Here is a 52,885-nt window from a genome sequence, read left to right as displayed (position 1 = left end):
GATCACCACCGATTTGGGAATCCCGATTCCAACAAAACGGGCCACGCTCTAGCCGGGCCTCCGGCTGTTGGCGAGCCGCCTCCAAACCCAGTCGACGACATCCATGGTAGGGGCGGGCGTCACGCGCTCGACCTCACCTCCGCCAGGGTTTCAGCAACGGCGTCACCATCGGAATGGTGAGCATGGTCGATCCAACGCCATCAGCAGCAGGGCGGTGAAGGCGTCGTTCGTGATGACCTGCGGATTGAAAACGGCCGCATGGGCGTCTGGGAACACGGCCCCGAGCACGCCGGGCCCCGGCAGGATCGCGTGGTTAATGGTGCCCGCCAACTATTCTGTCGGCCCGGTTCGCTCACATGCGCGCATGCCGGTCGTCCTCGCCCCGACCGAGGCCTGAACGGACCACGGTCAACGGCCGGACTGGCCGTAGCGGCGCTCAACCGGCGCATACCGGTCCCAGACGGCGCGATCGGCCAGTGACCGCAGCAGCTTGATGTACTCTGCGTGACTCCAGGCCAGTGGCGTCGCCGAGTTCGTGCCTTCGCCCGGCTGATAGCCCCTCGGCGTGCCATGGCCGACACCGTCCCAGACCTGTTCCGGCAGCAGAAGCCCATCGTTGGCGAAGGACTCCATTCCACGCACATAAGTCTGGCGGATCGCTTCGAAGGCGGCGTCGCCCGCGCCCTCCGCGACGGCGCGGGCGATTTCGTAGTGGCCGCGCTCGCCGGTGAAGATCGGCCAGACCCGGCCGCGCTGGCCCGGCGTCATGCCGCCCACGCCGTAGTTGCCGCCGTTGTCCGTGTTCTCGCCATAGCCGTCGTTGCCGTAGCGGCGGAAGCCGGGGACGCCGTTCACGTCGTAGTGGACGCGGAAGCGATCCTCGCGCGTCTGGTCATCGTACTCCGGCAGGGTGGCGAGGATGGAGGGCGCGTTCGGCGCGCGGACGCCATAGCGGACCAGTTCGAGGAAGCCGCCGTCGACGATGCGGTCCTCGGGCATGGCGGGCTGGCCGTTGTTCTCGCCGAGCGGGGCCTTGTCGTTGGGATCCTCGTTGCGGCTCAGGCGCAGGAAATAATTCCCGTCGCCGAACTCGCCGGAGGTGGTGAACATCCGCGCTTCGATCTTCGAAGCGTAGTCGTCGGCGGCGGCCTGGTAGCGAGCGGCGGAAGCGGGGTCGCCCGAGGCGCGGGCGATGTCGGCGGCTACGGTAAGCCCGGCGATGACGGCGGCGGTGGTGGAGGGGGAGTAGCCCTCCTGTTCCTCCCAGCGCTCCTGCTGGGTCCAGGGCGGGGTAACCTGACGGTCGTTCCACAGGATTCCGGCCTTGCCGCCCTCGACCAGGAAGTCGGCGGCGGGCTTGATCATCCGGCCGTACATGGTCGCCAGTTCGGCGTCGGAGACGATCCCGGCCTTCCACAGCTTCCAGCCCAGCATGATCGGCATGGCGGTCTGGTCCAGCTGGACCCCGACCCATTCGATCTCGCCGTCGACGTGGGTCTTCTGCAGGAACCAGCCGGTCGCGCCGGTGTTGCCCGGCGTGTCGGCGCGGACCTGGACTTGGGGCAGGTAGCGAAAGGCCGCCAGCGGCGTCTCGGTATCGCCGAGCGCCAGCAGGGCCATGGCCACCTGATAGAAGTCGCGCGGCCAGACGGCCTTGTAGCCGGTCGAGGGACTGGCGGCGTCGACCGTGTCGCCCCACGGGTTGCTGAGGGAGGCGATCAGGGCGCCGGCGTGGGTGTGATCCTCCTGCACCTTCAGCATCAGGGCCGAGGCGTAAGCCAGCTTGCCGCCGTCGGCGGACTGTTCGGCGATACGGGGGAGGTCGGTCAGGGCGGCGATGTAGTCCTCCCAGCCGACCCGGCCGCCCTCGCCGTTGAAGCGGGCGAGGACCTCGTCGAGGCCGGTGGAGAAACTATCGTTGGCGGCGCGGCGGGCGTCCTGGCGGGAGGCGCCGAAGCCGATGACGAAATCCTGGCTGAGCGTCTGGCCGGCGCGAACGCGCGACAGGCCGGCGGTCAGCATGATGCTGCCGGTGTCCTCGCCGGTGGAGCGGTAGACACGATCGAGGCGACCGTCGGCGAGGTCGGTCAGGCCGTCGGAAGCGCCGACGAAGCCGACGCTGGCGGTCGTGAAGGGGCGGTCGGCCTGGAGCACCAGATGGGTGTCGCCTTCCGAGGCGTAGAGGGCGCCCGGCTCCAGGGTCTCGGCGTCGCCGACGAGGATCCGGGCGACGGCGACGGCGTCGCCGCTGTCCCCCACCCCGGTATTGGCCATGTGCGGTTCGAGCAGCAGGTAGGGGGTGATGTCGCCGCGCAGGGACCGGATGGAGACGCGGACCACCAGCGATTGACCATCCGGATCGGTGTAGATGCGCTTCTCGATCTCGTAGCGGCCGGCCTTGTCCGTGGTGATCACCCGGTAGGCCGGCGACAGGGGGCGGCCCTGTTCGTCCGTATGCAGATATTCGGTGCGGCTGGTGGTGTCGGTCCCCTCGACTGACAGGCCGCTGTCGGTGACGACGGCGAAGCGCAGCTGCTTGATCTGGGCCTCGTGGATCAGGCCGTACATGGTCTCGGTCAGGACGCCGTCGGCGAGGGAGAACCAGACCCTCGACACGACTCCGGTCCGCCCGCCGTCGCGGTACTGGCCGTCGACATAGGCCTCGTAGGAGGCGCCGGCGCCGGTCTTGGCGGCGTTGACCCAGGTCGGCGCGTCGCCCGGCGCGCCGGGGGCGATGGAAACGACCTCGGGGGCGGGGTCCTGCGCCGCCGGGGCGCCGCCGTCGGGCAACATGTCCCGCAGGGTCGAGCAGCCGCCGGTGGCGAGAAGGACGGCTCCGAGGAGAAGCGGGGAAAGGCGCATGGCGGAACTCGTCAGGCTGGGGGAAGCAGGAAGGTGAGGGGGGCGTCGAGGCGTTGGTTCCACGACCGCTCATTGTGCTCCGCGCCCGGAAAGACCAACGAACGGAATCGGTCGGGACCCCAGCCGGCGCCGCGGATAGTGGCGTCAATGCGGCTCTGGAACTCGGCGTAGACGGCGTCGAGGCTTTCGTCGCCCCGGTCGAAATAGAGACGGTGACCGCCGGGCGGCGGCAGATCGGCGCCGACCACGTCGGTCCAGGCCTCGGTGAGCCGGGCGCGCCATGCGGACAGCGCTGCCGGGTCGGTCAGCTGGTCGATGCGGATCGGCCAGTGGGTCGAAACGCACCCCGCGGCTCCGAACACGTCGGGGTGTTTCATCAGGGCGTACATCGAGATCAGCCCGCCCATGCTGGACCCCATGACCACGGTGTCGTCGCGGTCCGGGCGGGTGCGGTAGCCGCTGTCGATGAACGGCTTCAGCTCCTCGACGAGGAAGCGGACATAGCCGTCGGACAGGGACTCGCCGCCGTAGATGGCCTGGACATCGGCGCGCATGTCGTCGGGCAGGGCGCGGATCAGGTTGGCGGGGATGTATTCGCGGAGGCGCAGGGGGGTGTTGCCGATCCCGACCACGATCGGCGCGCGGATCTGACCCTCGCCGCCGAGCCGAGCGACATGCTCGTCCACGCCCCATTCGGCGCCGTAGGGCGCGCGCGCGGCGTCGAACAGGTTCTGGCCGTCGTGCATGTAGAGGACGGGCCAGCGGGCGGACGTGTCGTCGTCGTAGCCGGGCGGGAGCCAGATGGTGATGTCGCGAGGCTGGACGTGGGCCGAGGGCATGGCCGGGTGTTCGACCAGACGCCCCTGCGTCGGGGCTTCGGCGCGGGCGGGAGCGGCGCGGGCGGCGGCCGACAGCGGTAGCGCCGACAGCCCGGCCAGCAGGGCGCGGCGATCCAGCCTCATGCCGCCTCCCGCCTCGCCTCGGGCACCAGCAGGCTGCAGCCGGCGGCGATCAGGAAGCTGACCGCGCCGAGGACCAGGGCCCAGATGGCGTCGCCGCCGAAGACGCCCTTGAGGATCGCGCCGAGGATGGTGGCGGCGACCAGTTGGGGCACGACGATGAAGATGTTGAAGATGCCCATGTAGACGCCCATTTTCCGGCCCGGCACGGCGTTGGCCAGGATGGCGTAGGGCATGGAGACGATCGAGGCCCAGGCGAAGCCGACGCCGATCATCGGCAGCCACAGCAGGGCCGGGTCGCGGATAAGGAAGACGCCGAGGAAGCCGGCGGCGCCCAGGGTCAGATTGACCGCATGCGCCCCGCGCAGGCCGGTCCTGTGGGCGACGACCGGGATCAGGAAGGCGGCCAGGGCGGCGACGCCGTTGTAGACGCCCATCAGCACCCCGACCCAGTTGGCCCCTTCGCCATAGCCGGCCGAGGTCGGATCGGGCGAGGCGAAGTGTACGGCGGTGACGGCCGGGGTCATGTAGATCCACATCGAGAACAGGGCGAACCAGCTGAAGAACTGGACCACGGCGAGGCCCTGCATGGTCTTCGGCATGGCGAAGATGTCGCCCATGATCTCGGTCAGGGGGTTGGAGCGGTTCGCGGCGGCGAGGGCTCCAACCGCCATCTGCATCAGGCCGAAGGCGACGATGAAGCCGGCGAGGACGTAGAGTTCCTTCTGCAGGTCGAGAGCGCCCACCGCGCCCACGCCGAGCGAGCCGGCGAGGGCCCAGACCAGCCCGCCCGTGTACCAGGCGGTCCGCGAGCGGGCGGCGGCGGGCGCGTGGCCGGCGTCGCGGGCCGACTCGAAGGCCTCGATCTGTTCGGGGCTGTATTCGCGGGTGGTGAAGACGGTCCACAGGACGGCGGCCAGCAGGGCGGCGGCGCCGACGTAGAAGGAGATGCGCACCGCCATCGGCACCACGCCCTCAGGCGCGGTCGAGGCGACCGAGAACCACTCGGTCAGGATCCACGGCAGGCAGGAGGCGAACACCGCCCCGGCGCCGATGAAGAAGCTCTGCATCGCATAGCCGGTGGTGCGCTGCTCCTCGGGCAGGTTGTCGCCGACGAAGGCGCGGAACGGCTCCATGGTGACATTGATCGAGGCGTCCATGATCCACAGCATCGACGCCGCCATCCAGAGCCAGGGCGAATGCGGCATAACGACGAGCGCCAGGGTGGTCAGGATCGCGCCGACCAGGAAGTAGGGGCGGCGGCGGCCGAGCGGCGTCCAGGTGCGGTCGCTGAGGTAGCCGATCACCGGCTGGACCAGCAGGCCGGTCAGGGGCGCGGCGATCCACAGGATGGCGAGACTGTCGACCTCGGCGCCCAGGGTCTGGAAGATGCGGCTGGTGTTGGCGTTCTGCAGGCCGAAACCGATCTGGATGCCGAAGAAGCCGACACACATGTTCCAGATCGACAGGCCGCTGAGGCGCGGGCGGCCGGAGGGGGTGATGGGTCCAGCGGTCATGCGCGGCGTCCCCTGCTGATCGGAACGAAGCGGATGGCCTGGCCGCCGCCAGGGGCGAGACGGAGGCTCAGGCTCTCGGCGGCGGTGACTTCGCGCGCCTCGATGACGATGGCCTCGCGGTTGGTCTCCCAGTGGGCGTCGGAGGCGTCGCGATAGATTTCGGCGCGGTAGCGGCGGCCGGGATCAAGAAAGGACAGGGACGCCTCCAGCACCCGCGGCTGTTCGTCAGTCATGGCCCCCAGGAACCACTGGTCGGAGTTGCGGTCCTTGCGCGCGACGGTGACGAAGTCGCCGACCTCGCCATTCAGGACGCGGGTGTCGGACCAGTCCGTGACGACATCCTTGATGAACTGGAACGGGCCGGGGTTGGCCTCGTAGTTTTCCAGCAGGTCGGCTGCCATGACGATGGGGCTGTAGATGGTCACATAGAGCGCCAGCTGTTTGGCCCATGTGGTGGCGATCCCGTCCGGGCTGCGCGTCTCCATGCCGAAGATGCCGGGGGTGTAGTCCATCGGACCGGCGAGCAGTCGGGTGAAAACGAGGTTCAGTTCGTGCTCGGGCGGGTTGCCGGGCTGGCCCCAGGCGCTGAATTCCATGCCGCGGGCGCCCTCGCGGGAGATCATGTTGGGGAAGGTGCGGCGCAGGCCGGTGTCCTTGAACGGCTCGTGGGCGTTGACCGCGACCTGGTATTTCGCGGCCGTTTCGACGACACGAAGGTGGTGCTGGGCCATGGGCTGGCTCTCGTGCCAGGCCAGCCTCGGTTGACCGTCGGGACCGCGCACCCGGGCGCCCGCGGCGTCGGCGACATAGCCCGTCTTGACCGAATGCCAGCCGAAGCGCTGCATCTGGGCGAAGGCGGCGTCCAGCTGCTGCTCATAGTGGAAGCCGTTGCCGCCGGTTTCGTGGTGGCCGATGATCTCGACACCCCTCCGCCGGGCGTGGGCCGCGACGCGTTCGATGTCGAAATCGGGATAGGCCTGGGTGAAGCTGTAGTTCCAGCCGGTCCCAAACCACTCGCCGTCCCAGCCGACGTTCCAGCCCTCGATCAGCACCCCGCCGAAGCCGTGCTCGGCCGCGAAGTCGATATGCTTGATGGCGTTTTCGGTGGTGGCTCCGTGCTTCGGACCCGAGTTCCAGGTCTTCAGGTCGAGGTGCATTTCCCACCAGATGCCGACGTATTTCATCGGCTTGAACCAGCTGACATCGCCGAGTTTGTTGTCCTCGTTGAGGTTCAGGATCAGGCTGGATTCAATCAGGTCGCCGGCGCGGTCGGCGATCTGCAGGGTGCGCCACGGCGTGGTGAAGGGAGTGGTCAGCTCGACCGCCGCATTGGTCAGGCCGGGGGTCAGGAAGGCCTTGAATCGCCCACCCTCGACGCGGCGCAGGTTCATGCCGGAATAGTCGATCAGGGCCGCCTCGTGGATCGATACGTGCAGGCCGTCGTCGGTGCGCACCGTCAGCGGCGTCTGGGCCACGCCCACAGCGTCGATCGGGGTGCGGTTGTAGAGATACTCCTCGCGGTTCCATTCGAAGGCCGGGATCCACCAGGCCGTGCCGGAATCGACGATGGCGAACTCGGTCAGCTCGTCGCCGATGTTGACGGTCTTCAGATTGGGCTGATCCGGGAATTCGTAGCGGAAGCCGATTCCATCGTCATACAGGCGGAAGACGACGTCGATCCGGCGCTCGAGGCCGCCCTTCTCAGTCAGGCGGACGCGCAGCTGGGTGTAGCGATTGCGGATGAAGCGCCGCTCGCCCCACGGCTGCTCCCAGTTGTCGTCGTGGCTGGTCGGGGTCTCGGCCGTAACCGCGAAATTGCGTTCCAGCTTGGGCGCGTCGGTCAGGAGGAAGCCGAGGCGTGAGGGGGCGATGACCGTGTGGCCCAGACGGCCGACGCTGTATTCGGGACGCCCCTCTCCCGTGACGGCCACCGAGACTGACAGGACGCCCTCAGGCGACGAGGCGCCGACCACGGCGGCGACATCCTGGGCTTGGGTCGCCGTGGTCGGAAGCGCTGCGATCAGCGCCGTGGTCGAGATGAGAAGCCGGCGGGTCAGCATGGGGAATCACTCCACGGAACAACACTTGCCAAGCGCGGCCGCAGCGGCGCAGAACAAGCAAGGTTTGCAGCAAATTTTGCAGACGCAGTTTCGACCGGAGTCCCCGCTTGAGCCGCAATACCCGACTGGAAGACCTGGCCAGGCTGGCGGGCGTATCGATCTCGACGGCCTCGCGCGCGCTGAACGACAGTCCGGCGGTCAACGCCCGGACCAAACAGCTGATCTGGAAACTGGCGCGCGAACACGACTACCCGTTCCGCCGTTATATGCCCGCAGGTCCGATCGGCGCCGACGGGGTCATCGCCTTGGTGACGCCGCGTCCGCAGGGCCGCGAGGGCCGGCTCAGTGACCCCTTCTTCCTGGAATTGCTGGCCGGGGTCGGCGAGGCGGCGCGCGAACGCGGTTGCGACGTGATCATGAGCCATTTCTCGCCCACCAGTTACGACGACCTGTCGGCGGCGATGAACACCAGCCGGGCCGACGGGGTGATCTTCCTCGGCCAGAGCACCCTGCACCAGAGCCTGAACCGCCTGGCCGAGACCGAGGGCCGGTTCGTGGTCTGGGGCGCCCAGATGGCGGACCAGGCCTATTGTTCCGTCGGATCGGACAATCTGGCGGGCGGGCGGCGCGCGACCCTGCATCTGGCTCGGCTGGGCCGCAAGCGTATCGTCTTCCTCGGCGACCTCGATCCGCCCGAAGCCATGCAACGCCATCGCGGCTATCTCGAAGCCCTCGCCAAGTCGGGCATCGAGGTCGATCCCGACCTGATCATGGAGGCGCATTTCGAGGTCGAGTCGGCCGAGGCCTCGGTCGACAGTCTCATTCGGCGCGGCGTGAAATTCGACGGCGTGGTCTGCGCCTCGGACCAGATCGCCCTGGGCGCCGTGCGGGCCCTGCTGCACGCCAATCTGCGGGTGCCCGAGGACGTGTCCGTCATCGGTTTCGACAATGTGCCGTTCAGCCGCTATGCGCGGCCGGCCCTGTCGACTATCGCCCAGGACACGATGAAGGCAGGCCGGCTGCTGGTGTCCAAATTGCTCGACAACCCCGGCGACTCCGTCGGCCGGTCGGAGCGGATCCCCACCGACCTGATCGTGCGCGAGAGCTGCGGGGGCTGAGGTCATCCGGCCGCCAGCACCAGACCGGCCATCGGCGGCAGCGTGCCCGATCGTGACGGGTCGAGATTGACCGCCTCCAGGACCTGATGCCCCTCCGGCAGGGTCCAGGCGACGGGCTCGTGACCGAGGTTGAAGACGCAGACCAGACGCTCGCCGTCGTGAACGCGCTCGAAGGCCAGCAGGTCGCCGCCGTCATCCAGCAGGGTCATATCGCCCAGCATCAGGGTCGGGTGCGCCTTGCGAAAGGCGACCAGACGGCGCGTCGCGTGCAGCATGGAGGATGGGTCGCGCTCCTGCTGGTCGACGGCCAGGGCGACGTGACGCGGATCCACCGGTAACCAGGGGTCGACGACCGAAAAGCCGGCCTGGGGCTGGTCGGCCTTCCACGGCATCGGCGTGCGGGCGCCGTCGCGGCCCAGGGTCTGTGGCCAGTTGGAGATGGCCTCGGGATCGACCAGGCGCTCGAACGGGACATCGGCCTGGGGCAGGGCCAACTCCTCGCCCTGATAGATGAAGACGTTGCCGCGCAGGGTCATGAGCAGCAGCATCGCCATCTCGGCGTAGGCCCGGAGATCGCGACCCTCCGCCCAGCGTGAAATGGCGCGCGGAGCGTCGTGGTTCGAGAAGGTCCAGGAGGGCCAGCCCTGCCCATCGCGGCCCTGCCACGCCTCGGCTCCCGCGCGCACCAGTGCTGCGCCGAGCGCCGGTGCATAAAGGTAGAGGAAGCCGTAAGCGCTGTTCAGGTGGTCTTCGCCCTCGGTGAAGGCCTGCATCTCGCGCTCGGCGTGATCGCCGCCGACCTCAGCCACGCTGAACCGTCCGCCGTGGCTGTCGGTCAGGGCCCGAACGCGCGCCAGGAAGTCGACGATCCCCGGCTGGGACTGGTTGTGCACCTTGTCCTGGAAGTCGAACGGCCGGGTCCGCTTGCCGCCGGCGGGCAGGGGCGGGTTATCCGTCAACTTCGGATCGTGCATCGAGAAATTGATGGCGTCGAAGCGGAAGCCGTCGACGCCGCGGTCCAGCCAGAAGCGGGCGGCGTCCAGCAGGGCGTCCTGAAGGTCTGGATTGTGCAGGTTCAGCTGCGGCTGCTCCGGCAGGAAATTGTGCATGTAGTACTGGCCGCGCCGCGCATCCCAGGTCCAGGCCGGGCCGGTGAAGACCGACTGCCAGTTGTTCGGCGGCGTGCCGTCGGGGCGGGGATCGGCCCAGACATACCAGTCCGACTTCGGCCCGGTTCGGGACGCGCGGCTTTCGCGGAACCAGGCATGCTGGTCGGAGGTGTGGGCGAACACCAGATCGGTGATGATCTTCAGGCCCAGGCCGTGGGCTTTCTCAATCAGGCGGTCGAAATCGGCCAGGGTTCCGAAAACGGGATCGACATCGCAATAGTCAGCGACGTCATAGCCAAAATCCTTCATCGGCGAGGTGAAGAAGGGGCTGAGCCAGACCCCGTCCACGCCCAGCGAGGCGATGTGGTCCAGATGCGCCGTGACGCCGGCCAGGTCGCCGACGCCGTCGCCGTTGGCGTCGGCGAAACTGCGCGGATAGACCTGATAGATGACGGCGCCCCGCCACCATTCGGCGGCGTCGGACAGGGCGGCGGGGTGTTCGAGAATCTGTGCGGTCACGCTGGTCTTTCGGATACGCAGACAAGATAGCCCAAGGCGGGCACGGAGACAGAGACTGCGCCCGGAGCGGCGCTGCGCGCGGGGCAGGCGCCGATCAGGGCGCGCCATTCGGCGGACCCGACCTCGACCGCGACATTGACGTCGCGCGGCTCGGTCGAGGTGTTGAACACCACCAGGGTCTCGCCGTCATCATCGAGCCGCGAAATGGCCAGCACGCCCGGCGTCTGGTCGGCGGTGCGGACGACGACGCGGCCGCGGCGCAGGCGGACGTCGGCGGCGCGGGCCGCGCTCATTTCAGCGATGCGCCGGTACATGTCGGCGTTGATGTCGAACGGCCCGGCGGCCGAGCCGATGCGGCGGTCGTCGGCGTAGGACGGGACGCGGGTCTCGAACATGTCCTGGCGCGAACGGCGGTCGTCACCGTCGCCGGTGAAGCCCTGTTCGTCGCCGTAGTAGATCACCGGCACGCCGCGGCCGAGCAGAACGAGGGCGTGGGCGAGGGCCGAGCGGTCCAGCAGTTCGGCGTCGGAGATGTCGGGTTTCGCGGTCAGAATCAGATGGCCGATCCGGCCCATGTCGTGGTTGCCGGTGAAGGTCGGCAGGCGCAGCGCCGTCTCCGCCCCGCCGGCGTAGATGGCGTCCTCCATCAGCAGATAGCCCATGGCGTCGGGATTCCCGGCGCCCGTGACCATGTTCTGGACGGCCCGCTGATAGGCGAAGTCCAGCACCGTCGGCAGGCCGTCGATGACCGTGTGCATCGCCGCCGTGCCGGACTGGAAATCGTAAGTCTCGGCGAAGATGTGGAAGTTCGGAATGCCCTTCGCCCGGGCGCGTTCGAGGATGGCGGGGACGAAGGCCTGCCAGAACTCCGGATTGACGTGTCGGGCTGTGTCGATGCGGAAGCCGTCGACGCCATAGTCGTCGATCCAGCCGCCGTAGACGTCGATGAAGCCCTCGACCACCCGCGGATGCTCGGTGAACAGGTCATCGAGACCCGAGAAGTCGCCGTCCATGCGGGCTTCGCTGTACCAGGCGCTGTTACCCCGGTTGTGGTAGAGGCCGACGTCGTTCAGCCAGGCCGGGACCTTCACGGCTTCCTCGCCTGCGGGGACCCAGGGCGTGTACGCGTAGTCCGGGCGGGTCAGGGTCGAGAAGTCGCTGCCCGGCGCGCCCGTGAAGCCGGCGTTGATCGGGTCGCCCTGGAGGCCGCCGCGACGCTGATACGGGTAGTCGCCCTTCCAGCGGTAGCCGCAGTCGTTTCGCGGGCATTCGCGATAGCGGATGACGTCGGCGGTGTGGTTGATGACGATGTCGAGATAGACCTTCATCCCCCGCGCATGGGCGGCGTCGACGAGGGCGCGGAAGTCGTCGTTGGTCCCGAGGTGGGGGTCGATGCGGGTGAAGTCGGTGATCCAGTAGCCGTGGTAGGCGGCGCTCTCGTGGCCCGGAGGCCCCTGCACCGGCTTGTTCACAAACGGCGGCGCGATCCACAGGGCGGTGACGCCCATGCCCTGGATGTAGTCGAGCCGCGCGGTCAGGCCCTTGAGGTCGCCACCGTGGTAGAACCCGGGGTCGGTCGGGTCGTAGCCGGTGGCCAGCCGGTCGCCGGCCAGGCCGCCGCGATCGTTGGCGGCGTCGCCGTTGGCGAAGCGGTCGGGCAGCAGGAAATAGACGACCTCGTCCTCGGCCGGCCGGTCGCGCAGGGCCTGCAGCGGCTCCGAACCGGCGCTGTCCGGGGTCCGGGCCACGGCGGGCATGGCGGCGGCCAGCAGCGCGAGGACCCCGGCGACGCAGGCTCGATTCGGGCGACGGGTGCGTCCGGTCATGGTCGGCGTTCCTCAAATGTCCGCGGACGACGTGGCCCAACGGATCAGTTTGCAAGATTTTGCAGCGGAGGCGTCGCATGTCAATGCGTCTGGATTGAACGTCGAAAATGCGGCGGCGTAAGGCAAAACGGCCTTGTGCACTGCAAGACGACCGGTTGATGCCGTCACATTTTGGCCACGGATGAGCGGGCGAGCGGCAATAGCGGCTTGCATGGTTCCCAGAAGTTTGCATAACTTTGCGGTGACACCGGACGCTTCGTCAGAAAAGCGGCGGCCCCTAGGGAGAATGATGATGAGAAACCAAGTCACCCGTCGCGCGCGTCTTCTTGCAGGAGCCGCTCTCGGCGTGATCGGTATTCTGGCCTTCGCCGGCGGCGCCGCCGCACAGGATGGGGCGCAGGACGAAGGCGAGGCGCAGGAGATCGACGAAGTCATCGTGACCGGCATCCGGTCCTCGATCGAGAGCTCGATTGCGGCCAAGCGGAACAACACCTCGATCGTCGAGGTCGTGACGGCTGAAGACATCGGCAAGTTGCCGGACGTCTCCATTGCGGAGTCACTGGCCCGACTGCCGGGTCTCACCGCCCAGCGACTCGACGGACGCAGTCAGGTGATCTCGATCCGCGGCCTCGGCCCCGACTTTACCACAGCCCTGTTGAATGGCCGCGAACAGGTCACAACCGGCGACAACCGCGGCGTCGAGTTCGACCAGTATCCGTCGGAGCTGCTGTCGGGCGTGACCATCTACAAGACGCCGGATGCGGCGCTGGTCGGTCAAGGTCTGGCGGGTACGGCCGACCTACAGACCATCCGGCCGTTGGCCTATGGCCGTCGCGCCTTCGCCGCCAACGTGCGATACGAGCTGAACGACATCGGCGCCCTGAACGCCGGAACGACGGACAACGGCGTCCGCTACAGCATCTCCTACATCGACCAGTTCGCCGACGGCACCGTCGGCGTGGCGTTCGGCTACGCCCACATGGGCTCGCCCTATCAATCCGAACGCTTCAACGCCTGGGGCTATCCCGAGGTGGCGCCGGGCGCCCGCGTGATCGGCGGCGTCAAACCCTATGTCATGTCGTCCGAACTGGAGCGGGACGGCTTCATGGGCGTCCTCGAGTTCCGGCCCAACGACCGCTGGCATACGACGATCGACGCCTTTTACTCGACGTTTGACAACACCCAGATCCTGCGCGGCATCGAGTTCCCGCTTCAATGGTCCTCAGCCTCGCTCCAGCCCGGCTATACGGTCTCCGACGGCCTGGTCACCCAGGGAACCTTCAACAACGTCCGCGGCGTCGTCCGCAACGATGTGAATACCCGCGAAAGCGAGATTCTGTCGCTGGGGTTCAACACCGAGTTCACGCCGAACGAGCGTTGGACGCTGACGGCCGACGTCAGCTATTCCGGTGTCGACCGCACGGACCAGATTATTGAAAGCTACGCCGGGACCGGGGACAACGGTTCGGGGGCGGCGGACTCTCTGACGTTCAGGATCGACGGCAATGGAGTTCCGCAGTTCGACAACAATCTGAACTATGCCGATTTCAACCTGATCCGCCCGAGCAGCCCGCAGGGCTGGGGTGGCGGCGTGATTCCGGGCGGCCAGGACGGCTATCTGAACAGCCCGACGATCACGGACGAACTGTTCGCCACCCGTCTGCAGGCGACGATGCGGACCTCCGGCGGTCCGGTGGCATCGGTCGATTTCGGCGTCAACTACAACTTCCGCGACAAGGAACTCGTCGCGGACGAATTCTTCCTCGGCGTCGCGGGTGGCGGCTTCCCGGTCGTCCCGGCCCAGTACCGACTTGATCCAACGTCCCTCGCCTTCATCGGCATCCCGGGCATGGTCAGTTACGACACCCTGGGGTTGCTCAACAGCGGCTTCTTTAGTCTCGTCCGCAATCCCAACTCAGACGTCGTTTCCAAGAACTGGATTGTCGAAGAAACCATCATCACGCCGTTCATTCGTGCAAATCTGGAGACGAACTGGGGCAACATTCCCGTGACCGGAAACTTCGGCTTCCAGATTGCGTTGGTGGATCAGAGCTCGAGCGGGTTTGCCGCGACGGGGGGCGGGGCGGGGACGCTGTCTGTCCCGGTCACGGGCGGAGACAAGTATTCCGAGTTCCTGCCCAGCGCCAACCTGATCTTCGAAATCGGCGATCAGCGGTTCCTTCGTCTGGCGGCGGCCCGCACCCAAGCCAGGCCGCGCATGGACGAAATGCGCGCCTCCCGCACCTTCGGCTTCAACAATGCGCTGAACGTTCCGGGCGCCACGGTGAACAGCTCGCCGTGGAGCGGCGGCGGCGGCAATCCGGAGCTGAAGCCCTGGATCGCCAACGTCTTCGACATCTCGATCGAACAGTATTTCGGACGTTCGGCATATGTCTCCCTAGCCGCCTTCTACAAGGACCTGGACACCTACATCTACAACCAGAACCAGGTATTTGATTTCACTGGTTTCCCCACCGGAGCAGGGGCCGCTGTGATCAATCAGGGTCTGGTTTCAGCGCCGGCCAATGGCGAGGGCGGCGCCCTCTACGGGGTGGAGTTTGCGGTTTCCACGCCGTTTGACTTCATCTCTCCCTCGCTGGAAGGCTTCGGCGCCCAGTTCTCGATCTCCGCGACCCAGAGTGAGATTCAGCCGGACCCGGGCAACCCCGCCACGCCGATCCCTGGTCTGTCCGAAACGGTCGCAAATCTGACGGTCTACTACGAGCGGGACGGGGTGCAGGCCCGTGTCAGCAACCGCTACCGCTCCGAGTTCCTCGGCGAGGTCGCCGGCTTTGGCAATGGCCGGACGCTGCGCCAGGTCGGGGCAGAGTCCATCGTCGACGCCCAGATCGGCTATCAGTTCGAATCCGGACCGCTGGAAGGATTCTCGGCCCAGTTCCAGGTCAACAACCTCACCGACGAGCCGTTCTTCACCTACGAGAACGGCGACGAGCGCCGGATCATCGACCACCAAGTTTACGGCCGGACATTCCTGTTCGGTGTGAACTACCGGTACTGATCGTCCCAATCGGTCAGAGGGAGGGCCGCTTCGGGAGACCGGGGCGGCCCCTTCGCTTCTCGACACGGGGCGTCCGGCCACTTTTGGTTACGAGGTCTCTCAAACCGCTGGACGCGCCCGTTCACGGATGGAACGAATGCTCACAATGGCCGCGCGCGGACGACGCGGCCGATTCCGGGGGAGAGATATGGCCGACATCCAGCAGGCGAAACCGAAGGGCACGGGCTTGGCCTTCGCCTATGTGACCACCCTGTTCTTCGCCTGGGGCTTCGTGACCTCGTTGATCGGGCCGCTGATCGCTGCGGTGCGGCGGGTGTTCGAGCTAAGCTATACCGAGGCGACGCTGACGACCTTCGCCTGGTTCATCGCCTATGGCATCGCCTCGATCCCGGCGGCGGCCCTCCTCGGTCGGCTGGGCTACAGCCGGGCGATCATCGTGGCACTGGTGACCATGGTGGCGGGCTGTCTGATCGTGCCGATCGCCACCTTGGCTGACTTCTATCCCGGCGTGCTGATCGCCCTGTTCGTGATCGCCTCGGGGGTGACCCTGTTGCAGGTCGGCGCCAATCCGTTGGTGGCGGCGCTGGGGGCGCGCAAGAGCTCCCACGCACGCCTCAATTTCTCGCAGTTCTTCAACTCTCTGGGCACCACTCTGGGACCGCTGATCGCCGCGCCGATCCTGCTGACAGGAGGCGTCTTCGCCGCCGACGCCATCATCACTGATCCGGTGTCGCGGGCCGAATCGCTTCGCAGTATCGATCTCGCCTTCCTCGCCGTGGGCCTGTTCTTCGCGGTTGTGGCCGGCTTCATCTTCACCGCCCGCAAGACGATCAATGCCGCAGCCCCCGCGCCGACCGCCGAGGACCGCATGTCCCCGCTGGTGGCGCTGAAGTCGCCGTGGGCCGTGTTCGGGGCCCTGGCCATCTTCCTGTACGTCGGCTCGGAGGTGACCATCGGCGACCTGCTGACTAACTTCCTGCACAGCCCCGAGATCCTCAACATCCCGCTGGCTGCGGCGGGAAGTATGGTGGCCTGGTATTGGGGCGGGGCCATGGTCGGCCGGCTCGTCGGCGGCCTGCTAATGCTGACGAGGATTCCCGCCACAACCATTCTGCTCGTCAACACCGCCGTGGCCGCCATCCTGTGCCTGGTGGTCACCCAGACCAGCGGGACGACCGCCGCCTATGCCGCCATCGCCATCGGCTTCTTCAACTCGATCATGTTTCCGACCATCTTCACCCTGACCCTGGAACGGTCGACCGCCCCGATCCCGGCGACCTCGGGCCTGCTGGTCTTCGGCATCATCGGCGGCGCCGTCCTGCCGCCGATCGCGGGCCAGATCGCGGACCGGGCTGCGACGCTGAACCCGGTCTTCTATGTGCCGCTCATCGGCTACCTGCTGCTGGTCGGGTTCGCCCTGGCCGCCTCGCGCGCCAAGGTCCAGCAGGCCGCCGTCACAGGAACCCCCGGCCCACACTAAGCCAGACGACAAATCCGCAGGGCCGCCGACCTTCCTTCGGCGGCCCTGACGCGATTGGAGAGGGGCCGGGCCTGAAGGATCAGTCGGCCCCTGACCACATCCGGTTGGCCTTCAGATAGGCCTCATGTTCCGGCAGGGCCGCGACCGTGCTAGCGAGGATGTCTGACAACTGGCGCAGGCCCGCCGCATTTCTTTCGGCGTCCTGATAATCATACAAGGGATTGGGACCGCGCGGCGTAATGCCCTGACCGTACATCACCGCCAGCCAGGAGCCCTGACTGAAATATTCGTCGGCGCCGACCTGGTAAAGCAACGCCCGATCGCGGAACGCCTCCACACGCTCGGCCAGGCTGTCGGGGATCGGCATGGCCGCGACCTGCCGCCAGAACGCCGTGTCGTCCCTCTGGGTCGCATGATAGTGCAGGATGACGAAGTCGCGGATCAGTTCGACCTCGCGACCCAGGCGCCGGTTGTAGCCGTCGATATTGACCGGGCTGAAATCCATGTCCGGGAAATGCTGCAGCAGGCGATAGATGCCCGCCTGGACCAGATGGATGCTGGTCGATTCCAGCGGTTCGATGAAGCCGCTTGAGAGGCCCAGGCTGACGACATTCCGGTCCCAGTATCTCTTGCGCCGGCCGGTGACGAAACGTAGCGGGCGTGGCTCGGCCAAGGGCTCGCCGTCCAGATTGGCCAGCAGGGTCTCGCGCGCCGCATCGTCGGACAGATGATCCGAGCAATAGACATAGCCGTTCCCCGTCCGGTGTTGCAGGGCGATGCGCCACTGCCAGCCGGCGTCGCGGGCCGTCGACAGGGTGTAGGGCGTAAGCGGGCTGACGCTGGCGCAGGGGACGGCCATGGCGCGGTTAACCGGCAGCCAGTGGGACCAGTCTTCATATCCTGCCTTCAAAGCTCCCTCGATCAGAAGCGCGCGGAATCCCGTGCAGTCGATGAACAGGTCGGCTTCCAGCACCCGCCCGCCTTCGAGAGTAACCCCGGTGACGAACCCGTCGTCCGCCCGCTGAATAACGTCGACGATCTTGCCCTCGATGCGCTCAACGCCGCGGCCTTCGCAGACCTTGCGGAGATATTTGGCATAGAGTCCGGCGTCGAAATGATAGGCGCTGAACAGGCTGTTCTTCGGCGAGCGTGGATCGGGATCCCGATCGCCCACCTTGCCGGCGTCGGCGGCGCGTGAGCAGACGGAATAGTCGCTCAGGTCACCGGCGAGGCCCCGAGCCTTCAGCGCGAACCAGGTCTGCTGGAACTCGGCCAGCGTCGGTCCCCGGCCGAACGTGCCGAACGGATGGACGTAGCGGTTGCCGATATGTCCCCAGTCCTTGAAGACGATGGCGACCTTCAGCGTGGCCTTGGTCTCGCGCATGAACTCGGCCTCATCGAGACCGATCATGGCGTTGAAGTCGCGAATGGGCGGAACGGTCGCCTCGCCGACGCCGACGATGCCGATGTCGTCGGATTCGACGAGCGAGATCTTGGCGTGTGGGCCCAGGGTGCGTTGCAAGGCGGCGGCGGCCATCCAGCCGGCGGTTCCGCCTCCCACGATCAGGATGGTGCGAACAGATTCGGTCAAGCGAGTCTCCGGGCCGCCCTCTACGGCCAAGGCCAGAATAGGGGTCGGCCGCCGCGGCTCAAGCCGAAATGGGGTCGGTGGGGTGATGAATTCAGCGGTCATCGGATCGCACGGCGCGCCGCTTCAGTCGACGTCGGCCGTTGCACACCCGGCCGGACAGCCTTCCGGCCTCCGTCACACGAATTCATCGGCCACGAGACCATCGGCGCTAGGCAGTCGGCGGTCCCATGGCTAGCCTGATCCGGGGCGATTGCGGAGCGTGTCGCGCGCATCAGGGGGCGGCCACCATGCATGTCGGCATGAACACGACCGAGATATTCCTGATCGCTATGCTGATCATCTTCACCTTGCCCTATCTGGTGTGGCGGGTGTTCCGTACGGAATATTACGCGCCGCTGGTGGTCGTGCAGATCATCGCCGGCATCCTGCTGGGTCCGGGCGTGCTCGGTGCGGCGTTTCCGGACTATTACACCTTCGTCTTCAACCCCCAGGTCATCGGAGCGCTGAACGGCATCGCCTGGTGGGCCGTAATGATCTTCGTCTGGGTCGCCGGGATCGAGCTGGACTTGAAGCAGGCCTGGCAAAAGCGGGGTGAGACCGGCGTCACGGCGGGACTTGCGCTGGCCATGCCGCTGGCGTTTGGCAGCCTGGCGGCGATGGTCATGCTGAATTTCGACGGCTGGATCGGCGCCGAAGGTACGCGTTGGCAGGTGGTGCTCGGCATCGGCATGGCCTGCGCGGTGACGGCCCTGCCCATTCTCGTCCTGTTCCTGGAGAAACTGGCCATCCTGCGCCAGCCGCTGGGCCAGCGGATTTTGCGCTACGCCAGCCTCGACGACCTGGCGATCTGGGGCTTGCTGGCCCTGATCCTGCTGGACTGGGACCGCATCGGCAGGCAGGGCGGCTTCCTCGTCGCCTTCGCCCTTGCCGCCTTCGCGATCCGCGCCCTGATGCGGCGCCTGCCCGAGCGGGATCGCTGGTACGTCGGCCTGATCTGGCTGGCCGGCTGCGGCTTCGCAGCTGACTGGGCCGGGCTTCACTTCATGGTCGGCGCCTTCCTGTCGGGGGCGGTGCTCGATTCTGACTGGTTCGACCGCACGCAGATGGACCGGTTCCGGGACCACATCTTGCTGGCGATCATGCCGGTGTTCTTTCTGTCGACCGGGCTGCGCACCCAATGGGACGTCGGCGGCGTCATGGTGTTCGGGGCGGCGGCGCTGCTGCTGGTCGCCTCGGTGGCGGGAAAGCTGGCCGGCGTCCAGCTGGCCGGCCGGATTCTCGGGTGGGAGAAGGGCGAGGCGTCCATCATCGGCTGGCTGCTCCAGACCAAGGCCCTGATCATGATCATCTTCGCCAACATCCTGCTGGACAAGCAGATCATTACCAGCGCCACTTTCACCGCCCTGCTGCTGATGGCGGTCGGTTCGACGATGCTGAGCATCCCGGTCGTCACACCCCAGCTGCGCAGACTCGCCGGCATGGTCGACAAGTCCGGCTAGATGTGAGCTCTCAATAGGTTGTCCATCCGGTCCGGGCCGGGGAAGCTGGAGTTGCAGACTTCAGAGACTCCCCTGGAGGACCGAATGAACGTGCATGAGAATGCCCGGCTGACGGCGCATAGTCGAGCCGAGCTGGTGCGGCGGGTGCTGGATCAGGGCCAGCCGCGCAAGGTCGTGGCGGCGGCCTTTGGCGTCGACCCCAAGACCGTCGGCAAGTGGGTGAACCGGTTCAGAGCCGAAGGCGCGGCGGGTCTGGCGGATCGTTCGTCGCGTCCTCACCGACTGCGAGCCCCGACCCCGCCCGAGGTCCAGGAGCGGATCATCACCCTGCGCTGGCAGCGGTTCACCGGCCGGTGCTGGCAGTCTAACGCTAAAGGTCTCCGGTTTGGCCGATAGGCCAGGAGGCGGGATGGATCCGATCAGTTTCAAGCGTCACCGCTTTCCGGCGGCCGTGATCGTGCAGGCGGTGCGCTGGTATTTCCGGTTCACGCTCAGCATTCGTGACGTCGAGGAGTTGATGGGCCGAACGCGGGATCGAGGTCAGCCGTGAGGCGATCCGGTGCTGGGTGATCAAGTTCGGCCCTCTGATTGCCGCCAACCTGCGCCGGGCGAGTTCACGCCCTACCGGCCGTTGGCGCCTCGATGAGGTCGTCGTGAAGATCGGTGGCCGGCGAATGTATCTGTGGCGCGCTGTCGATGACGAGGGCGAGGTGTTCGACGTTCTGGTCCAGAAGCGCCGGAACAAGCAGGCGGAGCTGAAGCTGCCGCGCCGCCTCTTGCGCAACAGCGGGATCCATCCGGAGGCCATCGTCACCGATAAGCTGGCCTCATACCGGGCGGCGATGAAGGTGCTGAAACTCCAGGCCCGTCACCGCCCCGGCGGAATGCGGGAGAACAATCGCGCCGAGAACTCGCACCTCGTGATCCGACGACGAGAACGCAAACAGCAGAAGTTCAAATCCCAGGGCTCAGCCCAGCGTTTCCTCTCCAGCCACGGTCCGATCTGCAACGCGTTCAATCTCCAGCCCCATCTGATGTCCCGAGCCGGCCTCCGCTCCCTGCGAGGTCTGGCTGACAACGCCTGGGCGGCGGCAACCCAAGCTGCCTGAATGGGGGAAGGGGAGGGGCGCTTTGCGGGCCAAACGACTTAACTTGTCAGTACCACATCCACCCATCACGAAACGACGGGGTCTGGAGAGAAGCGGACCTATTCGGAGTCATCCGCGAGCTCGGCATTCAGCGCTGACGCCAGTTCGAAAAATCGTCTGCGGACGCCGGCCGCGTAGGGATTCGCGCTCTCGATCGCCTCAAAAACCTCCGGCGCATCGTGGCGAACCAGGTTCACGGCCTCGAGCAGCAGATCAAAGCTCTTCGTGGTCATGCGCTTCGGCAACGGCTCCATCTGCACCAATACCTTGGCGATGAGATGGGTGAGCCCCTGGACAGTCGCCGCTTCGCGATCATGGTCCTCAGGCGTGGTCATGATGACGTTCAACCCGAGTTGATGCCGGAGGAACGAGGCCAGACGGTAGTGGCCGCGACCCCGGACCGGACACACGGCGATCTTCAGGCCTGCGATGCCGTCGCGCGCGCTCTGCGGGCCAAACAGCGGGTGCGTAGCCACGATCTGGGCATGCTCGGGAAGCCCGCGCTTCATGATGTCGGCGGGGGCCAGCTTCACCGATCCCACGTCGAGTACGAGCGACCCGGGCTGGATGTGTGGAGCTACGGCGTTGACGATCGCCTGCAGGCGTCCGACGGGCGTGGCGAGCACGACCACCGGGCAGCTCGCTGCCCTCTCAAGGCTGGTGAGCGCAACACCATGACCTTCGGCTATCAGCTGGAGACCAGGGGCTGGATCGTACGCACACAGCCGAAAGTGCGGGCGAATGTGGCGTGCGATGAGCTGCCCAAAGGCGCCGAAGCCTATGATGCCGACGTTTGAGCCAGGCTTGGTATCGTTGCCGTTTGGCATGGACTGACCTCTGCAAGCTGCGACGCCGGAGCCGTCCTTCCGGAACTTATCCGCTGGCCGGGCAGTGATTAAACGACGAAAGCAAACCCGCCGCCATGACAGCGGCGCGTAATACAGGCGGCCGCGACGGATATCGCCGTGGAAGAGCGTGAACCCTTCAGGTCGGCCCTCGGCTGGGGCGCCCTAGTGGATGGCGGGGCGACCGTCGAGACGCAGCGGGACGAGATTACGCGCCGGCTCGATGGCGCGCGCCGCGCCGATATGGCCCGTAGGCCGGAGCGACCCCGGCGCCGATAATTCCGCGTCCGTGTTTGACTCATGACGGCGCTTCGGAATGTCTGACTAGCGACACGCGTTTCGGGCTACATTGTCAGGCGACCGCACCCCCGAGACGATGCAAGCGCTGGTGACGGAGACCGTCACTAAAGGTCTGCAGTCGATCGCGGTGGCCAATTTCAGCGAGAGCCATCCGAGGGTCGGTCCACTGACAGTACCCTGCACTCGCGAAGCGCGCAGCCCGGCGATGAGCACAGGCCGTAAGGTTCTTAGCTAACCAAACGGGGACCGACGGGTCCGCGCGCTTTAGTCAGACACAGGTCGCCTCGGCATCAAAGAGCCTCTCCCTCCGCCAGTCCGGATGTGTGTCAAATATTGGGAACCACTCCACAACGCTTTTTGCGGCCCCGAGAAAGCTTGCGATCCACGACGGTTGTTTGAAGGGTACATTGCCAACGCCCGGCCGCACAGTCAGAAGTCGAACAGAGGCCTCACCAGTTGGATGACCGCCAACAGCAGGATCAGAACGCCAATTAGTCCGGCGAAGGGCTTAGCAGGCAGGATGCGAGCGACGCGGGCGGCCAACGGCGCGGCGATGACCCCGCCCGTTATCAGGCCCAAAATGGCTGTTCCATATTGTCTCAGGTCCTCAAGATCTCGCCCGTGCCCTGCCAGCAAGGCCACGATGAAGGTGGTTGAAACGGCCACCGCGACAAACGCCTCCGCTGCATTCCCCGACCCCACGGCTTGACGCGGGGGCTCGCCCACGATCACCAGAGCGGTCGTCACGGTCGGGCCCCAACCTCCACCGCTCAAGGCATCGAGAAAGCCGCCCACCAGCCCAAGCGGGAGAGCGGCTCTGGCGGCCACGTGGCGAAGCCGAATTTCCCGGGCGGATCGGACGAGGATGGTGAGCCCCATCAGGGCCAGCCAACCGAGCACCCAAGGCTTGATCAGGGCGCCGTCTACCGAGGTCAGGAAAACGCCGCCAACGACCCCGCCAACCACGCCGCCAACGGCGAGCGGCCAGAACAGGGACCAGCGGACATTTCTCTCTGCAAAGTGGGAAAGGGTTGACGCCGTCCCGGTAAACATCTTCGCGGTATGGATGCTGGCTGAAACGACCAACGGCGGCGTGCCCAAGCTAAGGAGCAGGGTGGAAGAGATGACGCCGAAGGCCATGCCCAGCGCTCCGTCGACGATCTGGGCGGCGAACCCGACCGTCGCGAACAGCAGGAAATCCTGCATTCAGACGACCGCCCTATTGGGTGTCAGCCAGTCCGGCGTCGGCAGGCCGCGCGCCGACAGATACTCCACGTTGAACAGCCGCGAGGCGTAACGGATCCCCGGATCGCACAGCAGGGTGACGATGGTCTTGCCGGGACCCAGCTCGCGGGCGAGACGCGCGGCGCCGACCAGGTTGACGCCGCTCGATCCCCCTAGGGACAGGCCTTCCTCCCGAACCAGATCGAAGAGAACCGGCAGGAATTCCGCGTCCTCGACGCGGTAGGCATGGTCGGGCGTGAAGCCTCCGAGATTGCCGGTGATCCGGGCCACCCCGATGCCCTCGGTGACGGATGAGCCTTCGGACTTCATCTCGCCGCGGGTGAACCAGCTGTGGAGAGAGGCGCCGGCCGGGTCGGCGAGGGCGACCTGAATTCGCGGGTTCCGTTCCTTGAGAAAATTCCCGACGCCCGACAGGGTGCCGCCGGAGCCGACGACGCTGACGAAGCCGTCGATGCGGCCGTCCGTCTGCTCCCAGATCTCCGGACCCGTTCCCTCGTAGTGGGAGAGGCGGTTGGAGAGGTTGTCGAACTGGTTGGACCAGAAGGCGCCGTTCGGAAGCCCGGCGTCGAGCTCGCGGGCCAGACGGGCCGAATGATGGACGAAATGGCCGGGGCTGGAGAAGGGGGCCGCGTCGACCTCGACCAGCCGCGCCCCCAGCGCCCGCAAGGCCAGCTTCTTTTCTTCCGACTGGGTCCGCGGCATGACGATGACGGCCGGATGACCCAGGGCCGCCCCCACCAGGCTCAGGCCGATCCCGGTGTTTCCGGCGGTGCCCTCGACGATGGTTCCGCCGGGGCGCAGTTCGCCGGACGCCCGCGCCCTCTGGACGATGGACAGGGCGGCGCGGTCCTTGATCGACTGGCCGGGATTGAGGAACTCGGCCTTGCCCAGGATTTCGCATCCGGTCGCCTCCGACAGCCGGTTCAGCCGGAGCAGCGGGGTCTGACCGATCAGGTCGATGACGGAACGTCGAAGCGTCAAGGGATGTCTCTGGGAACGGAGGACGGTGGAAGTCAGCCGACAGCAAGCGCGCGGCGACCCAGATGTATACCGCATTCGGTCTTGGCGGCGCCGGACCAGCGGCCGAAGCGAGCGTCTTCGCCTCCTTCGACCGCCTGCGTACAGGGCCAGCAGCCGATCGAGGGATAGCCTTGAGCGACGAGAGGGTGCCCCGGCAGGTCCTCGGCGTCGTACCAGGCCTGGAGCCGTTCCGCCGACCAGTCGTGCAGCGGGTTTATCCTGATGCGGCCCTCGAAGCGTTCGAAGGGCTGGAGGCTCGCGCGTTCGGCGGTCTGGCGCTGTTTGCGGCCGGTGATCACAGCGTCAATACCGGCCAAGGCCCGATCGAGGGGCCTCACCTTGCGAAGGTCGCAGCAGGCGTCGGCGTCGGTGCGCCACAGGTCGTCGCGGGGATCGACCTCGGCGCGCTCCCTGGCATCGGGCGTGACCAGCCGGATGTCGCTGAGGCCCAGACGCTCGGACAGCGCCGTCCGGTAGGCCAGGGTCTGCAGGAAATGCATGCCGGTCTCGAGGAAGACCACCGGCGTGGATGGGTCGATCCGGGCGACCAGCGACAGCAACACCGCCGCCTCCGCGCCAAACGAAGAGAGGACCGCGGGCTTCAATCCGAGGGAGGGGTCCAGCGCGGCGCGGAGAATGCTCTCGGCGTCGGCGCCGCGGGTCTGGAGGTTCAGTCTTTCGACCAACGCCCCGGGCGTCCGGGCCAGTCCGCGGCGCCGCCAGATCGGGACCGCGCGGTCCTCGACCGGCTGATAGGTCGCGCTGAACGCCGCGTCCATCCGCTGCCAGGCGGCGAGGTCCGCCCCGGCGCCCAGGACCACGCCGTCGAAGCCGGAGCGGCGCAGGTGACGGGCCTGGTCGGGAAGCAGGTGGCCGTCCGCGATCAGCCGTCCGCGATAGCCACGCTCGCGCAGCACCGCGGCCAGTGAGAACCCGCGCCCGTCGCGGAAGGCGTCGAACTCCAGGACCAGGACCCCGGCGTCCAGGGCGGCCGCCTCGACCTCCTTCAGCGGGGTCGCCACGGGCAGCCGCGCGCCGTCGGGAGCATTCTCAAGCCACTGCATCGGCCGTCCCATAAATCGCGTCCCGGAACGGATCGGCGCCGAGGCGGCGCACGGCCTCCAGGAAGGTTTCACCCTCGCGCCGGACCTCCAGATAACGGTCCAGCGCCCGACCGAGCGCCGGCGCCACCTCATCGGCAGCCAGGCTGCGACCCACGATCTCGCCGAGGGCGGCGGTTTCGTCCGCCGAACCGCCGACGGTGATCTGGTAGTATTCCTCGCCCTTCCGATCGACGCCCAGCACCCCGATGTGGCCGACATGGTGGTGGCCGCAGGCGTTGATGCAGCCGCTCATATTGACCCGGATCGGGCCCAGCCGTTCCTGATAGTCGAGGTCGCCAAGCCGCTCTGACAGGGCCTGGGCGACGGGGATGGAGCGGGCGTTGGCCAGGCTGCAGTAGTCCAGTCCGGGGCAGGCGATGATGTCGGTGACCAGATCGGCGTTCGGCGTCGCCAGACCGGCCTCGGCCAGCCGCCGCCAGATCTCGGGCGTGTCGTCCAGCCGGACGTGGGGCAGGACCAGGTTCTGCTCATAGGCCGCGCGCACCTCGTCGAAGGAAAAGCGCTCGGCTAGGTCCGCGACCAGATTCATCTGGTCGGCGGTGATGTCGCCCGGAACGCCGCCGACCGGCTTCAGCGAAATGATCACCGTGGCGTAGCCCGGCTGGCGATGGCGGCGGACGTTGTTACGGGCGAAGCGGGCGAAGTCCGGGTCGGCCAGCGAGGCCCGGTCGAAGGCCCCGCTCGTCCTCGGCAGGTCCGCGAACGGCGGCGGCGCGAAATAGGCGCGGATCCGGGCGACCTCCTCGTCGGGGACCCGCAGGTCCTCGCGCCGCAACGTGGCGAAATGGCGCTCGACCTCCTCGCGGAAGGCGTCGATGCCGATCGAGGCCACAAGGATCTTCATCCGGGCCTTGTGAATGTTGTCGCGACGCCCGAGCAGGTTCCAGCTGCGCAGGATGGCGGTGAGATAGGCCAGCAGATCCCGCTCCGGCACCGCCGGCGCGATCTCCTGGGCGATGTGGGGGGTCCGCCCCTGGCCGCCCCCGGCGAAGACCCGGAAGGCCGTCCCGCCATTCTCGCCGCGAACGATCTGGAGGCCGACGTCATGGGTGCGCATGGCGGCCCGATCCTTCGGGGCCGCGATCACCGCGATCTTGAACTTGCGCGGCAGGAAGGAGAATTCCGGATGGATGGTCGACCACTGGCGCAGAATCTCGCACCACGGCCGGGGGTCCTCGATCTCATCGTCCGCGCAGCCGGCGAAGACGTCGGTGGTCACGTTGCGGATGCAGTTGCCGGAGGTCTGGATGGCGTGCATCTCGACCTCAGCCAGCTCCGACAGGATGGCGGGCACGTCGCTGAGCGCCGGCCAGTTGTACTGGATGTTGGTCCGGGTCGTGAAATGCCCGTAGCCCTTGTCGTAGACGCGGGCGATATGGCCAAGGCGGCGCAGCTGGCGGCTGTTCATAGTCCCGTAGGGCACCGCGACGCGCAGCATATAGGCGTGCAGCTGCAGATAGACGCCGTTCATCAGACGCAGGGGTTTGAACTCATCCTCGGTCAGGCTTCCCGAGACCCGGCGCGCGACCTGGTCCCGGAACTCCTCGATCCGCTCGCGCACCACGGCCGTATCGAACTCATCGTACCGGTACATCAGGGGCGCCCCAGGCTATGGCCGACCGTGGGACCTTGCGAGCGAATGAGCTCCTTGAACCGGTCCCGGCCGGACGGGCGGCCGTCGTCGACCTCGACGAGGTAGGGATTGACGAAGGTCGCAGGATTCCCGGTCGCCAGCGACAGGGCGGCGTCGGCGGCCTCGCCATCGAACCGGCCCGCCCGGTCAAGAGCCTCGACCGGGTCTCCCGACGGGTCGGCGTAGATCACCCGGCCGTCGGAGAGGCGGTTGGCGGTCACGATCTTCATGCCGCCGCCTCGCGCGCCATCGTCTGCGGTTGGGCCCAGGCCGCCACCTCGCCGACGATCAGGAGGGCCGGGCTGACCACCCTCTCGTGGGCCACCAGCCGGGCCAGGCCGCCGAGTTGTCCGGTCACGACACGCTGGTCGGGACGCGAGCCGTTCTCGATCACCGCGACCGGCGTGTCGGCCGCCCGGCCTGCCTCGAGCAGACCCGCCTGGACGGCCGCCGCGCCGGCCACGCCCATGTAGACGGCCAGCGTATGGTTGGGCGCCGCGAGCGAGGCCCAATCGGGCCCGGCGCCGCCCGGCCGGGTCTCTGCCGTCACGAAGCTGACCGCCTGGGCCTGGTCGCGATGGGTCAGGGGAACGCCTGCGGCCGCCGCGCATCCCAAGGCGGCGGTGATACCCGGAACGGCGATGACGTCGATCCCGGCGGCCCGCATGGCCTCGAGTTCCTCGCCCCCTCGGCCGAACACGAACGGGTCGCCGCCCTTCAGGCGCACAACGCGATGCCCGGCCCTGGCCTCGGCGATCATCAGGGTCGCGATCTCGGCCTGCGGAACGGAGTGCTCGCCCCTCCGCTTGCCGACGTAGATCCGGCGCGCATCGCGGCGCGCGCGGTCCAAAATGGCGGCCGGCGCCAGGCGGTCATGGATGACGACGTCGGCGTCCTGCAGGGCGCGTAGCGCCTTGAGCGTCAGCAGTTCAGGATCGCCCGGGCCGGCGCCAACCAGATGCACGACGCCCTGCACCCGATCAGGGCGATTCAGCAGGCGCAGCATCTCCCTGCGCGCCTCCGCCGTTCGCCCTTCAACCGCAAGGTCCGGGGCCGCGCCGCGGAAGGCGGCCTCCCAGAACCGGCGGCGCGCCGTGAAGTCGGGCAGGGTCGCCCTGACCGTCTCGCGCAGGCCTTCGGCCAGGCGGGCGAGGCGATCCAGACCTTGGGGCAGGGCGGCTTCGACGCGCGCGCGAACCTGGCGGGCCAGCACCGGGGCTACGCCCCCCGTGGCGATCGCGATCACCACCCCGCCCCGGTCGATCAGGGCGGGGGTATGAAAATCGCTCAGTCCGGGCTGGTCGACGACATTGACCTGGGCGCCGGACGCCCGCGCCAGACCGGCGAGGGCGGTCGCCTTCCCGGGGTCAGAGACGGCGATAAAGACCAGTCTGGCGCCGGACAGATCCTTGGCGGTCGGCCAGCGCGCGATCCATGCCTCGTCAGGCTCGACCTCCGGACCCGCGAACCATCGCAGCGTCGCACCCGACCCGTCGAACAGCCGCGCCTTGGCGGCGGCGGCGTCGCCCGCGCCGACCACGACGACCGATGTTCCCGGCAAGGGAATGGAGGCGAGAAAGACGCGCATGGGCTCACTCCCGGCGCTCTGACGGCCGGATTTCCGTTTCAGACGTACATCCGGCGGCAGGGGCCAACAAACGAGATTGTCTTTGCCAGCTTATTAGGATTTCTATCAGCCATGGCCCGAACCCTGTTGCCCCTGAACTCCCTGCGCGTCTTCGAAAGCGCCGCGCGGCACCTGAGTTTTTCGCGGGCGGCGGAGGAGCTGGCCGTCACCCCCGGCGCCGTCAGCCAGCAGATTCGGCAGCTCGAGGAGATCATTCGCGCGCCCCTGTTCAAGCGCGAGGCCAAGGGACTGCAGCTGACCGACCTGGGCCGCTCGTCCGCGCCGCTGGTGGCCGAGGGCCTGGACCGGCTGCGCGACGCCTCCACCCTCATGCGCGAGCCGCCACGGCGGCGTCAGGTCTCGATCAGCGTCGCCCCGTCCTTCGCCTCCAAATGGCTGATGCCGCGTATGGACGACTTTCACCAACATCATCCCGAGGTCGAGGTCTGGGTGTCAGCGGACATGGAGCCGGTCGCCTTCGACCAGGGCCAGATCGACCTCGCGATCCGCTACGGCCCCGGCAACTATCCGGGTCATGTGTCGGAGCGACTGCTGATCGAGAGCGTCCTTCCTGTCTGCGCGCCGGCGCTGATGCACGGACCCAACGCGATCCGGTCACCGGCGGACCTGGTCCATCATGTGTTGCTGCATGACATGTCCGGCGATGCCGATCCGGGCCGGCCGGACTGGCCTATGTGGCTGATGGCGCGCGGGGTCCGCCATGCCGACGCAAGGCGCGGATCCCGCTTCAACCAGTCGGCCATGCTGATCGAGGCGGCGGTCGCCGGCCGCGGCATCGCCCTGGCCAAGCGAACCCTGGCCCAGGCGGACCTGGCGGCGGGGAGGTTGGTCGCGCCCTTCCATGACGGCAGCGCTGTGGTCGGCTTCGCCTATCATATGGTGCACCCGAAGGACCGGCCGCTGTCTCCCAGCGCGAAGGCCTTTACCGACTGGCTGAGAAAGCAGGCTGCGTTCCACGAGACCGGGTTGGATCAGCTCTAGGAGGCCGTTCGCAGTTTTTCTGCAGGGGGGCGGCAGAAGAAGTCGTTGGCGCTCCGGCGGCGCAGTTTCCTATGGCGAAGTCCCGTCTTGAGGATCGCCATGACCGAAACCCTTGCATCCGCCCCTGCCGCCGCCGCCGCTTGGCACGAACCCCGCATCCTGTGGACCCGGCGCTGGACCGACCGGCTGTTCAGCTTCGCGGTCGAAAGGCCCGAGGGGTTCCGGTTCCGCTCCGGCGAGTTCATCATGCTGGGCCTTGCCGCCCCCGGTGGCGCGGGCAAGCCCATCTTCCGGGCCTATTCCATCGCCAGCCCGAACTGGGCCGATGAGCTGGAGTTTTTTTCGATCCAGGTGCCGGACGGCCCCCTGACCTCGCGGCTTGGCCAACTGGTCGCCGGAGACCGGATCTTGTTGGGGCGCAAGCCCACGGGCACGCTGGTGCTGGACGCCCTGACCGGCGGCCGACGGCTGTTCCTGATCGCCAGTGGAACCGGCCTGGCGCCCTGGCTGAGCGTACTTCGTGATCCGGACACCTGGGAGCGGTTCGATCAGGTCGTCGTGACCCATACGGTGCGCAAGGTGCAGGAGCTGGCTTACCGGACCTTCCTGAAGCGCGATCTCTTCGACGATCCGCTGGTCGGCGACCTCGCGCAGGGGCGACTGTTCTATTATCCGACCGTCACGCGCGAGCCGTTCGAACGGCCCGGCCGCATCACCAGCCGCATTGCGAGCGGCATCCTGTTCTCGGATCTGGGTCTCAGCTCCGGCTTCGACCCGGCGACCGACCGCGCCATGTTGTGCGGATCGACGGCAATGATCCGCGAGGTGGCGGCCTTGCTGGAGCAGGCGGGGCTCGCGGAGGGCTCGAACGCAGCCCCCGGCGACTATGTTCTTGAACGGGCCTTCGTCGGCTGAGTCTTCAGAAAAACTATCACCCTCTCCCAGATCAAATCGTTCGACGCCAAAGGTGTGGGTGAGGTTTGAGTAGGGGTATTCACGAGGCTTTCATGACCCTTGCCGCACCGCTCAGTCGTCGATCCGACCCCTTGTCCGACCCCCTTGCGCCCACCCGCCGCCTGTCGCCCCATCTGCGGCGTCTGGAGGCTGAGGCGATCGAGATATTCCGGGAAGTCGCGGCCACGGCGCGCAACCCGGTGATGCTGTACTCGATCGGCAAGGATTCAGGCGTACTGTTGCACGTCGCCGCCAAGGCCTTCTATCCTGCTCCACCGCCATTCCCGCTGCTCCATGTCGATACGACCTGGAAATTCCGCGACATGATCCGCCACAGGGACACGGTCGCCGAGACCTATGGCGTCCGCCTGTTGGTCCACGTCAACCAGGATGGCTTGAGACGGGGCGTCAGTCCCGTCGCCTCGGGCTCGTCGCTGCACACCCAGGTCATGAAGACCGATGCGCTGAAGCAGGCGCTGGACCTGCACGGCTTCGACGTGGCCTTCGGCGGGGCCCGGCGCGACGAGGAGAGAAGCCGGGCCAAGGAGCGGATATTCTCAGTCCGGGGCCCCGGTCACACTTGGGACCCCCGCCGCCAGAAGCCCGAACTGTGGAAGCTGTGGAACTCGGCGCTCCAGCCCGGCGAATCCCTGCGGGTCTTTCCCCTTTCGAACTGGACCGAGCTCGACGTCTGGGAATACACCCGGCTCGAGGCCATCCCCGTGGTTCCGCTCTACTTCTCCGCCCCCCGGCCCGTGGTCGAGCGGGAGGGCGCCCTGATCGTGCGCGACGACGACCGCCTGCCGCTGCGGGCCGGCGAGGTCCCGCAACTGCGCCGCGTGCGGTTCCGCTCGCTGGGCTGCTACCCGCTCTCGGCCGCCGTCGAGTCCGACGCCGCCGATATCGACTCCGTCATCGCGGAGCTGCGGTCCAGCCGCGCCTCCGAGCGTCACGGCCGGCTGATCGACGCGGACGAGACCGCCTCGATGGAGCGCAAGAAGCGTGAGGGCTATTTCTGATGGACGGCGAAGTCGTGGCCCTGTCCCGGGTCGTCTCCGACCCTGCGGCGCGCGATCATCTGCGGTTTTTGACCTGCGGTTCGGTCGATGACGGCAAGTCCACCCTGATTGGACGTCTGCTGCATGACACCGGGCAGGTCGCGGACGACCAGCTCGCCGCCCTCGAGCGCGACAGCCGCCGTTTCGGGACGGCGGGAGATGAGCTGGACTTCGCCCTGCTGCTGGATGGTCTCGAGGCCGAGCGCGAACAGGGCATCACCATCGATGTCGCCCATCGCTACTTCTCGACGGCCCGCCGCAATTTCATCGTCGCCGACACGCCCGGCCATGAGCAGTACACGCGCAACATGGCGACGGGCGCGTCCGGGTGCGACGCCGCCGTCATTCTCGTCGATGCCACCCGGGGCCTTACGGCCCAGACCGAACGCCACAGCCGCATCGTCTCCCTGTTCGGCATTCGACACGTCATCCTGGCCGTGAACAAAATCGATCTGGTGGAAGACGCTCGCACGGTCTTTGAGTCGATCGCCGCCGCCTATGCCGCCTTCTCGGCGGACCTCGCCTTCCGGTCCGTCACCGCCGTGCCCATCAGCGCGCGACATGGCGACAACGTCGTGCGACGGGGCGGGCGGCTATCGTGGTTCGAAGGGCCGACGCTGATCGACACGCTCGAAGGCCTGCCCGTAGAGGACAACCGCCTGTCGCGGCCGTTCCGCTTTCTCGTGCAGTACGTCAACCGCCCGGATCCCGCTTTTCGCGGCTATGCCGGAACGGTGGCGTCGGGATGCGTCCAGGCCGGCGACCAGATCATCGTCAGCCCTTCGGGCAGACTGGCGACCGTCTCTCGCATCGTGACCTGGGAGGGAGACCGCCTGTCCGCCGAGGCCGGCGACGCGGTGACCTTGGTGCTGAAGGAGGAGGTGGACGTGGCCCGTGGCGACGTTCTCGCCTTGCCCCACGCCCGGCCCGCGTCGGTCGAACGGTTCTCCGCCAGCCTGCTGTGGATGGACGATCGGCCGTTCAACCCCGCCCGCGCCTACAGGATCCGCATCGGCGGCCGGGCCTCGCCGGTGAAGGTCGTGCTGGCCGGGGCCGGGGCTGGCGACGCCGCGGGCCTGGACCTGAACGAGATCTCCGTGGCCGAACTCACGCTGCCGGCGCCCGTCGCCTTCGATCCGTTCGAGGATGATCCCGCCATGGGCGGTTTCTTTCTGATCGACCGGGAAACCGGCGCCGTCGCCGCGGCGGGCGTGGCCCAGGCCGCGCTCGGCCAGACCGGACACATCTACCCGACCGCCGCGGCCGTCTCGCGGCGCGACCGGTCTCGCCTGAACCGCCACGAAGGCGGCGCGATCTGGCTCACGGGACTGCCCGGTTCGGGCAAGTCGACGATCGCGGCGACCCTTGAGCGCAAGCTCCACGCCCGGGACATACGAACCGTCCTGCTGGACGGCGACAATCTGCGCCACGGCCTGAACCGGAACCTGGGCTTTTCGCCAGAGGATCGGGACGAGAACGTCCGCCGCGCGGGCGAGGTGGCGCTCCTGTTCGCCGAGGCCGGGGTGATCAGTCTCTGCGCCTTCGTCTCGCCCAGCGTCACCGCGCGCCAAGCCGTCCGTGAGCGCCTTGCCGCGAACGGCTTTCTCGAGGTCTTCGTCGATGCACCCTTGGACGCCTGCCGCGCGCGCGACCCCAAGGGCTTGTACGCCCGGGCCGACGGGGGCGTCATCGCCGACCTGACCGGCGTCGGCACGTCCTACGAATCGCCCTCCGACCCGGACCTGGTGCTCGATACGCTCGCGCTCACCCCCGAAGCGGCGGCCGACCAAGTCATCGCCCTGCTCGAAGACCGCCGGTGGATTCCGGTCGCCTGATCTGAATCGAGGCCCCTGCGCCGGGGCGGGGCCCGGTTGCGCCGGTCGGCGCCGTGGATGACAACGGCCGATAGCGTCTGAGCCGGAGCCTTGCGACGCATCGGGAGCGTGATCGGGCGCTTGCCGTTCGCGCTCTCGACGTCATGGGCGACCGATCCTTCACAATGGCATCCGGCGCATCATCGATCGCGCCCGATCTCAATCAGGTTTGAGGGTCCGGGCCGAACGAGCGGGGTTCCGGCCGGACCCGCATGGGATCGTTCGCGAGGGTCCCGCGACGCCGACGAACATGGGCCACAAGGCCGCGCAGGTCGGCCTCGGCGACGCCGTCACGCGCCATCAGCTGCTGGACGATCGGATCATCCAGCATCTGGTCGAGGGTCAGTTCGTGCTCATGCATCTCTGGTCTCCATCGGTTCGCCTGTGACGGGGAGATGGGCGGACCAGATGGGCGCGCCAGAGGCGCGGTGGCGATTTCGTCAAAGGTTCATGCGCGCGAGCGGGAGGTCTTGGTCTTGCGAGGCTTGTGGGTCGCCGCCGCGCCGGCCGGCTTGCGCGGCGCCCGGCCGAGGCCGACCGCCTTGGCCAGCGCCGACCGCGTCGCCGAATAGGCGGGCGCGACCATCGGATAGTCGGACGGCAACCCCCATTTGGCGCAATAGGCCTCCGGGGTCAGGCCGAACCTGACCGAGAGGTGCCGCTTCAGCGACTTGTAACGTTTTCCGTCCTCGAAGCTGATCAGATGGTCGGCCGTGATGCTCTTGCGGATCGACACGGCCGGGATCGGCGCCACGCGCACGGGCTCTGGCGCTGGCGTGGGCGCGCCGCCGAGGGCGGCGCGGACGCCGCCGCCGATCAGCTCAGGCAGCTGCGCTGCGCCGATGGTGTTGTGCGATACATAGGCCGCGACGATGCGAGGCCGCGGCCATGACCCCGACGCAGCTGACCGTGTTGACCAGGGCTTCGACCTCAGGAGATCGTCACTGCAGAGGATGATCAAACGGGCCGATCACGCTCCGTGGCAGGCAGAGCCTGACGAAAGCAGGTCGCGAACCGCGCCTGAAGATCGGGTCCGAGGTTTGCGGCGTTGAAAGCCTGACGCCAGGCCCCGTTCACGGTCGCGCGCAAGGTCTCGATCATCGCACCGGCCTCTTCGGTCGAGAGACCGAAGGCGGCCGCGTTGGACAGGGCGTTGTCGAGCGTCGCCGTCCGGCCGTCCACCCCGACGCCGAGAACGAGGCGACGGTCAAGACCGACCTGGGGTTTGGGCACGACGTCGTAGAGCGGCGACAGCCGCCAGCCTGCGCCGTCGTGGATGAAGCCGTGATTGCGCAGATGGTCGTCGTCGTTGAGGACGAGGATGTTGAACACCATGCGCCGGAACAGTTCGGCCATATCGATGCGCGGCTGGGAGCCGTGGAGGCGCAGAGCCTCCGCCAGATCCGAGTATGCATAGCGCGTGCTTTCGCTCTCGTGCGCGCCCAGCATCGTGAGGCCCGAGGCGAAGGGCAGGCGTAAAGGCGAGACCAGGGTCCGGTCGAACCGTTCGATCAGATAGATGTCGCGGTCGAAAATTCGCGTGAGCTGGATCGGCGGGACGTTCAGGCCGCACGTCGTCGCCAGGCTCATGGTCGCGTATTCGATGCGGCTGACCGGGTAGAGGTCGTCCCTGGCCGGGAATTTCGCAATCCACGGACGCCCGTCGATCTCGGTCGCGGCCTTGGGCCGCGCGCCGCCGAGCGATGAGCCCGCTTCCAGCAACCGGCGCAGGCCCGGCTCCAGCCGATCGACATCGTAGACCTGCGCGGCGGCCTCGGCGAGTGCGGCCAGATCGATGCGCTCGCCGGGGGTGTCCTGATCTCCCCAGTGAGCCCGGCGACGGGGCTCTGTCTCCCCCGGGACCCCGAAGGCCAGGGCGCCAATCCGGTTGTCGCCGGACGCCAGGAGATAGTCGTACTCTTCCAAGGCCTGTGCGCCGGCCGCCTTGTCCATCAGATAGCGGCCCCAGCCGTCAGGCGCTGCGTCTCGAAGACCATTGAACAGGGCGAACCCCGGCTCGGTCCGGAACGGGGCGGGCCGGGTCCCTTCGACCGGCAAGGGAAGGGTCGTGGGATCGACGGAGACGCGATCGGGTCGGCGGACATAGCGCGTGCCGTAATCGAAAACGGCATGACTGTTGCGGCCGTCCTCGACCATGGCCAGACGTCCGGCCGGAACCCATCCGTCGTGCCGGTGGATGAAGACGATGGTCGTGAGATTGCGCATCAGAAGTCGAGGTCCGGGTCTTCAGGCGGCAGCCGGGCGCGCTTGGGCAGGCGGGCGAGTTCCTCGGTGGCGCCGACGACATCAGACGTCGGCGCGGCGATGTCCGCCAGCCGGTCGAGCATGCCCATCGCCCAGAGGGCTCCGGCCAGAACATGAAGCCCGACCTTCGGGTCGCCCTTCTCAAGGCGTTGCAGGGTGTCCGGGCTGATCAGCATGCGCTCGGCCAGAAGCTTCTGCGGTATGCGCCGCCGCCTCCGCGCTGTGGCGAGGTCGCGTCCCAACTGTCGGATGACCGCTTGAACGCGCACGGGCGGGGCTGCGCTGGATGCCGAAGCTTTTGCCATTTCAAATCCGATATAACCGGCCTAAAGAAACTTAAGGCCGTATATATACGGTTTTAAAGTTGGATGAAAGCTTACGCCTCAAAGGTGGCCCTGGGTTCAACGCTTTCGCTCTCGATGCGAGACATGACCACCGCAAGCGGGTTGAGGACCGTGCAGAGGTCAATCGGCCCAGGGGATCACCATCCGTCGCTCGACGCTCCTTCAGTTGGCGCCCACGCCGGAGACGCCGGCGAGTTCAATGAAACGAGCGCGGGCCTTGGCCTCGTCGTAGAGGATCTCGCTCTGCCGCGGCGGCGCGATGACATAGTACATGGTGACCGGCGCCAACGTCTGACGCTCGCGGCGCCAGAGCGCGAACCCCTCCCGGCCCTCCAGGCGCATCCAGGTTCCGGCGTCGTTGGGATGGTCCGGGATCGACGCCATGACGTCTCCTTTAAATGAGTGGTCGCGACGGATCGAGTCGGACGAGGTCCGGTCCGGGATGAAACACCCTGCAAAAGACCGCGGATCGGCAGGGTCGAATCAGGCCCGCTGTCCGCTTCAGTCACCGCATTTCAGGACGCTTTGTCTCGTTTCGAGCGGCAGTTTTGCGCGGCGTCTGCCCCACTACTGCCCCACTAACTCGCTTTAGCCGAATAAATCATCCGTATGCGGAGTGCGGTATTCCGCTAAATAGTTGTTTCTCTTCGAGAAAAATGGTGGATGCGACAGGGATTGAACCTGTGACCCCCTCGGTGTGAACGAGGTGCTCTCCCGCTGAGCTACGCATCCGGCCGATTCAGGAGGCGGGGACATAGCCCGGTCGCCCGGGGCTGGCAAGCCGTCAGATAGCGGGGGCCTCCAGCGCGCCCAACGTCATCCGGTGCAGCGTCTCGACCGCTACGATCAGGTCGGCGAAGCAGTCGATGACGATGTCGCCGCCCAGTTCGGCGAGGGGGACGTCGTTGTAGCCGAAGCCGGCCACCACGCAGGGGACGCCCGCCGCGCGAGCGCTGCCCGTGTCGGTGGTCGCGTCGCCGACCATCACCGCCCGGGCCGGATCGCCGCCCGCCAACTGAACCGCCTCGCGCACATGGGCGCCGTCCGGCTTGCGCGCGCTGACCCGGTCGGGGCCGGCGACCACGACGAAATGGCGCGCAAGATCGAGGGCGTCGATCAGGGCCACGGCCAGGTCGGTGCGCTTGTTGGTCGCGACACACAGGAGGGCGCCGCGCGCCGACAGGTGATCCAACGTTTCGACCACGCCCTCGAACGCCCGGCTGTCGTCGGCGATGTGGGCGACATAGTCGTCGATGAAATGGTCGAACAGTTCGGGTTCGGCGGCCTCGTCCCAGACCGCGCCGGCCTCGGCGAAGCCGTGGCGGAGCAGGGCCCGCGCGCCGTGGCCGACCAGATGGCGGGCCGAGGCCAGTGGCACGGGCGGATAGCCGCGCGGCGTCAGCATCCGGTTCAGCGTGCCGATCAGGTCCGGAGCGGAGTCCACGAGCGTGCCGTCCAGATCGAAGGCGATCGTCCAGCCCTCGAGATCGCGTGTGCGCATCGACATCTCCCCCCGTCCGCCGGGATGGGCTAGACCGCTGGCGACGACTAACGGCCGGATCGATTCATGACCAGTACTCCTCGCGCAGCCATCATCCTCGCCGCCGGCCAGGGCACGCGGATGAAGTCGTCCCTGCCCAAGGTGCTGCACCCGGTCGGCGGCCGCGCCATGCTGGATCACGCCATCGACGCCGCAGAGGCGCTGGGATGCGAGCGGATCATTGTCGTGGTCGGCGATCACTCACCCGAGGTCCGCGCCCATGTGGTCAAGCGGCTGGGCGAGGCCGCAATCGCGGTGCAGGACCCGCCCATCGGCACCGGCCATGCCGTGCGTTGCGCCGAGGCCGCGCTGAAGGGGTTCACCGGTCAGGTGGTCGTCACCTACGGAGACGTGCCGCTATTGAAGGCCGCCGATATCGAGCCGGTCTTCGCCTCGACGGACGGCGTGACGGTGATCGGCTTTGAGGCGCGCGATCCGGGCGCCTACGGGCGGCTGGTCATGGACGGAGACACCCTCGCGGCCATTACCGAGGCGAAGGAGGCGTCGGCGGAGGTGCTGGCGCTGACGGCCTGCAATTCCGGCGTCATGGCGGCGCCTTCGACCTTGCTGTTCGAGCTGTTGGCGGAGGTGCGGAATGACAATGCCAAGGGCGAATACTATCTGACCGACGTGGTCGAACTGGCCCGCCGACGCGGCGAGCCGACCCGCGCTGTCTTCGCTGATGAGGACGCCGTCATGGGGGTCAACGCCCAGGCCGAGCTGGCCGTGGCCGAGGCCCTGTTCCAGACCGTCCAGCGCGAGACCTTCCTCGCCGCCGGCGTGACCATGCCGGCGCCGGAGACGGTTCATTTCTCATTCGACACCGAGATCGGCGGCGGGACGACGATCGAGCCCTATGTCGTCTTCGGGCCGGGTGCGAAGATCGCCGGCGGCGCGCGCATCCGCAGCTTCAGCCACATCGAGGGGGCGACGGTTGCGGCCGGCGCCGATGTGGGGCCCTACGCCCGGCTGCGTCCCGGCGCGGACCTCGGCGAGGGGGTCAAGGTCGGCAATTTCGTCGAGGTCAAGAACGTCCGCATGGACGCCGGCGCCAAGGCCAACCACCTGGCCTATCTGGGCGACGGCGTGGTCGGGGCGAAGGCCAACATCGGCGCGGGCACGATCTTCTGCAACTACGACGGCTTCTTCAAACATCGCACGGTGGTGGGCGATGGGGCCTTCGTCGGGTCGAACAGTTCGCTGGTGGCGCCGGTGACCATCGGCGCCGGGGCCATGGTCGGGTCGGGTTCGGTGATTACGGCCGATGTGGCGCCGGGCGATCTGGCTCTGGCGCGCGGCAAGCAGGAGACGCTGCCCGGCTGGGCGACGCGGTTCATGGAGACCATGCGGGCGAAGAAGGCGGCGAAGGCGAAATGAGCGCGGACGACCAGAAGCGCCTCGCCGGCGAAGCCGCCGCCCTTCGGGTCGAGGCGGGCATGACCGTCGGCCTCGGCACCGGTTCGACCGCCGCCTGGTTCGTCAAGGCGTTGGCGGCGCGCGGGCTCGAGGGCCTGCGCTGCGTGCCGACCTCGGAGGCGACCGCCGAGCTGGCCCGGGAACTGGGCCTGACCCTGTCGACGCTGGAGGACACGCCGCGGATCGACCTGACCGTTGACGGCGCCGACGAGGTCGGCCCGGGTCTGGCCCTGATCAAGGGCGGCGGGGCGGCCCTGCTGCGAGAGAAGCTGGTCTGGGAGGCCTCGGCGCGCTGTCTGGTCATCGCCGACAAGGCCAAGGTGGTGCCGCTGCTGGGCGCCTTCGCTCTTCCGATCGAGGTCGTCGCCTTCGGCCACAAGACCACCGCCAACCGCATCGCCGATGTGCTGGCCGATCATGACATCGCCATGCCGGCGCGGGTGCGGACGGCCGAGCGGGGGCTGGTGCGGACCGATGGCGGCAATCTGATCTATGACGCCAAATGCGTCGCCATTCACGACCCGGTGCGGCTGGCCGATGACCTGAAGCTGATCACCGGCGTGGTCGAGCACGGCCTGTTTCTCGACCTGGCGGACGAGGCGATCATCGGCACGGACGACGGCGTCGAGGTGCTGACGCCCTGACGAGGGCCTACTGTTCGGGGGCGGGCTCTTCAGCCTCGCCTTCCTCGCGCAGCCGCTCATGCGAGCGCCGGATCGATCCGGCGATCTCGTTGGTGTCGGCGCGCTCACCCTGATGGTTGCGCTCGGCGCTGTAGAGGCCGTCGAGATAGGCCCTGTCCCAGTCTGTCAGGCTGTCGCTGATCTCCGGAGCGTCAAATACATTGAGGATCGAGGCGTAGCTGCTGGTGTCCGCGTTCGGGTCGATCTGCGCCAGCGACACCATGGCGATATAGTCGGCCAGCTGCAGGGCCGAGACGCCAGACACTTGATCGACATCGACGATGATGATCGCCCGGGTCAGGTTATCGACGATCTGGGTCGTCAGGCGGGAGGCGGAGTGGACATAGATCTGGGGCGCCTGGTCAGAGGCGTCGATGCAATCGCCCGTGCAGCGACCAGGAATACGCACCGCGATGTCCCCGGTTTCGGCATCCACCGGGATGGCCATCTGCCACCAGCGCACCGGCCGATCCGTCTCGACGAAGTCGCGCAGGGCGGCCCCGCCCCGGTCCATGCCGGCGCCGCCCATGCGGAAGGCGCGGCGCCGTTCCTCGGTAAGCTTGCGGGCGAGGTCTCCCGCGTCGGCGGTGGCGATGACCAGGAGGTTGGGGGTGCAGCCCGGATCTCCCGTGGAGAGGCCGAGGTCGGTGGCGACGGTCGAAATCCGGTCGGACAGATACTGCGCGATCTCGCCCTCAAGATTGGCCACGCCGACACAGATGCGGTCGTTCCAGCGCGCGAGGCCGCGATTCCGGTTGGGCTCGGCGACCTCGCCGACGAAGTCGCGGATCAGGCCGTCCAGCGACCTTCCGGAGACGACGACGTCCTCCAGCTGGACCGGGACCTGGCTCACAGCGGGGGCGGGCGTCTGGGGCGGGGACAGGAGCAGCGCGCCCGCGAGGAACAGTTCGATCATCATGCACGCCCTGAATTGAAGCTCTTGCGGTCACTAAGGGGGCCGCGACGGACACGGTCAACGCGAAATGGCGCGGATCGACGTCTTAGCCTTGAATCGAGGTTCGGACGACACGCCCGGACGACCCCTTATACGGGCGGGCCCGGCTATTCCGGCGCGGGGCGACTTGCCGGTGGGGGAGGGGATGGCTACCTGCCACGACGAACCTTCCGGGAAATGCGCTGTGGCTGAGACCTACGACTACGACCTGTTCGTCATCGGCGCCGGCTCGGGCGGCGTGCGCGCGGCGCGGCTGACCGCTCTCGGCGGCAAACGCGTCGCCATCGCCGAGGAGCACCGGGTCGGCGGCACCTGCGTCATCCGCGGCTGCGTGCCCAAGAAATTCATGGTCATGGCCAGCGATTTCGCCCACCAGTTTCACACCGCCGAAGGCTATGGCTGGGCCGTCGAGGCCAGCTTTGACTGGCCGAAATTCCTTCAGGCCAAGGACGTCGAGATCGCGCGCCTGTCCGGCATCTATGTCGCCAATCTGGGCAAGGCGGGTGTCGATCTGATCCACGGCCGGGCGGTGTTGAAGGACGCCCACACCGTCGAAATCCTCGGCAAGGACCAGACCATCACGGCCGAGCGGATCCTGATCGCCACCGGCGGCCGGCCTTGGGTTCCCGAGGGCCTGCCCGGCGTTGAACACGCCATCACGTCGGAAGAAGCCTTCCATCTGCCGAAACTGCCGAAACGCATCCTGATCGCCGGCGGCGGCTATATCGCTGTCGAGTTCGCCGGCATTTTCGCCGGTCTGGGCGTCGAAACCACCCTGATCTATCGCGGCCCCAACATCCTGCGTGGTTTCGACGACGATGTGCGGGCGCATCTGGCCGGTGAGATTGAGAAGCGGGGGATCAAGGTGATTCTCGGCTGCCAGCACGAGGCCATCGAGAAGACGGACACCGGTCTGCTCAGCGTGCTCGGGAACGGGATGAAGATCGAGACCGACGTTGTGATGTTCGCCACGGGCCGCGTTCCGCACGTCAAGGCGCTGGGGCTGGAGGCCGCCGGGGTCGAACTGAACGATGACGGAGCGATCAAGGTTGACCTGCATTCGAAGACGACGGCGGGCAACATCTGGGCCATCGGCGACGTCACCGATCGGATGAACCTGACCCCCGTTGCGATCCGCGAGGCGGTGGCCTTCCACGAGACGGTCTATCGCGACAATCCGCAGGCCTTTGACTACGAGGCTGTCGCCAGTGCCGTGTTCAGCCAACCGCCCGTTGGCACCGTGGGCCTGACCGAGAGCGAGGCGCGGCACAGCTGCCCCGGCAAGGTCGATGTCTATCTGACCCGGTTCCGGCCGATGAAATACGCCTTCGCCGGCTCGGACGAGCGGGTTTTGATGAAGCTGGTGGTCGACGGCCAGAGCCAGAAGGTCGTCGGAGTCCACATTGTCGGCCCCGAGGCGCCGGAGATGATCCAGCTGGCCGCCATCGCCGTGAAGGCCGGCCTGACCAAGGCCCAGTGGGACGCCACCTGCGCGGTCCATCCGACCATGGCTGAGGAACTGGTGACGCTGAAAGAGAAACAGCAGCCCGGGAATATGTCGGCGGGCTGACAAACGCGACACCGCGTTCATTGTCCCCGGGCCGCCATCCGCCTATCTTGGCGACATGAATACGCGCTGGACCCCTGATAGCTGGAGACAAAAGCCTGTCGTGCAGATGCCGACGGACTATCCCGACATGGCCGCCCTGGCGCGTGTCGAGGATGAGCTACGGGCCCTGCCTCCGCTGGTCTTCGCCGGTGAGGCGCGCCGGCTGACAGCCAAACTGGCCCAGGTCGAGGCCGGGGAGGCCTTCCTGCTGCAGGGCGGCGACTGCGCCGAGAGCTTCAAGGAGTTCTCGACCGACAACATCCGCGACACCTTCCGCCTGATCCTGCAGATGGCGGTGGTCCTGACCTTTGCAGGCCGCAAGCCAGTGGTGAAGGTGGGCCGCATCGCCGGCCAATTCGCCAAGCCGCGGTCGTCCTCGCTGGAGACCATCGGCGACGAGACCCTGCCCAGCTATCGCGGCGACATCATCAACGGCATGGCTTTCACACCCGAAGAGCGCCTGCCCGATCCGCAGCGGCTGCTGCGCGCCTACAACCAGTCGGCCTCGACCCTGAACCTGCTGCGCGCCTTCGCCGGCGGGGGATATGCCGATCTGTACAACATCCACCGCTGGACGATGGGGTTCGCCGCCGACAGCGCCTATGGCCACAAATATCGCGAGCTGGCCGACAAGATCACCGAGGCCCTTGCCTTCATGGAGGCGGTCGGCGTCACGCCCGAAAGCCACCCCGACCTCAGCCGGGTCGAGGTCTTCACCAGCCACGAGGCTTTGCTGCTGAACCTCGAAGGCGCCCTGACGCGGCTGGACGGCGCCACCGGCGAATGGTTCGACACTTCGGCACATATGGTCTGGATCGGCGAGCGAACCCGTCAGCTGGACGGCGCCCATGTCGAGTTCGCGCGGGGCATCAAAAACCCGATCGGCCTGAAATGCGGGCCGACCATGGAGCCCGATGACCTGCTGGCCCTGATCGATGTGCTGAACCCCGACAACACGCCGGGTCGTCTGACCCTGATCGGTCGGTTCGGTTCGGACAAGGTCGGCGAGCGCCTGCCGCGCCTGATGAAGGCGTTGAAGGCCGAGGGGCGGCGGGTGGTCTGGTCGATCGACCCGATGCACGGCAACACCCTGAAGGCCGGCAATGGATACAAGACGCGGCCGTTCGAACGCATCCTCGGCGAGGTCCGCGGCTTCATCGATGTGGCCGAGGCCGAGGGGGTCCACCCCGGCGGCGTCCATCTCGAGATGACCGGGCAGAACGTCACCGAATGTATTGGCGGGGCCCAGGCCCTGACCGAGGACGACCTGTCCAGCCGCTATCACACCCATTGCGACCCGCGGCTGAACGCCGACCAGGCGCTGGAGCTGGCCTTCCTCGTGGCCGAGCGGCTGAACGCCGGACGCCGCGCCCAGTCGGAAGCGGCCTGAGATGGAGGGCGTCGGCAGACCGGCGACTGATGACCTCGGGCTTGAAGGCGGAGGAGGACGCTGCGCCTACCAGGGCGCGCCCGGGGCGTTCAGCCATGAAGCCTGTATCGACCTGCGACCGTGGGACGAGGCGGTGCCCTATGACAGCTTCGAAGCCGCCATCAGCGCGCTGAAGGCCGGCGATGTCGGCTGCGCCCTGATCCCGGTCGAGAACACCACCGTCGGCCGGGTCGAACCGGCGGCCAGCCTGGTCGAGGCGGCGGGCCTGACCGTGGTGTCCGAAGCCTGGCGGCCGATCCGTCTGGCCCTGATGGCACCGGCCGGGGCCAGCCTGCGGACGGTCAGGACCGCCGAGAGCCATCCGCTGGCCCTGCGTCAGTGCCCCGCTTCTCTGTCCACCCTCGGGCTCATCCCGGTCGAGGCCTTCGACACCGCCGGCGCCGCGCGGGCCGTGGCGGAGGCGGGCGACGTCAGCCGGGCCGCCGTGGCTCCGGCGCGGGCCGCCGAAGTCTATGAATTGTCGATTTTGCGCAACGACATTCAGGATTTCGAGGACAACCGCACGCGTTTTGTCCTGTTGAGCGCCAGCACGGGTTGACGCCGCACGATCTGTGCGCCCTTTGGGTCGCATGGTCCGCTCGCAAGCCATCGCTGCGACTGCATTCACCCGCGTTTTCGCGGCCGTGGACCTGTATTTTTACGGCTTTCGATACGCCGGCTGAGGCGTCGGGGACTTCGTCCTGATGACCTCGCCGGCGACCGCCCCGGAACGGGGCGGCGGCTCGCAAAACCCCTTTGCCGTCCATCGAAATCGAGAGCCCTTTCCCCGTGCCCCATTCCTGTACCAAGCCCGCCCTCCAGCAAGTCTGGCCCGCCGCGACCGATATCTCGCCAGAGCACATGGCGCTCGCCGCCCTGCGTCATGAGATCGACCAGATCGATGACGACCTGCTGGCCCTCTTCGAACGCCGCCTCGCTATCGCCGCCCGCGTCGGCCAGGCCAAGGACGCACCCACCGGCCCCCATGTGAAGCTGCGGCCCGACCGCGAACAGGCGGTGCTGGCGCGAATGCTCGACCGCGCCCGTCCCGACAACCGCGAGGCGGTCGGGAGCCTGTGGCGGCAGATCGTCGGTTGGGGTCTGGCCCGTCAGGGCCGGATCGAGGTGCGGGTCTGGTCGCCGGTGGAGCCCACAAGGGCGTTCGACGGCGCCCGCCTGCGTTTCGGGGCGGCGGCCGACATGCGCTCCGTCCGCGATCCGCAGTCCGCCCTGGCCTGGGCGGCCGAGGGCCATGGCGTCGCCGTGCTGGCGGTCAACGCCGACGACGCCTGGTGGATGGGCCTGCGCCGCGAATGGTCGATGCTGAGCGTGTTCGACGGCTTCGGCGGCGAGACGCCCACGGCGCTGGCGGTCGGCCGGATCGACCCCGCGGCGCTGCCGACGGGGCGGCGAGTCATTGTCGATGCAGGCGGAGACGCCGGCGACGGCGGAGGCATCCGCCGTCGGGGCTTGGCGACCCACCACGGATGGACCCTGTCGCTGACCGACGCGAAACTGCCGGTCGGCGGCGACGAAGGCTGCGTCGGCGCGATCGGCTGATTGCCTCGCCTCCGGGTCAGCCCGCCTTGGCGGCCCGGATGGCGCGGTCGATGTCCGCGGGCTGGATGCTGGCCATTGCCCGACCGTTGATGAAGAAGGTCGGCGTGCCCTGAAGGCCGAGGTTCGCCGCTGACATCTGGATGTCAGCCAGGTGCCGGGCGATCTCGGGACTGGCCATCGCCGTCCTGGCCGTCGGCAGAACGACGCCGTTGGCGGCGAGGATGCGGTCGATGGCGGCCTTGGTCAGCGCCGGTTCGGCCATCAACGCCCGGAACACCGGCAGGTATTTGCCTTGACGGTGGGCGGCCTGGGCCGCGCGGGCGGCGTAGTGCGAGGTATCGTCGGTTCCCCGGTCCAGGATCGGCCAGTCCTTGAAGACGAACCGGACATCGGGGTGGGTCTGCATCAGACGCAGCACCTCAGGCGCGGTTGATTTGCAGCCCGGGCAGCGAAAGTCGAAGAACTCGACCACGGTCACCCGGGCATCGGCCGGGCCGAAGGCGGGGTCGCGCGCATCGATCGCGAGCAGGGAGGGATTCGCGGCAACTCGCGCCGTCATTTCCTGTGCATGCACCCGCGTCTGGGCGATCTGGGTCTGCTGGGCTTTTTCTTCCAGCTTGAGGCTGACCTCCTGCAGGATTTCCGGGTTCTCCAGCAGATAGGAGCGGACCCGGCCATCGAAGTCGCGGCCGGTCGCGTAGGGGGCGACAGCCAGTACGAGGGCGATGACGGACACGGCCAGGGCGGTCATGCCGGCGCGGGGCCCGGTCAGGAAGCCGCCGCGGGGTGTCTCAGGCGTTTCGGTCATGCGGGTTCTCGGTACGAAGGCTTAGCCGGCGGGAATGACGCCGCCCCGGTCGCGGCGGCTATTGCGGCGGTCGACGTCGTCGACGTCCTGCTGGGTCGCGCCCGAGGCGAAGACAATGTCCATGGCGCGGGTCCATTCGGCCGTGCCGGGCTCCAGCATGTCGCGGGCGCGCAGGGCGAATTGGGTGGCCTGCACCTCGGCCCCGCCGGCGAAATACATTTCGGCTGAGGCCAACCGCGCCTCGCCCTCCTTGCCCTGGGCGGCATAGGCCTGACTCATCAGCCGCCACGCCATGGTGTTGTCATTCTCCAGCGCCGTGGCGCGTTTCAGCTCTGCTATAGCCGGGTCCAGCATAGCCAGATCGTGGGTCTCGATCAGGGCGTGGGCCAGGTTGATGCGCAGCAGGGGGGCGTCCGGCCGCAGTTCGACCGAGCGCTGGTGCGCTCCGATGGCCTCGGCGGGCCGGCCCTCCTCGAACAGGATTTGGCCCTTCAGTTCCCAGAAATAGGGATTCTCGGGCTGTTCGGTCAGAAGGGTGTCGACGGCGGACAGGGCCTTTTCGGTCTGACCGTCGCGGTACCAGGCGATGGCCCGCGCATAGCGGCCGGGCAGGGAGACATCGCTTTCGGGATAATCCCGCAGCGTCTGGTTCGGCTCGTCCATAAAGGCGTGGATCTTGGCCAGGATCAGGGTGTGCTGGGCGACCCGTTCGGGGCTGTCCGAACGATCGTAGTTGGACTGTTCCGCGACGAAGCGGCGCAAGTTTTCGATCCGGTCGGACGACAGCGGGTGGCTGCGGAAATAGGGGAAGCGACGGGCGTCGGAAAAGACTTCCTGCGAGCGGAAATTCTCGAAGAAGCTGACCAGACCACGGCCGGATTCGCCGGCGTTCTCGAGGGCGCGGGCGCCGGTGTTGTCTGCCTCGCCTTCCTGATGGGTCATGTAGCGCAGGGCGCTGAGGGTGCCGAAATACTGGCTGTTGCCCAGCAGCACTGCGCCGGCCTGGGGCGCGCCGGCCGCGATGGCCAGGGCGCCGAGGGCCATGGTCATGAGCATGGGTTGCATGCCGGCGCCCTGGGCCCCGTCCCGCAGGGTGTGGCGGTTCTTGATATGCCCGGCCTCGTGGGCCAGCACGCCGAGCAGCTCGTTGGCAGTTCGGGTCTTCAGGATCAGGCCGGTGTTTACGCCCATGATCCGGCCACGCGTGGCGAAGGCGTTCAGATCGTTCTCGTTGATGAGCAGGATCTCGACCTCGGTCGGTTCCAGCCCCATGGCGACAAGCACCGGGTCGGCCCACTCATGAATGATGCCCTCGATCTCGGTGTCCCGGATCGCGCTCTGGGCCGAGGCGGGCGAGGCCGCCGCCAGCACAAGGCCCATGGCGGCGGCGACGCCCGTTGCGCGGAAGGCGGTGCGGGACAACCAGTTCAAGCCGAACTCCTCATACCCGGAACACCCCCGCAACGATCCTCACTATCTAATCACGGCCATTCAGCGGCGCCACCATCCGCGCTTGGGCTTCTCGGGAGGGGCCACGATCTGGTTCGGGTCGTCCGCAATCAGGGCGGCGACGTCGATTTCGGGCTGCGGGGCCGGCGTGGGCTCGACCACAGCGGCGACTTCGGGCTCCGGCGCGGCCTCGATTTCAGCTGCAGCCTCAACCGGCGTGACGTCCAGCACGGCGGGTTCGGCGGCGGGCTCGATTTCGTTGGGCTCGATGTCCGACGTCGGTCCCGCGGCCGATTCCGCAGTCGCGGAGGCCGAGACCTTGCGGCGCACGCGGCGGCGCTTGGGTTCCTCGGCGGCGGCGACCGGAGCGGCATCTGCAGCATCATCGACGACCACAGCCATCGGCGTGTCGGCTGAACCGTCCGGCGGCATGCCTTCGTTGGTGGCGCGGGTCTCGACCTTGACCTCGTGGGTCAGGCCCTCGTTGCCACGATCCCGGCCACGGCCGCGACCGCGGCGACGACGCGAGCGCGGGCCGCGTTCCCCGCCGATCTCGCCCTCGGGATGTTCGCCGACGACTTCATCGACGTCCCTCGCCGACGTAGCGGCCACAGCGTCGCCCGCGGCGACCTCGGACCGTTCCGGATTGATCGGATCGAACCAGACATAGGGATCTTCCAGCGACGGGGTGCGGCCGCGCACCCAGTTGAAGCCATCGCGCTCGCCGCCTTCTTCCCGCACGCGGCGTCCGCCACGGCGGCCCCGGCGACGGCGACGGCCGCTTTCGCTGTCGTCATCGTCCTCGCCGGCGGCGAGTTCGGGGGCGGCAGGCGCGGCGTCATCAGTTGAGGTTTCAGGGCCGTCACGACGTCCGCCGCGGCGGCGACGGCCACGGCGTCCGGCGCCTTCGCCCTCGTGGCGTTCGGCCCGCTCGCGCGGCTGGTCGTCGTCGGCGTCCTCGGCGTCGAGGTCGGAATCGTCGTCGCCGGCGATGAATTCCTCGCCATCCTCGTCCTCATCGGCATAGGCGCTGTCGTCGAAATCGTCGTCGAGGTCGATGAAGGCTTCGGGCCGTTCTTCCGGAACGAAGTCCTCGTTGGTCTCGGTGCGTTCGACGGCGTGTTCGCCCTGGCCGAGGCTGTCGTCGATCAGGATGACGACGTTCAGGCCGCGCTGGGCCAGCATGCGCTGCAGATAGTCGCGCTTGTGGTTCAGGATGTAGAGGGCGACGGCGGTGCACAGGCGCAGATTGATCGAGCCCGCGCCGCTCTTGCCGGCCTCGATGTCTACGGCCCGCAGGGTCATTAGCGCGGCGCTCTCGGCGGAGCGGACACGTCCGGCGCCCTGGCAGTGCGGGCAGGCCTCGGTGGCGCCCTCAATGACGCCGAGGCGACGGCGCTGGCGGCTGATCTCCATCAGGCCGAAACCCGAGATGCGGCCCATCTGGATGCGGGCGCGATCCTTGGCCAGGGCGTCCTTGAGAGCTTTTTCGACGGCGCGGTTGTTCTTCGACTCATCCATGTCGATGAAGTCGATGACGATCAGGCCGGCGAGGTCGCGCAGACGCAGCTGGCGGGCAGCCTCGACGGCGGCCTCCATATTGGTCTTGGTCGCGGTGGCCTCGACGTTGCGCTCCTTGGTGGCGCGGCCGGAGTTGACGTCGATGGCGACCAGGGCCTCGGTCTGGTTGATGACCAGATAGCCGCCGGAGTGAAGCGGCACGACCGGCTGGTGAATCTGGGTCAGCATCTCCTCGATGCCGTTGGTGGCGAACAGTGGCCGGGCGCCCTGGTACAGGTGCACCTTCTTCGACTGCGAGGGCATCAGCACGCGCATGAAGTCGCGCGCCTCCTTGAAGCCCTCGACGCCCTCGACCTGGATGCCGTCGAAATCCTTGTCGAACATATCGCGGACGGCGCGGCGGACGAGGTTTTCTTCCTCATAGATGATCGAAGGAGCGTTCGATTTCAGCGTGGTCTCGCGGATCGTTTCCCACAGGCGCAGCAGATATTCGTAGTCGCGCTTGATCTCGGCCTTGGTGCGTTTGGCGCCGGCGGTGCGGATAATCAGGCCCATGCCCTGGGGCACGTGCAGGGCGGCCGCGGCGGCCTTCAGGCGCTTGCGGTCGGTGACCTGGGTGATCTTGCGGGAGATGCCGCCGCCCTTGCCGGTGTTGGGCATCAGCACGCAGTAACGGCCGGCCAGCGACAGCCAGGTGGTCAAAGCCGCGCCCTTGCCGCCGCGCTCGTCCTTGACGACCTGGACCAGCATGACCTGGCGGCGCTTGATGACGTCCTGGATCTTGTAGCGGCGCATCAGGCGGCGCTTGAGCCGCTCTTCCTCGGCCATGCCGCCTTCGGATTCGTCGTCGCTTTCGCGGGCGTGTTCGTCGTGCTCGTCGTCTTCCGAATGCGCCTCGGCCATGATGGCTTCGCGGTCGGCGACGGGGATCTGGTAGTAGTCCGGGTGGATTTCGCTGAAGGCGAGGAAGCCGTGGCGGTTGCCACCGTATTCCACGAACGCAGCCTGCAGGCTGGGCTCTACGCGAACGACCTTGGCGAGATAGATGTTGCCGCGAAGCTGGCGCTTGGCGCGGGATTCAAAGTCGAATTCCTCGACCTGACGGCCCTCGACGATGGCGACCCGGGTCTCCTCGGGATGCGCGGCGTCGATCAACATGGTCTTTGACATGGAAAGTCTCTCTCTGGCGCGCTCGGCCATCCCCGCGAAGGGGGCAGGCGGCTCGCCGAATGGGATTGGGGGCGGACGCAGGCGCCATCCCGTCGCCGCGGCGGATGCCGTAGGCGAGGTCGGTCAGATCAGACCGGAAGGGAGCGCAGGCGATAAGGCCCATGGGGTTCAGTATGGTCCTGGGCCCGGACGCGCCGTCTAAGGGCGTCCCGAACCCGGTCGTTGAACAGGCGGGGGTAACCGGCCGGTTCTCGGATCAGTGAAAGTCATGCCGCGAAGAGGGCGCGCCCGAGCCTGAGGGTTCAGGGGACGCGATCGTTCGCGAGCCCGGCAAGCATAGGCATGCCGATCGTGAATTAAAAGCCGCGTACGCTTTAACCGGTTGGCGACGACGTTGCGGCATTATGGGTCCAACCAAGAAGGTGGGTCTCCGTCAAAATGAACGGACTGTCGCGTATCAACCTGACGCAGTGGCTCCCCGGATCACGTCCGGGGATGACGGGTCGTGAATGGGCGATGACGGCGATGGCCTTCGTCGTGATTTGCGTCGTTCTGCTCGCGGCCGGGCGCGGACTGGCGTCCGGCGCCATGGGCGAGGTGCTGCGCGTCCGCTTCGGCGGCGACGCGGAACACACCCGCGTCGTGCTCGATCTGGACCGGACCTCGCGCGGACAGGTGATCCAGGCCGGCGGCGACGGCCGGGTGGTGGTGTCGCTGGCCGGCGTGTCGCCCGCCAACCGCGGCCTGACAGGAGCGGGCACAGGCCTGGTCCGCGGCTGGCGCGTCACCGGCGCGGGCGCCGCCTCGCGGGTCGAGCTGGACCTGGCGACCAGCGCCGAGATCGAACGCCGCTTCCTGCTGCCGCCCGGCGACGGCATCGCCCATTTCCGTTACGTGATCGACCTGAAGGCCACCGGGCGCGCCCCGACGGCCCCGGCCCGGACCCCGCCGCCCCGCGTGGAGCGGCCCGCCGAACGGCCCCTCATTTTCATCGACGCCGGCCATGGCGGCCGCGACCCCGGCGCCAGCGGGACCGGGTCCCGCGAGAGCGCCGTCACCCTGGCCGCCGCCCTGGCGCTGAAACAGGAGCTGGAGCGCACCGGCCGCTATCGCGTGCGCCTGACCCGCGAGAGCGACGCCTATGTCGCCCTGTACCGCCGCGTGGCCATCGCCCGTCAGGCCGACGCTGACCTGTTCATCAGCCTGCACGCCGACGCCGGCGCCGATCCGGCCACGCGCGGGGCGAGCGTCTACACCCTGTCCGAACAGGGCGCGGGCCGGGCCGTGCGCGAGTTCACCCGCGGCGAAAACTGGCACCGCAGCCTGAACCTGCCGGGGCGCGACCCGTCGGTCGACCGCATCCTGCTGGACATGACCCAGCGCGCCACCCAGAACCGCTCGGCCCAGCTGGCCCGCACCCTGCTGGGCGAGCTGGAGGGCGCCGACCATCCGATGCTGCGCCGCAGCCACCGCGACGCCGGTCTGGCCGTGCTGCTGGCCCCCGATGTGCCCGCTGTGCTGCTGGAGATGGGCTTCATCACCAATCCCGAGGACGAGCGGATGCTCAACGACAGCCGCGCCCGCCGCCGCCTGATGCGCGCCGTGGCCGACGGCATCGACCGCTATTTTCGCGAGCCCTCGGGCACGCTGCAGATGGCCTCGAACGGCGGAGCACAGGGCCAGCCCTAGCGCACGGTCTCCCAGCCGGGCGGCGGGATGAGGCCCTGATCGATCAGGGACTGCGCGCCGCGATCGAACTCGGCCCGGCCGCAGGCGCGGAGTCCGTCGAGTGCGACAAGCCGCCAGGACTCCGCCGCCACCGCATCCCGCCAGGCCGTCAGCTGTTCACGCCGCCACTGCGCAGAGCACACGAGGCGCCGCCGCTCCAGCTCGGCGGGGGTCGGCTTCGGCCGGCGGGGGCGGGGCGGGCGGTGAAAGGGCATCGGACCTCCGGAGCGGACACGCAGAAACGACCCGCGCCGGACGGCGCGAGGGGCGGGAAGGCGGCGGAGCGCCGGACCGGAGCCCGGAGACAATGACATTAACCGTTTCGGCCTCGGCCGGACGCTCCGCGCGGAGAGTGATCGGAAGCTTGCGTCCGGTGGCGGTTTTATCGCCTTACCGCAGCGCCTCCGGCGGGCGGGCCGTGCTTGCGACACGGTCCCCGGACCGGGCGAGTATCCCCCTCGCCCCTGACATCCGTTTGGTTATCAGACCCCGGGCGTCGTTCGTCTTGACCTGACGAACCGGAACCGGGCCCCCGCTTCTCCACATCCCGCCGCCAAAGAACACAAGGCCTTTGCGCCTCCCCTGCGACGGAACGGGGAGATTATGGGAGGGGCTGTTCCTATGGCGGGCTGGGGACGCTGTACTTTTTTGAAGGCGAGCGGAATCAGTGGGTTGGAGGCGCTGGATATGCTGACAATCGGCGAATGGGTAGCAGGCTGGCGAGGCCAGCGGATGCAGACCCGACAGCCATACAGGGTGCGAAAGCGGACTTTCGCGGCCGGATCACAAAATGTCCGCTAGCGACCGAGGCTGTGTAAAAACTCACTGCGCTAGAAAACTCGCGCACGATCTTTCGATCAAAGCGGCGACAGACAGAATAATGCCCGAAGATCGACCGTTCTCCAGCTTCATCTTAGAATGAAGTTGCTATCAGATTCGGCGCGTTGACGCTTTTACACAGCCTCGACCCTGTGTGGACGGCTCTCCGTCGGCAAGGGGTAATCGAACTATCTGCAACG

General features: G+C 67.6%; 42 protein-coding genes, 1 tRNA gene and 1 pseudogene. 17 read left to right on the top strand and 27 right to left on the bottom strand.

Features of this window, described 5'->3' with window-relative positions:
• Positions 1-162 precede the first annotated feature (162 nt).
• From ACTIEW_RS14340 to ACTIEW_RS14320, 5 genes are all read right to left on the bottom strand, one after another.
• On the bottom strand, positions 163-330 hold the full coding sequence (locus ACTIEW_RS14340) for a hypothetical protein (protein ID WP_439478580.1): 168 nt from the start codon (positions 328-330) through the stop codon (positions 163-165).
• Between the two features lie 78 nt (positions 331-408).
• Positions 409-2,793, bottom strand: coding sequence for a glucan 1,4-alpha-glucosidase (locus ACTIEW_RS14335; protein WP_439478582.1), 2,385 nt, complete (start codon positions 2,791-2,793; stop codon positions 409-411).
• Positions 2,794-2,873: 80 nt separating this feature from the next.
• Complete coding sequence (locus ACTIEW_RS14330) at positions 2,874-3,824, bottom strand: alpha/beta hydrolase (RefSeq protein ID WP_439478579.1); 951 nt, start codon at positions 3,822-3,824, stop codon at positions 2,874-2,876.
• Positions 3,821-5,338, bottom strand: coding sequence for an MFS transporter (locus ACTIEW_RS14325; protein WP_439478578.1), 1,518 nt, complete (start codon positions 5,336-5,338; stop codon positions 3,821-3,823). Before ACTIEW_RS14325 ends, ACTIEW_RS14330 begins: the two co-directional genes overlap by 4 nt.
• Entirely contained in the window at positions 5,335-7,398 is a 2,064-nt protein-coding gene (locus tag ACTIEW_RS14320) for a glycoside hydrolase family 97 protein (RefSeq protein WP_439478577.1), read from the bottom strand. The genes ACTIEW_RS14325 and ACTIEW_RS14320 overlap by 4 nt, the downstream gene beginning before the upstream one ends.
• Positions 7,399-7,403: 5 nt before the next feature.
• Between ACTIEW_RS14320 and ACTIEW_RS14315 the strand changes: the two genes are divergently transcribed.
• Entirely contained in the window at positions 7,404-8,516 is a 1,113-nt protein-coding gene (locus ACTIEW_RS14315) for a LacI family DNA-binding transcriptional regulator (RefSeq protein ID WP_439478581.1), read from the top strand.
• A 2-nt stretch (positions 8,517-8,518) separates the two neighbouring features.
• On the opposite strand, the gene ACTIEW_RS14310 is transcribed toward ACTIEW_RS14315, so the two are convergent.
• Together ACTIEW_RS14310 and ACTIEW_RS14305 are read right to left on the bottom strand one after the other, a co-directional pair.
• A complete protein-coding gene (locus ACTIEW_RS14310; protein WP_439478576.1) occupies positions 8,519-10,144 on the bottom strand; it encodes an alpha-glucosidase family protein in 1,626 nt (541 codons plus the stop codon).
• Entirely contained in the window at positions 10,141-11,970 is a 1,830-nt protein-coding gene (locus ACTIEW_RS14305; RefSeq protein ID WP_439478575.1) for an alpha-amylase family glycosyl hydrolase, read from the bottom strand. Before ACTIEW_RS14305 ends, ACTIEW_RS14310 begins: the two co-directional genes overlap by 4 nt.
• Positions 11,971-12,316: 346 nt before the next feature.
• Here ACTIEW_RS14305 and ACTIEW_RS14300 point away from each other — a divergent pair, with 346 nt between their 5' ends.
• On the top strand, positions 12,317-14,989 hold the full coding sequence (locus ACTIEW_RS14300) for a TonB-dependent receptor (RefSeq protein ID WP_439478574.1): 2,673 nt from the start codon (positions 12,317-12,319) through the stop codon (positions 14,987-14,989).
• Between the two features lie 187 nt (positions 14,990-15,176).
• Complete coding sequence (gene gluP / locus ACTIEW_RS14295; protein WP_439478573.1) at positions 15,177-16,469, top strand: glucose/galactose MFS transporter; 1,293 nt, start codon at positions 15,177-15,179, stop codon at positions 16,467-16,469.
• Between the two features lie 79 nt (positions 16,470-16,548).
• On the opposite strand, the gene ACTIEW_RS14290 is transcribed toward gluP, so the two are convergent.
• A complete protein-coding gene (locus tag ACTIEW_RS14290) occupies positions 16,549-18,060 on the bottom strand; it encodes a tryptophan halogenase family protein (RefSeq protein WP_439478572.1) in 1,512 nt (503 codons plus the stop codon).
• A gap of 227 nt (positions 18,061-18,287) precedes the next feature.
• Between ACTIEW_RS14290 and ACTIEW_RS14285 the strand changes: the two genes are divergently transcribed.
• The 3 genes and pseudogenes from ACTIEW_RS14285 (at position 18,288) to ACTIEW_RS14275 (ending at position 20,668) form a co-directional block, all read left to right on the top strand.
• On the top strand, positions 18,288-19,559 hold the full coding sequence (locus tag ACTIEW_RS14285; protein ID WP_439478571.1) for a cation:proton antiporter: 1,272 nt from the start codon (positions 18,288-18,290) through the stop codon (positions 19,557-19,559).
• Positions 19,560-19,643: 84 nt separating this feature from the next.
• Positions 19,644-19,955: a leucine zipper domain-containing protein gene (locus tag ACTIEW_RS14280; RefSeq protein ID WP_439478570.1), complete on the top strand. Its 312-nt coding sequence runs from the start codon at positions 19,644-19,646 to the stop codon at positions 19,953-19,955.
• Positions 19,956-19,968: 13 nt separating this feature from the next.
• Positions 19,969-20,668, top strand: a pseudogene (locus ACTIEW_RS14275) (IS6 family transposase).
• 98 nt (positions 20,669-20,766) lie between these two features.
• Here the strand turns inward: ACTIEW_RS14275 and ACTIEW_RS14270 are convergent.
• From ACTIEW_RS14270 to cysG, 7 genes are all read right to left on the bottom strand, one after another.
• Complete coding sequence (locus ACTIEW_RS14270) at positions 20,767-21,534, bottom strand: prephenate dehydrogenase/arogenate dehydrogenase family protein (RefSeq protein WP_439478569.1); 768 nt, start codon at positions 21,532-21,534, stop codon at positions 20,767-20,769.
• Positions 21,535-22,281: 747 nt separating this feature from the next.
• Positions 22,282-23,058 carry a sulfite exporter TauE/SafE family protein gene (locus ACTIEW_RS14265; RefSeq protein ID WP_439478568.1) on the bottom strand — a complete coding sequence of 259 codons (777 nt, stop codon included), beginning with the start codon at positions 23,056-23,058 and terminating at the stop codon, positions 22,282-22,284.
• The gene (locus tag ACTIEW_RS14260) at positions 23,059-24,078 is read right to left on the bottom strand and encodes a cysteine synthase A (protein ID WP_439478567.1); all 1,020 of its coding nucleotides are present in this window, start codon (positions 24,076-24,078) and stop codon (positions 23,059-23,061) included.
• A 32-nt stretch (positions 24,079-24,110) separates the two neighbouring features.
• A complete protein-coding gene (locus ACTIEW_RS14255; protein WP_439478566.1) occupies positions 24,111-25,181 on the bottom strand; it encodes a phosphoadenylyl-sulfate reductase in 1,071 nt (356 codons plus the stop codon).
• Positions 25,168-26,835 carry a nitrite/sulfite reductase gene (locus tag ACTIEW_RS14250; RefSeq protein ID WP_439478565.1) on the bottom strand — a complete coding sequence of 556 codons (1,668 nt, stop codon included), beginning with the start codon at positions 26,833-26,835 and terminating at the stop codon, positions 25,168-25,170. Before ACTIEW_RS14250 ends, ACTIEW_RS14255 begins: the two co-directional genes overlap by 14 nt.
• Positions 26,835-27,104: a DUF2849 domain-containing protein gene (locus ACTIEW_RS14245; protein ID WP_439478564.1), complete on the bottom strand. Its 270-nt coding sequence runs from the start codon at positions 27,102-27,104 to the stop codon at positions 26,835-26,837. The genes ACTIEW_RS14250 and ACTIEW_RS14245 overlap by 1 nt, the downstream gene beginning before the upstream one ends.
• Positions 27,101-28,462, bottom strand: coding sequence for a siroheme synthase CysG (cysG, locus tag ACTIEW_RS14240; protein ID WP_439478563.1), 1,362 nt, complete (start codon positions 28,460-28,462; stop codon positions 27,101-27,103). Before cysG ends, ACTIEW_RS14245 begins: the two co-directional genes overlap by 4 nt.
• Positions 28,463-28,573: 111 nt before the next feature.
• Between cysG and gcvA the strand changes: the two genes are divergently transcribed.
• The 4 genes from gcvA (at position 28,574) to cysC (ending at position 33,350) form a co-directional block, all read left to right on the top strand.
• The gene (gcvA, locus tag ACTIEW_RS14235) at positions 28,574-29,503 is read left to right on the top strand and encodes a transcriptional regulator GcvA (protein ID WP_439478562.1); all 930 of its coding nucleotides are present in this window, start codon (positions 28,574-28,576) and stop codon (positions 29,501-29,503) included.
• Between the two features lie 99 nt (positions 29,504-29,602).
• Complete coding sequence (locus ACTIEW_RS14230; protein ID WP_439478561.1) at positions 29,603-30,418, top strand: ferredoxin--NADP reductase; 816 nt, start codon at positions 29,603-29,605, stop codon at positions 30,416-30,418.
• Positions 30,419-30,510: 92 nt separating this feature from the next.
• Entirely contained in the window at positions 30,511-31,476 is a 966-nt protein-coding gene (gene cysD, locus ACTIEW_RS14225) for a sulfate adenylyltransferase subunit CysD (RefSeq protein ID WP_439478560.1), read from the top strand.
• Positions 31,476-33,350, top strand: coding sequence for an adenylyl-sulfate kinase (gene cysC / locus ACTIEW_RS14220; protein ID WP_439478559.1), 1,875 nt, complete (start codon positions 31,476-31,478; stop codon positions 33,348-33,350). The genes cysD and cysC overlap by 1 nt, the downstream gene beginning before the upstream one ends.
• A 202-nt stretch (positions 33,351-33,552) precedes the next feature.
• Here cysC and ACTIEW_RS14215 read toward each other — a convergent pair whose 3' ends face one another.
• From ACTIEW_RS14215 to ACTIEW_RS14185, 7 genes are all read right to left on the bottom strand, one after another.
• Positions 33,553-33,750 carry a hypothetical protein gene (locus ACTIEW_RS14215; protein ID WP_439478558.1) on the bottom strand — a complete coding sequence of 66 codons (198 nt, stop codon included), beginning with the start codon at positions 33,748-33,750 and terminating at the stop codon, positions 33,553-33,555.
• Positions 33,751-33,837: 87 nt separating this feature from the next.
• On the bottom strand, positions 33,838-34,350 hold the full coding sequence (locus ACTIEW_RS14210; protein WP_439478557.1) for a MucR family transcriptional regulator: 513 nt from the start codon (positions 34,348-34,350) through the stop codon (positions 33,838-33,840).
• On the bottom strand, positions 34,347-35,615 hold the full coding sequence (locus ACTIEW_RS14205; RefSeq protein WP_439478556.1) for a type II toxin-antitoxin system HipA family toxin: 1,269 nt from the start codon (positions 35,613-35,615) through the stop codon (positions 34,347-34,349). The genes ACTIEW_RS14210 and ACTIEW_RS14205 overlap by 4 nt, the downstream gene beginning before the upstream one ends.
• A complete protein-coding gene (locus ACTIEW_RS14200) occupies positions 35,615-35,959 on the bottom strand; it encodes a helix-turn-helix domain-containing protein (RefSeq protein WP_439478555.1) in 345 nt (114 codons plus the stop codon). The genes ACTIEW_RS14205 and ACTIEW_RS14200 overlap by 1 nt, the downstream gene beginning before the upstream one ends.
• 201 nt (positions 35,960-36,160) lie before the next feature.
• Complete coding sequence (locus tag ACTIEW_RS14195; protein ID WP_439478554.1) at positions 36,161-36,382, bottom strand: hypothetical protein; 222 nt, start codon at positions 36,380-36,382, stop codon at positions 36,161-36,163.
• A 273-nt stretch (positions 36,383-36,655) separates the two neighbouring features.
• Positions 36,656-36,730: transfer RNA gene (locus ACTIEW_RS14190), tRNA-Val, on the bottom strand.
• Positions 36,731-36,782: 52 nt separating this feature from the next.
• The gene (locus ACTIEW_RS14185) at positions 36,783-37,499 is read right to left on the bottom strand and encodes an HAD hydrolase-like protein (RefSeq protein ID WP_439478553.1); all 717 of its coding nucleotides are present in this window, start codon (positions 37,497-37,499) and stop codon (positions 36,783-36,785) included.
• A gap of 66 nt (positions 37,500-37,565) precedes the next feature.
• Here ACTIEW_RS14185 and glmU point away from each other — a divergent pair, with 66 nt between their 5' ends.
• The gene (gene glmU, locus ACTIEW_RS14180) at positions 37,566-38,915 is read left to right on the top strand and encodes a bifunctional UDP-N-acetylglucosamine diphosphorylase/glucosamine-1-phosphate N-acetyltransferase GlmU (protein WP_439478552.1); all 1,350 of its coding nucleotides are present in this window, start codon (positions 37,566-37,568) and stop codon (positions 38,913-38,915) included.
• Positions 38,912-39,598: a ribose-5-phosphate isomerase RpiA gene (gene rpiA, locus ACTIEW_RS14175; protein WP_439478551.1), complete on the top strand. Its 687-nt coding sequence runs from the start codon at positions 38,912-38,914 to the stop codon at positions 39,596-39,598. The genes glmU and rpiA overlap by 4 nt, the downstream gene beginning before the upstream one ends.
• Positions 39,599-39,605: 7 nt before the next feature.
• Here the strand turns inward: rpiA and ACTIEW_RS14170 are convergent, their stop codons facing one another.
• Positions 39,606-40,556 carry a hypothetical protein gene (locus ACTIEW_RS14170; protein ID WP_439478550.1) on the bottom strand — a complete coding sequence of 317 codons (951 nt, stop codon included), beginning with the start codon at positions 40,554-40,556 and terminating at the stop codon, positions 39,606-39,608.
• Between the two features lie 220 nt (positions 40,557-40,776).
• Here ACTIEW_RS14170 and gor point away from each other — a divergent pair, with 220 nt between their 5' ends.
• From gor to ACTIEW_RS14150, 4 genes are all read left to right on the top strand, one after another.
• The gene (gor, locus tag ACTIEW_RS14165) at positions 40,777-42,162 is read left to right on the top strand and encodes a glutathione-disulfide reductase (RefSeq protein ID WP_439478549.1); all 1,386 of its coding nucleotides are present in this window, start codon (positions 40,777-40,779) and stop codon (positions 42,160-42,162) included.
• Positions 42,163-42,217: 55 nt separating this feature from the next.
• The gene (locus ACTIEW_RS14160; RefSeq protein ID WP_439478548.1) at positions 42,218-43,591 is read left to right on the top strand and encodes a class II 3-deoxy-7-phosphoheptulonate synthase; all 1,374 of its coding nucleotides are present in this window, start codon (positions 42,218-42,220) and stop codon (positions 43,589-43,591) included.
• Position 43,592: 1 nt separating this feature from the next.
• Positions 43,593-44,189, top strand: a complete 597-nt coding sequence (locus ACTIEW_RS14155) for a prephenate dehydratase domain-containing protein (RefSeq protein ID WP_439478547.1) — start codon at positions 43,593-43,595, stop codon at positions 44,187-44,189.
• Positions 44,190-44,419: 230 nt separating this feature from the next.
• Positions 44,420-45,190, top strand: a complete 771-nt coding sequence (locus ACTIEW_RS14150; protein ID WP_439478546.1) for a chorismate mutase — start codon at positions 44,420-44,422, stop codon at positions 45,188-45,190.
• A gap of 16 nt (positions 45,191-45,206) precedes the next feature.
• Here the strand turns inward: ACTIEW_RS14150 and ACTIEW_RS14145 are convergent, their stop codons facing one another.
• The 3 genes from ACTIEW_RS14145 to ACTIEW_RS14135 are packed head-to-tail and all read right to left on the bottom strand — an operon-like array spanning position 45,207 to position 50,138.
• Positions 45,207-45,998 (bottom strand): thioredoxin domain-containing protein, encoded by a 792-nt coding sequence (locus ACTIEW_RS14145; protein WP_439478545.1) that lies wholly within the window; start codon positions 45,996-45,998, stop codon positions 45,207-45,209.
• A gap of 21 nt (positions 45,999-46,019) precedes the next feature.
• Positions 46,020-47,429 (bottom strand): M48 family metalloprotease, encoded by a 1,410-nt coding sequence (locus ACTIEW_RS14140; RefSeq protein WP_439478544.1) that lies wholly within the window; start codon positions 47,427-47,429, stop codon positions 46,020-46,022.
• A 60-nt stretch (positions 47,430-47,489) separates the two neighbouring features.
• On the bottom strand, positions 47,490-50,138 hold the full coding sequence (locus ACTIEW_RS14135; RefSeq protein ID WP_439478543.1) for an Rne/Rng family ribonuclease: 2,649 nt from the start codon (positions 50,136-50,138) through the stop codon (positions 47,490-47,492).
• Between the two features lie 495 nt (positions 50,139-50,633).
• Between ACTIEW_RS14135 and ACTIEW_RS14130 the strand changes: the two genes are divergently transcribed.
• Positions 50,634-51,827: an N-acetylmuramoyl-L-alanine amidase family protein gene (locus ACTIEW_RS14130; RefSeq protein ID WP_439478542.1), complete on the top strand. Its 1,194-nt coding sequence runs from the start codon at positions 50,634-50,636 to the stop codon at positions 51,825-51,827.
• Here ACTIEW_RS14130 and ACTIEW_RS14125 read toward each other — a convergent pair.
• The gene (locus ACTIEW_RS14125) at positions 51,824-52,081 is read right to left on the bottom strand and encodes a hypothetical protein (RefSeq protein WP_439478541.1); all 258 of its coding nucleotides are present in this window, start codon (positions 52,079-52,081) and stop codon (positions 51,824-51,826) included. The two genes, ACTIEW_RS14130 and ACTIEW_RS14125, sit on opposite strands and share 4 nt — an antisense overlap.
• Between the last annotated feature and the right edge of the window lie 804 nt (positions 52,082-52,885).

It is taken from the genome of Brevundimonas sp. (assembly GCF_051860745.1).
Lineage (GTDB): Bacteria > Pseudomonadota > Alphaproteobacteria > Caulobacterales > Caulobacteraceae > Brevundimonas.
The sequence above is the reverse complement of the archived record's forward strand: the minus strand, read 5'-3'. Positions and strand labels throughout refer to the sequence as shown.

What these genes read in the sequence shown, in the direction of transcription:
- gluP (WP_439478573.1), top strand. Translation starts at nt 15,177, where the DNA reads ATGGCCGACATCCAGCAGGCGAAACCGAAGGGCACGGGCTTGGCCTTC.
- ACTIEW_RS14205 (WP_439478556.1), bottom strand. Translation starts at nt 35,615, where the DNA reads ATGCGCAATCTCACGACCATCGTCTTCATCCACCGGCACGACGGATGG.
- ACTIEW_RS14195 (WP_439478554.1), bottom strand. Translation starts at nt 36,382, where the DNA reads ATGGCGTCGATCCCGGACCATCCCAACGACGCCGGAACCTGGATGCGC.
- ACTIEW_RS14215 (WP_439478558.1), bottom strand. Translation starts at nt 33,750, where the DNA reads ATGCATGAGCACGAACTGACCCTCGACCAGATGCTGGATGATCCGATC.
- ACTIEW_RS14250 (WP_439478565.1), bottom strand. Translation starts at nt 26,835, where the DNA reads ATGTACCGGTACGATGAGTTCGATACGGCCGTGGTGCGCGAGCGGATC.
- ACTIEW_RS14160 (WP_439478548.1), top strand. Translation starts at nt 42,218, where the DNA reads ATGAATACGCGCTGGACCCCTGATAGCTGGAGACAAAAGCCTGTCGTG.
- ACTIEW_RS14130 (WP_439478542.1), top strand. Translation starts at nt 50,634, where the DNA reads ATGACGGGTCGTGAATGGGCGATGACGGCGATGGCCTTCGTCGTGATT.
- ACTIEW_RS14330 (WP_439478579.1), bottom strand. Translation starts at nt 3,824, where the DNA reads ATGAGGCTGGATCGCCGCGCCCTGCTGGCCGGGCTGTCGGCGCTACCG.
- cysG (WP_439478563.1), bottom strand. Translation starts at nt 28,462, where the DNA reads ATGCGCGTCTTTCTCGCCTCCATTCCCTTGCCGGGAACATCGGTCGTC.
- glmU (WP_439478552.1), top strand. Translation starts at nt 37,566, where the DNA reads ATGACCAGTACTCCTCGCGCAGCCATCATCCTCGCCGCCGGCCAGGGC.
- ACTIEW_RS14270 (WP_439478569.1), bottom strand. Translation starts at nt 21,534, where the DNA reads ATGCCAAACGGCAACGATACCAAGCCTGGCTCAAACGTCGGCATCATA.
- ACTIEW_RS14285 (WP_439478571.1), top strand. Translation starts at nt 18,288, where the DNA reads ATGGCTAGCCTGATCCGGGGCGATTGCGGAGCGTGTCGCGCGCATCAG.
- ACTIEW_RS14280 (WP_439478570.1), top strand. Translation starts at nt 19,644, where the DNA reads ATGAACGTGCATGAGAATGCCCGGCTGACGGCGCATAGTCGAGCCGAG.
- gcvA (WP_439478562.1), top strand. Translation starts at nt 28,574, where the DNA reads ATGGCCCGAACCCTGTTGCCCCTGAACTCCCTGCGCGTCTTCGAAAGC.
- ACTIEW_RS14200 (WP_439478555.1), bottom strand. Translation starts at nt 35,959, where the DNA reads ATGGCAAAAGCTTCGGCATCCAGCGCAGCCCCGCCCGTGCGCGTTCAA.
- ACTIEW_RS14325 (WP_439478578.1), bottom strand. Translation starts at nt 5,338, where the DNA reads ATGACCGCTGGACCCATCACCCCCTCCGGCCGCCCGCGCCTCAGCGGC.
- cysC (WP_439478559.1), top strand. Translation starts at nt 31,476, where the DNA reads ATGGACGGCGAAGTCGTGGCCCTGTCCCGGGTCGTCTCCGACCCTGCG.
- ACTIEW_RS14145 (WP_439478545.1), bottom strand. Translation starts at nt 45,998, where the DNA reads ATGACCGAAACGCCTGAGACACCCCGCGGCGGCTTCCTGACCGGGCCC.
- ACTIEW_RS14265 (WP_439478568.1), bottom strand. Translation starts at nt 23,058, where the DNA reads ATGCAGGATTTCCTGCTGTTCGCGACGGTCGGGTTCGCCGCCCAGATC.
- ACTIEW_RS14155 (WP_439478547.1), top strand. Translation starts at nt 43,593, where the DNA reads ATGGAGGGCGTCGGCAGACCGGCGACTGATGACCTCGGGCTTGAAGGC.
- ACTIEW_RS14245 (WP_439478564.1), bottom strand. Translation starts at nt 27,104, where the DNA reads ATGAAGATCGTGACCGCCAACCGCCTCTCCGACGGCCGGGTGATCTAC.
- ACTIEW_RS14170 (WP_439478550.1), bottom strand. Translation starts at nt 40,556, where the DNA reads ATGATGATCGAACTGTTCCTCGCGGGCGCGCTGCTCCTGTCCCCGCCC.
- cysD (WP_439478560.1), top strand. Translation starts at nt 30,511, where the DNA reads ATGACCCTTGCCGCACCGCTCAGTCGTCGATCCGACCCCTTGTCCGAC.
- ACTIEW_RS14125 (WP_439478541.1), bottom strand. Translation starts at nt 52,081, where the DNA reads ATGCCCTTTCACCGCCCGCCCCGCCCCCGCCGGCCGAAGCCGACCCCC.
- ACTIEW_RS14135 (WP_439478543.1), bottom strand. Translation starts at nt 50,138, where the DNA reads ATGTCAAAGACCATGTTGATCGACGCCGCGCATCCCGAGGAGACCCGG.
- ACTIEW_RS14335 (WP_439478582.1), bottom strand. Translation starts at nt 2,793, where the DNA reads ATGTTGCCCGACGGCGGCGCCCCGGCGGCGCAGGACCCCGCCCCCGAG.
- ACTIEW_RS14305 (WP_439478575.1), bottom strand. Translation starts at nt 11,970, where the DNA reads ATGACCGGACGCACCCGTCGCCCGAATCGAGCCTGCGTCGCCGGGGTC.
- ACTIEW_RS14185 (WP_439478553.1), bottom strand. Translation starts at nt 37,499, where the DNA reads ATGCGCACACGCGATCTCGAGGGCTGGACGATCGCCTTCGATCTGGAC.
- ACTIEW_RS14230 (WP_439478561.1), top strand. Translation starts at nt 29,603, where the DNA reads ATGACCGAAACCCTTGCATCCGCCCCTGCCGCCGCCGCCGCTTGGCAC.
- ACTIEW_RS14320 (WP_439478577.1), bottom strand. Translation starts at nt 7,398, where the DNA reads ATGCTGACCCGCCGGCTTCTCATCTCGACCACGGCGCTGATCGCAGCG.
- rpiA (WP_439478551.1), top strand. Translation starts at nt 38,912, where the DNA reads ATGAGCGCGGACGACCAGAAGCGCCTCGCCGGCGAAGCCGCCGCCCTT.
- ACTIEW_RS14255 (WP_439478566.1), bottom strand. Translation starts at nt 25,181, where the DNA reads ATGCAGTGGCTTGAGAATGCTCCCGACGGCGCGCGGCTGCCCGTGGCG.